Annotated in this window: 57 protein-coding genes and 1 tRNA gene; 28 read left to right on the forward strand and 30 right to left on the reverse strand. The window is 58.9% G+C overall.

Annotation, left to right across the window (positions count from 1 at the left end; all coding sequences use genetic code 11):
• Positions 1-115, forward strand: a 115-nt coding sequence (locus J4O76_RS07585) for an integrase core domain-containing protein (protein ID WP_426280402.1), incomplete at its 5' end; no start/stop codon positions are given.
• Here the strand turns inward: J4O76_RS07585 and J4O76_RS07590 are convergent.
• From J4O76_RS07590 to J4O76_RS07675, 18 genes are all read right to left on the reverse strand, one after another.
• Positions 78-1,961 carry a hypothetical protein gene (locus J4O76_RS07590; RefSeq protein WP_426281121.1) on the reverse strand — a complete coding sequence of 628 codons (1,884 nt, stop codon included), beginning with the start codon at positions 1,959-1,961 and terminating at the stop codon, positions 78-80. The genes J4O76_RS07585 and J4O76_RS07590 overlap by 38 nt on opposite strands.
• A 35-nt stretch (positions 1,962-1,996) precedes the next feature.
• Positions 1,997-3,634: a hypothetical protein gene (locus tag J4O76_RS07595; protein ID WP_426281122.1), complete on the reverse strand. Its 1,638-nt coding sequence runs from the start codon at positions 3,632-3,634 to the stop codon at positions 1,997-1,999.
• Positions 3,631-4,074 carry a DUF6950 family protein gene (locus tag J4O76_RS07600; RefSeq protein WP_426281123.1) on the reverse strand — a complete coding sequence of 148 codons (444 nt, stop codon included), beginning with the start codon at positions 4,072-4,074 and terminating at the stop codon, positions 3,631-3,633. The genes J4O76_RS07595 and J4O76_RS07600 overlap by 4 nt, the downstream gene beginning before the upstream one ends.
• 24 nt (positions 4,075-4,098) lie before the next feature.
• The gene (locus tag J4O76_RS07605; RefSeq protein ID WP_426281124.1) at positions 4,099-4,770 is read right to left on the reverse strand and encodes a hypothetical protein; all 672 of its coding nucleotides are present in this window, start codon (positions 4,768-4,770) and stop codon (positions 4,099-4,101) included.
• On the reverse strand, positions 4,770-5,162 hold the full coding sequence (locus J4O76_RS07610) for a hypothetical protein (protein WP_426281125.1): 393 nt from the start codon (positions 5,160-5,162) through the stop codon (positions 4,770-4,772). Before J4O76_RS07610 ends, J4O76_RS07605 begins: the two co-directional genes overlap by 1 nt.
• Positions 5,163-5,388: 226 nt before the next feature.
• On the reverse strand, positions 5,389-7,740 hold the full coding sequence (locus tag J4O76_RS07615) for a hypothetical protein (RefSeq protein WP_426281126.1): 2,352 nt from the start codon (positions 7,738-7,740) through the stop codon (positions 5,389-5,391).
• 8 nt (positions 7,741-7,748) lie between these two features.
• The gene (locus tag J4O76_RS07620; protein ID WP_426281127.1) at positions 7,749-8,120 is read right to left on the reverse strand and encodes a hypothetical protein; all 372 of its coding nucleotides are present in this window, start codon (positions 8,118-8,120) and stop codon (positions 7,749-7,751) included.
• A gap of 35 nt (positions 8,121-8,155) precedes the next feature.
• On the reverse strand, positions 8,156-8,614 hold the full coding sequence (locus J4O76_RS07625; RefSeq protein ID WP_426281129.1) for a hypothetical protein: 459 nt from the start codon (positions 8,612-8,614) through the stop codon (positions 8,156-8,158).
• A complete protein-coding gene (locus J4O76_RS07630) occupies positions 8,614-9,033 on the reverse strand; it encodes a phage tail tube protein (protein ID WP_426281131.1) in 420 nt (139 codons plus the stop codon). Before J4O76_RS07630 ends, J4O76_RS07625 begins: the two co-directional genes overlap by 1 nt.
• A 53-nt stretch (positions 9,034-9,086) precedes the next feature.
• On the reverse strand, positions 9,087-9,461 hold the full coding sequence (locus tag J4O76_RS07635; protein WP_426281133.1) for a hypothetical protein: 375 nt from the start codon (positions 9,459-9,461) through the stop codon (positions 9,087-9,089).
• Positions 9,461-9,910 carry an HK97-gp10 family putative phage morphogenesis protein gene (locus J4O76_RS07640; protein ID WP_426281135.1) on the reverse strand — a complete coding sequence of 150 codons (450 nt, stop codon included), beginning with the start codon at positions 9,908-9,910 and terminating at the stop codon, positions 9,461-9,463. Before J4O76_RS07640 ends, J4O76_RS07635 begins: the two co-directional genes overlap by 1 nt.
• Positions 9,907-10,224 (reverse strand): phage head closure protein, encoded by a 318-nt coding sequence (locus J4O76_RS07645; protein WP_426281137.1) that lies wholly within the window; start codon positions 10,222-10,224, stop codon positions 9,907-9,909. Before J4O76_RS07645 ends, J4O76_RS07640 begins: the two co-directional genes overlap by 4 nt.
• 2 nt (positions 10,225-10,226) lie before the next feature.
• Positions 10,227-10,544 carry a head-tail connector protein gene (locus tag J4O76_RS07650; protein WP_426281138.1) on the reverse strand — a complete coding sequence of 106 codons (318 nt, stop codon included), beginning with the start codon at positions 10,542-10,544 and terminating at the stop codon, positions 10,227-10,229.
• A 74-nt stretch (positions 10,545-10,618) separates the two neighbouring features.
• Positions 10,619-11,776, reverse strand: a complete 1,158-nt coding sequence (locus tag J4O76_RS07655) for a phage major capsid protein (protein WP_426281139.1) — start codon at positions 11,774-11,776, stop codon at positions 10,619-10,621.
• A complete protein-coding gene (locus J4O76_RS07660) occupies positions 11,773-12,414 on the reverse strand; it encodes an HK97 family phage prohead protease (protein WP_426281140.1) in 642 nt (213 codons plus the stop codon). The genes J4O76_RS07655 and J4O76_RS07660 overlap by 4 nt, the downstream gene beginning before the upstream one ends.
• A gap of 9 nt (positions 12,415-12,423) precedes the next feature.
• Positions 12,424-13,695 carry a phage portal protein gene (locus J4O76_RS07665; protein ID WP_426281141.1) on the reverse strand — a complete coding sequence of 424 codons (1,272 nt, stop codon included), beginning with the start codon at positions 13,693-13,695 and terminating at the stop codon, positions 12,424-12,426.
• A gap of 39 nt (positions 13,696-13,734) precedes the next feature.
• On the reverse strand, positions 13,735-15,399 hold the full coding sequence (locus tag J4O76_RS07670) for a terminase large subunit (RefSeq protein WP_426281143.1): 1,665 nt from the start codon (positions 15,397-15,399) through the stop codon (positions 13,735-13,737).
• A 199-nt stretch (positions 15,400-15,598) separates the two neighbouring features.
• Entirely contained in the window at positions 15,599-15,958 is a 360-nt protein-coding gene (locus J4O76_RS07675) for a hypothetical protein (RefSeq protein WP_426281144.1), read from the reverse strand.
• Positions 15,959-16,032: 74 nt separating this feature from the next.
• Between J4O76_RS07675 and J4O76_RS07680 the strand changes: the two genes are divergently transcribed.
• Positions 16,033-16,833: a hypothetical protein gene (locus J4O76_RS07680; protein ID WP_426281145.1), complete on the forward strand. Its 801-nt coding sequence runs from the start codon at positions 16,033-16,035 to the stop codon at positions 16,831-16,833.
• A 132-nt stretch (positions 16,834-16,965) separates the two neighbouring features.
• Positions 16,966-17,577 carry a hypothetical protein gene (locus tag J4O76_RS07685; RefSeq protein WP_426281147.1) on the forward strand — a complete coding sequence of 204 codons (612 nt, stop codon included), beginning with the start codon at positions 16,966-16,968 and terminating at the stop codon, positions 17,575-17,577.
• Positions 17,578-17,784: 207 nt separating this feature from the next.
• Here the strand turns inward: J4O76_RS07685 and J4O76_RS07690 are convergent, their stop codons facing one another.
• Positions 17,785-18,045, reverse strand: a complete 261-nt coding sequence (locus J4O76_RS07690) for an HNH endonuclease (protein ID WP_426281149.1) — start codon at positions 18,043-18,045, stop codon at positions 17,785-17,787.
• A gap of 172 nt (positions 18,046-18,217) precedes the next feature.
• Between J4O76_RS07690 and J4O76_RS07695 the strand changes: the two genes are divergently transcribed.
• The 3 genes from J4O76_RS07695 to J4O76_RS07705 are packed head-to-tail and all read left to right on the forward strand — an operon-like array spanning position 18,218 to position 20,370.
• Positions 18,218-18,991, forward strand: a complete 774-nt coding sequence (locus J4O76_RS07695; RefSeq protein WP_426281151.1) for a hypothetical protein — start codon at positions 18,218-18,220, stop codon at positions 18,989-18,991.
• Positions 18,992-19,050: 59 nt separating this feature from the next.
• Positions 19,051-19,563, forward strand: coding sequence for a hypothetical protein (locus tag J4O76_RS07700; protein WP_426281152.1), 513 nt, complete (start codon positions 19,051-19,053; stop codon positions 19,561-19,563).
• A 30-nt stretch (positions 19,564-19,593) separates the two neighbouring features.
• Complete coding sequence (locus J4O76_RS07705; protein WP_426281153.1) at positions 19,594-20,370, forward strand: hypothetical protein; 777 nt, start codon at positions 19,594-19,596, stop codon at positions 20,368-20,370.
• Positions 20,371-20,678: 308 nt separating this feature from the next.
• Here J4O76_RS07705 and J4O76_RS07710 read toward each other — a convergent pair whose 3' ends face one another.
• Both J4O76_RS07710 and J4O76_RS07715 read right to left on the reverse strand, forming a co-directional pair.
• Positions 20,679-20,900, reverse strand: coding sequence for a hypothetical protein (locus J4O76_RS07710; RefSeq protein ID WP_426281154.1), 222 nt, complete (start codon positions 20,898-20,900; stop codon positions 20,679-20,681).
• A 334-nt stretch (positions 20,901-21,234) separates the two neighbouring features.
• Positions 21,235-21,843 (reverse strand): hypothetical protein, encoded by a 609-nt coding sequence (locus tag J4O76_RS07715; protein ID WP_426281156.1) that lies wholly within the window; start codon positions 21,841-21,843, stop codon positions 21,235-21,237.
• 1,138 nt (positions 21,844-22,981) lie between these two features.
• On the opposite strand from J4O76_RS07715, the gene J4O76_RS07720 reads away from it, so the two are divergent.
• Both J4O76_RS07720 and J4O76_RS07725 read left to right on the forward strand, forming a co-directional pair.
• On the forward strand, positions 22,982-23,542 hold the full coding sequence (locus tag J4O76_RS07720; RefSeq protein WP_426281157.1) for a helix-turn-helix domain-containing protein: 561 nt from the start codon (positions 22,982-22,984) through the stop codon (positions 23,540-23,542).
• A 96-nt stretch (positions 23,543-23,638) separates the two neighbouring features.
• Positions 23,639-23,896 carry a hypothetical protein gene (locus J4O76_RS07725; RefSeq protein ID WP_426281158.1) on the forward strand — a complete coding sequence of 86 codons (258 nt, stop codon included), beginning with the start codon at positions 23,639-23,641 and terminating at the stop codon, positions 23,894-23,896.
• Here J4O76_RS07725 and J4O76_RS07730 read toward each other — a convergent pair.
• A complete protein-coding gene (locus J4O76_RS07730; RefSeq protein WP_426281160.1) occupies positions 23,882-24,310 on the reverse strand; it encodes a helix-turn-helix transcriptional regulator in 429 nt (142 codons plus the stop codon). The genes J4O76_RS07725 and J4O76_RS07730 overlap by 15 nt on opposite strands.
• 102 nt (positions 24,311-24,412) lie before the next feature.
• Here J4O76_RS07730 and J4O76_RS07735 point away from each other — a divergent pair, with 102 nt between their 5' ends.
• Positions 24,413-26,248 carry a DNA methyltransferase gene (locus J4O76_RS07735; RefSeq protein ID WP_426281161.1) on the forward strand — a complete coding sequence of 612 codons (1,836 nt, stop codon included), beginning with the start codon at positions 24,413-24,415 and terminating at the stop codon, positions 26,246-26,248.
• A 200-nt stretch (positions 26,249-26,448) separates the two neighbouring features.
• Positions 26,449-26,919 carry a hypothetical protein gene (locus J4O76_RS07740; protein WP_426281162.1) on the forward strand — a complete coding sequence of 157 codons (471 nt, stop codon included), beginning with the start codon at positions 26,449-26,451 and terminating at the stop codon, positions 26,917-26,919.
• Here the strand turns inward: J4O76_RS07740 and J4O76_RS07745 are convergent.
• From J4O76_RS07745 to mutL, 3 genes are all read right to left on the reverse strand, one after another.
• Positions 26,891-27,154: a hypothetical protein gene (locus J4O76_RS07745; RefSeq protein ID WP_426281164.1), complete on the reverse strand. Its 264-nt coding sequence runs from the start codon at positions 27,152-27,154 to the stop codon at positions 26,891-26,893. The genes J4O76_RS07740 and J4O76_RS07745 overlap by 29 nt on opposite strands.
• An 86-nt stretch (positions 27,155-27,240) precedes the next feature.
• Positions 27,241-28,959 (reverse strand): recombinase family protein, encoded by a 1,719-nt coding sequence (locus tag J4O76_RS07750; protein WP_426281166.1) that lies wholly within the window; start codon positions 28,957-28,959, stop codon positions 27,241-27,243.
• 82 nt (positions 28,960-29,041) lie between these two features.
• On the reverse strand, positions 29,042-30,853 hold the full coding sequence (gene mutL, locus J4O76_RS07755; RefSeq protein ID WP_426281167.1) for a DNA mismatch repair endonuclease MutL: 1,812 nt from the start codon (positions 30,851-30,853) through the stop codon (positions 29,042-29,044).
• Between the two features lie 141 nt (positions 30,854-30,994).
• Here mutL and J4O76_RS07760 point away from each other — a divergent pair, with 141 nt between their 5' ends.
• From J4O76_RS07760 to J4O76_RS07785, 6 genes are all read left to right on the forward strand, one after another.
• Positions 30,995-32,038, forward strand: coding sequence for a rod shape-determining protein (locus tag J4O76_RS07760; RefSeq protein WP_055878614.1), 1,044 nt, complete (start codon positions 30,995-30,997; stop codon positions 32,036-32,038).
• A 104-nt stretch (positions 32,039-32,142) separates the two neighbouring features.
• On the forward strand, positions 32,143-33,015 hold the full coding sequence (mreC, locus tag J4O76_RS07765) for a rod shape-determining protein MreC (RefSeq protein ID WP_426281169.1): 873 nt from the start codon (positions 32,143-32,145) through the stop codon (positions 33,013-33,015).
• Positions 33,012-33,542 (forward strand): rod shape-determining protein MreD, encoded by a 531-nt coding sequence (gene mreD, locus J4O76_RS07770; protein ID WP_082440961.1) that lies wholly within the window; start codon positions 33,012-33,014, stop codon positions 33,540-33,542. The genes mreC and mreD overlap by 4 nt, the downstream gene beginning before the upstream one ends.
• A gap of 26 nt (positions 33,543-33,568) precedes the next feature.
• Positions 33,569-35,611, forward strand: coding sequence for a penicillin-binding protein 2 (mrdA, locus tag J4O76_RS07775; RefSeq protein ID WP_426281837.1), 2,043 nt, complete (start codon positions 33,569-33,571; stop codon positions 35,609-35,611).
• Positions 35,612-35,630: 19 nt separating this feature from the next.
• The gene (rodA, locus tag J4O76_RS07780; RefSeq protein ID WP_426281171.1) at positions 35,631-36,737 is read left to right on the forward strand and encodes a rod shape-determining protein RodA; all 1,107 of its coding nucleotides are present in this window, start codon (positions 35,631-35,633) and stop codon (positions 36,735-36,737) included.
• Positions 36,738-36,893: 156 nt separating this feature from the next.
• Positions 36,894-36,969: transfer RNA gene (locus J4O76_RS07785), tRNA-Lys, on the forward strand.
• 379 nt (positions 36,970-37,348) lie between these two features.
• Here J4O76_RS07785 and J4O76_RS07790 read toward each other — a convergent pair.
• Both J4O76_RS07790 and J4O76_RS07795 read right to left on the reverse strand, forming a co-directional pair.
• Positions 37,349-38,179 (reverse strand): DUF3800 domain-containing protein, encoded by an 831-nt coding sequence (locus J4O76_RS07790; RefSeq protein ID WP_426281173.1) that lies wholly within the window; start codon positions 38,177-38,179, stop codon positions 37,349-37,351.
• Positions 38,180-38,267: 88 nt separating this feature from the next.
• Entirely contained in the window at positions 38,268-39,485 is a 1,218-nt protein-coding gene (locus tag J4O76_RS07795) for a hypothetical protein (RefSeq protein WP_426281174.1), read from the reverse strand.
• On the opposite strand from J4O76_RS07795, the gene J4O76_RS07800 reads away from it, so the two are divergent.
• Both J4O76_RS07800 and J4O76_RS07805 read left to right on the forward strand, forming a co-directional pair.
• Complete coding sequence (locus tag J4O76_RS07800) at positions 39,466-40,602, forward strand: replicative DNA helicase (RefSeq protein ID WP_426281175.1); 1,137 nt, start codon at positions 39,466-39,468, stop codon at positions 40,600-40,602. The genes J4O76_RS07795 and J4O76_RS07800 overlap by 20 nt on opposite strands.
• Positions 40,603-40,604: 2 nt before the next feature.
• On the forward strand, positions 40,605-41,444 hold the full coding sequence (locus tag J4O76_RS07805) for a DUF1376 domain-containing protein (RefSeq protein WP_426281177.1): 840 nt from the start codon (positions 40,605-40,607) through the stop codon (positions 41,442-41,444).
• A 23-nt stretch (positions 41,445-41,467) separates the two neighbouring features.
• Here J4O76_RS07805 and J4O76_RS07810 read toward each other — a convergent pair whose 3' ends face one another.
• The gene (locus J4O76_RS07810; RefSeq protein ID WP_426281178.1) at positions 41,468-41,809 is read right to left on the reverse strand and encodes a hypothetical protein; all 342 of its coding nucleotides are present in this window, start codon (positions 41,807-41,809) and stop codon (positions 41,468-41,470) included.
• 21 nt (positions 41,810-41,830) lie between these two features.
• Here J4O76_RS07810 and J4O76_RS07815 point away from each other — a divergent pair, with 21 nt between their 5' ends.
• Complete coding sequence (locus tag J4O76_RS07815) at positions 41,831-42,685, forward strand: hypothetical protein (protein ID WP_426281179.1); 855 nt, start codon at positions 41,831-41,833, stop codon at positions 42,683-42,685.
• 3 nt (positions 42,686-42,688) lie between these two features.
• Positions 42,689-43,231 carry a hypothetical protein gene (locus J4O76_RS07820; RefSeq protein WP_426281180.1) on the forward strand — a complete coding sequence of 181 codons (543 nt, stop codon included), beginning with the start codon at positions 42,689-42,691 and terminating at the stop codon, positions 43,229-43,231.
• A 110-nt stretch (positions 43,232-43,341) separates the two neighbouring features.
• On the opposite strand, the gene J4O76_RS07825 is transcribed toward J4O76_RS07820, so the two are convergent.
• Positions 43,342-43,776 (reverse strand): hypothetical protein, encoded by a 435-nt coding sequence (locus J4O76_RS07825; protein WP_426281182.1) that lies wholly within the window; start codon positions 43,774-43,776, stop codon positions 43,342-43,344.
• 183 nt (positions 43,777-43,959) lie between these two features.
• Here J4O76_RS07825 and J4O76_RS07830 point away from each other — a divergent pair, with 183 nt between their 5' ends.
• Positions 43,960-44,136, forward strand: coding sequence for a hypothetical protein (locus J4O76_RS07830; protein WP_426281183.1), 177 nt, complete (start codon positions 43,960-43,962; stop codon positions 44,134-44,136).
• A complete protein-coding gene (locus J4O76_RS07835; RefSeq protein WP_426281185.1) occupies positions 44,136-44,459 on the forward strand; it encodes an HNH endonuclease in 324 nt (107 codons plus the stop codon). The genes J4O76_RS07830 and J4O76_RS07835 overlap by 1 nt, the downstream gene beginning before the upstream one ends.
• Here J4O76_RS07835 and J4O76_RS07840 read toward each other — a convergent pair.
• Positions 44,425-44,973 (reverse strand): hypothetical protein, encoded by a 549-nt coding sequence (locus J4O76_RS07840; protein WP_426281187.1) that lies wholly within the window; start codon positions 44,971-44,973, stop codon positions 44,425-44,427. The genes J4O76_RS07835 and J4O76_RS07840 overlap by 35 nt on opposite strands.
• 178 nt (positions 44,974-45,151) lie before the next feature.
• Here J4O76_RS07840 and J4O76_RS07845 point away from each other — a divergent pair, with 178 nt between their 5' ends.
• The 6 genes from J4O76_RS07845 to J4O76_RS07870 all read left to right on the forward strand — a co-directional run bounded on the left by J4O76_RS07845 (position 45,152) and on the right by J4O76_RS07870 (position 54,099).
• Positions 45,152-45,583: a P27 family phage terminase small subunit gene (locus J4O76_RS07845; RefSeq protein WP_426281188.1), complete on the forward strand. Its 432-nt coding sequence runs from the start codon at positions 45,152-45,154 to the stop codon at positions 45,581-45,583.
• Positions 45,576-49,625 (forward strand): terminase large subunit domain-containing protein, encoded by a 4,050-nt coding sequence (locus J4O76_RS07850; RefSeq protein WP_426281190.1) that lies wholly within the window; start codon positions 45,576-45,578, stop codon positions 49,623-49,625. Before J4O76_RS07845 ends, J4O76_RS07850 begins: the two co-directional genes overlap by 8 nt.
• 5 nt (positions 49,626-49,630) lie before the next feature.
• Positions 49,631-52,243 (forward strand): hypothetical protein, encoded by a 2,613-nt coding sequence (locus J4O76_RS07855; protein WP_426281191.1) that lies wholly within the window; start codon positions 49,631-49,633, stop codon positions 52,241-52,243.
• A 62-nt stretch (positions 52,244-52,305) separates the two neighbouring features.
• Positions 52,306-52,845, forward strand: coding sequence for a hypothetical protein (locus J4O76_RS07860; protein WP_426281192.1), 540 nt, complete (start codon positions 52,306-52,308; stop codon positions 52,843-52,845).
• A gap of 86 nt (positions 52,846-52,931) precedes the next feature.
• The gene (locus J4O76_RS07865; protein ID WP_426281194.1) at positions 52,932-53,255 is read left to right on the forward strand and encodes a hypothetical protein; all 324 of its coding nucleotides are present in this window, start codon (positions 52,932-52,934) and stop codon (positions 53,253-53,255) included.
• A gap of 223 nt (positions 53,256-53,478) precedes the next feature.
• Entirely contained in the window at positions 53,479-54,099 is a 621-nt protein-coding gene (locus J4O76_RS07870) for a hypothetical protein (protein WP_426281196.1), read from the forward strand.
• The last annotated feature ends 261 nt before the right edge of the window (positions 54,100-54,360 follow it).

Consider the following 54,360-nt stretch of genomic DNA (forward strand, 5'->3'; position numbering starts at 1 on the left):
CCAACTGCCTGGCTGGTTCGCCCACTATAACGAGGTGCATCCGCACCGCGCTTTGCGCTATCGATCACCCCGCGAGTTCATCGCGCAAACCTGCGAGGCCCTGTCAGGCCTTTAGGGGGCAACAACACTTGCACAAGTTTGAACCGTACGACTGCACGATAGCGCTTCGACGGGTCAACACGCATCGGTTCAACCGGGTGAATATGAAACCCGTTGTTCACGCGAAGAACGCTATCTGCGTAGCTGAAGTCGCCGTTCGCTGTTGCCGGTAGACGCGTTATCGGCTTGAAGTTGTTATAGTCATTGTATGCCCAGAGCGTAGGAGCCGCGCCGGGTGACCGATTGTCGTTCGCCGCATTGGCTGCGCTGTCCTGTGCGGCACGCGAACTGACAACGGCTTGCTGTGACGCGCTCGAAGCCGATCCAGCCGCGTTGCTTTCGCTTGCACTGGCATTGTTAGACGACACGAGAGCTTCAGCCGCCTTGGTGGTGGCGATGTCTGCCTTACCGGTAGCAATGGTTGCCGACTGGCCTGCCGCATCCGCTTTCTGTTGGGCATTCGATGCCCATCCGCTTGCCGTGGTGGCATAGCCGCTCGCGTCGTTAGCCGACACGCCAGCGGCGCGCGCCTTCGCTTCAGCATCACTCTGCGCTGTCTGTGCTGCGGTCTTTGCCGCCGAAGCATCCGCGCTGGCCTGTCCTGCCGAACCGCTCTTGGCGGTTGCGTCTCGTGCTGCCGCTTCCGCAAGCCCTTGCGCCGCGCTGGCCTGATCCTTCGCCTTGCCCGCGTTGTCTTCCGAGACTTTCGCCGCACTCTGCGATACCAAAACAGCCGCCTTTGCAGCGGCTACGGTATCCTCTGAAAGCTTGGCGGCATCCTGCGAAGCCTTTGCGGCATCACGCGCGGCACCAGCGCTTACGGTATCTCCGAAAGTCGTCTGAAGGTCGTTAACATCAACCAAGATATCCTTGATCGGGATAAGCTGCCCAGCCGGATTGGTGATCGCATCAATGATATCTTCAACCGGCTTCCCGCCCACGAGAGTTCCGTCTGGTGCGCCTAGCGATGCACCCTGCCGGTTACCGATCTGGATAGCTTCGATTTCCCAGACGGTAAGGGCTTGGTCGAGGTCAATACGCGCTCTGACAATATCGCTATCAATGTAGTCGGTTCCGCCTGCCGTAAGGTTGCGCATGTCCCACTCGAAGACGGTCCACTTGTTTGCAACGATATCGGGCGTAGGGATTCGCTTGGTGAAGCCTTCGCTTTCACCGCGACCGTTATTGATGCTGTAGTAAACCTGCCCCTGCCAACTGTTTGTTTCAGACAATCGGCGCGCAAGCACACGGATGATATAAGCGTCCTTACCCGGTCGGTTGATCGGAATATAAATCATCGGATCGGTAGTGGTAGCTTCGAAACGCAAAATGCCGCTACCGGGCGCAACACTTATGTTTGCGCCGCCAGACATGACGCCCTGAAAAGTATCATCATCGAAGTTGTAGGTAGCAACCGCATTGAACGAACCTTCCGCGTTAATGATTTGATCGCGTCCGAGATTGTTGCCGTTTATATCTTTGATATTGTCGCCAACGGTCGCGCCGTCCGTTGCATTGTTTTCAATGCCGGTAAGCTTTCCGCCTTCCGTGCCATTGATATCCGCGAGCTTCGAAGGCGTGCCCGTTAGATCAACATACGGGATCGTAACAGGCGCGGTAACGATGTGGTCGGAAGTCCAAGGGCTAGTAAGGCCAGACACCATACGGTAGCGAATCTGAACTTCGACATCAGTAGCGGGCGCGTTCGAACTAAAGCGGAACTCCCCCAAGCTCGCGTCTGTGCCTGCCGATTGTTCGGTCCACTCTGTGGTTCCGACGATACGGCTACGGATTTGGATTACGGATACTCGACCCGAAGTTTCGGGTGCCCAGTTTACGATGATATCTGATACTTGCGACATTAGATGTATTTAGCCGCCGAACCGAACTACCCGTTCTAGCTGACACCCTGATAGGTCACACTCGATAGACGCAAGCCCGTTGGTGTAATCGTCATACTAGCGTCGTAGCCGGGTGGACGGATTACAGCGGGTAGCGGTTTCTCTTCGCGATCCCATGCGTAGATTAGCGGGTCTTCTTCTCGAAGCGTCATCGGAAACATTAGGTCGTGTGTCTCGTGCTGTTCGATCACACGGAAAAGCTTCCCGTTCCATCCCTGCGAAGGCAGGCTAAGACGGATAAGCGAACCTACCTGAACCGTGAAGGCGCGCGGTCCGAACGTGGCGGAGAAGAAGCCGGGTGTGATGGCTTCGCGCATAAGAAACTGTTTAGCGATACGCTGGCAAGTTTCCGCCCTCGATACCATGCCCAAATCAAGCTGTAGTGTACGCGGGATACCATCGGGTAGCGCGGCGGTCTCGACTACGCCCCAGTCGGCAAGCTGATATAGTTCGTCTGGATTGGCGAACCGACCACGAACGATGTTGTAGGTCTCGCGCGCCGGTCCAGAAGGAATCCATGTGTAAGGCGTAGGAGTGCCTACCGCGCCGACAAGATCGTCTGCGTTGAAGCTCTGGATCGGTCCTAGACTGTCATCGTAACCGCCGACGAACCCGTAGACACCGCCGACATCGGTTAGCTTGCACGATCCCATAGCAGCGCTGATCCCGTTGATTACGGTTTCGTGCGGGTCTGCTGTGCTGTAGATACCATCGGCGGTGTAGCGCTGAACTGTGCTTCCCGCCTGCGTGGCTACGCGCTCTTCGCATACATTCGCGTAGACCTTGAAGTTATCAAGGTTGATGCGGCTAATTGGCATGCCCATGCCCCAAGCGAGCTTCCCCGCAATCTTGTAGCCGATAAGGTAGGTAAGCATCGATAGCGCTGGGTTGCGCCCAATCTCTACACCCGCGTTATTGCGATACTGCCACGTAGCTTGATCGTCCCATCTATGGGAACCCGAACCACCCGCTGTACTATCAGAGCGCGGATCATATACCGGACAACCTTCAACAATGGCGGTCATCTTCGCCGGGATCGACTGTGGCCACGCCTTGTTATCAAGCTTGTAAGTTATCGCGAAATACGAACACCCGGTGAAAGTGGCGGTGTTCCGCCAGTAGCTACCAGAGCCGTAGGCGAAGCCATTACCGGGCTTCCCTTCACTTACCGCTTGGAAGCCGAGAATACCGTCTTGGTGTGCGACCAACACGCCGTTCGACCACGTAAGGGTATCTTCGAGCCAAACTTGCTGAAGCGTAACCTTGTGCGAGGCGAGCGCGATTACCTGTGCGAAGCGATCCTTCTTCGAGCCGTAGGTTTCTTCAAACCTTGTATCGAGGCCAGCCGCCGTGCGTCCGAAGACGATCTTCCGGTTAGCGGTTGGGTTGACGGTCTTCTGAAGACGGTCTGCCATCGATTGGCTTAGGTTTGGTGCTTTGCGGAAAAGCGTACCGACTGCCGTTAGCGCCAGACTTACGCCGATGCCGACAAGCGCGGATACGATACCAGCCGTCGCGACCGTCACGCCAACGGCACTAAACGCGCCTGCGATACCAGCCGCCAACGGTGCGGCAAAAACGATGATGGCGACGGCTACAGCGACAATCGCAATAACCTTGATAACCTTGCTCATTCTGCCGCCTCGAAGGGCACAGAGAAGGCGTAGCGGCATTCCTTAGTAGGAAAGGCTACCAGACGCTGTAGACCCTGCTCTTCGCCCACGAAGTAGCTGTAGAGGCCCAAACAGACGCCTAGCGCGCGGTCGCGCTCTGACGTGTCGCGCATGACTAGATCGCCACGCTTTGCGAAGGGAACCGGGATGGCTTCGAACCACTCCCGAACTGTCTTTAGTAGGGTGCCCTGTCCCTTATCTCGAAGGGCTTCAGCCGCGCCTATGCGAGTATCGTAGGTGCCACGGAATGCAGCGGCTGGATCAACGCCAGTCTGTGCGTTCACACATGATGCAGCGAACAACGCGCAATCATGTGTGCCCCATACGAACGGCTCTTCTTCAACCCTAGCGAGGTAGACCGCTAGTCTTTCTTCCCAGTTACTGAATCTTACAATGTGCATACAGTATTTAGGCGGAAAGACTTCTTAGCGGTATTGCTCGATAGTCGCGCCTACATCTACTCTACCGTTGCTTCCGTAGACCGGTGTAGCCGATCCCTTCGATGGTGCGGGATCGCCATTAGCAATCGATACCGCGAAATCTTGCGATGTGTCTGCGGGATCATACTTCTTTTGATCTAGGTATGTTTGCCCGGTAGCGCCGCTTATCTGCGCTTGGTGGCTTTCGATAGTAAGAATGAACTTGTTCGTAGAACCATCGTTCTGAACTTCCACCTTATCCATCGCGCCTGTGCGAATGCGGCGAAACAGCCAAAGCGGCGGTGCGAGCGGATCGGCTTGCGGATAGAGGAAGACACGCCAAATGATGGCGGTGCGCGACTGATACTCAGCCGGGTAGACCATCGAAGCTGTGATGGCGGTTCCGGCATCGCTTGGGATCGCTAGGGCAATCGTGAACTCGTCCGATCCGGTCATCGAATAGGTGTTCTCGCCTACATCGATGATTACGCCTTCCGCCAACGGCTCGAAGGTGTTGCCGTCCAAAAGCGTTTCGCCGCTGCCTGTCGGCTGGATACGCGCGGCCCCTGTCCAGACGAAGAGGGTTTCACTCTGGAACTCCAATCGAGCCGCGATGCCGGTTACGATCCCTGCCGCCCCTAGAGCGTCGGTTACTTGCTGTGTGACACCGTTACGCATCAGAATGCCTCGATAGCCTGTATCGTGCCGAAGTCGGGCGCGCGGTCTGGATCGAGGGTGTAGGTAGGCGAGTTCGGCGTAGCGAGGCGGAACACCCCAAACGGATTGACGAACTCTACCGCCGTACCGGCTGCGTAGAGAACCCGTAGTTCAGGCTCGAAGCTAACCGTAACCCTACCGTTGCTATCCGCCAGCGCTGCCGCTTCCGTCACGCGTAGAAGCTGCGTGCCGACTGTGAACCACTGGCCTACCCGGATCGTGCTTAGCGAGGACGCCGCATAGCCACCGATCTGCACGGCCCGGTTATACGGGTATCCCGGCTGTGCCAGCGTGCGGCCTGTGAGGGCGCTACGGACCGTTTGATTCGGATAGTAGCGGAAGGTGCCAACCATCCCGTTTAGGCTTAGCCCCCATCCCTCTACGCCTTCAGCGCGCGGGACCGTCATACGCGGGAAGCTCCATTCGAGCGCCCAACGTGAAGCGGTGTGAACTACATTCACCTTGTAGGTAAACGGCGATTCCGTCGCTTGCTGGCGTTTGTCTAGGACGAAGCGCTCTGAAGCGACGGGAACGGAAGGAAAGGTAAGCGGATAAGATGGCATATGGTATTTAGCGCTATTACAGGTTTCGACGCTGAAGCTTCGAAACCGTCGCGTCCGTAGCCTGCTTGGTAATCATCGGGGTAGCTGCCGCGACACCTTCGAAGACCATACGGCGAACCATATCGGGATCGTTCGAAGTGATCGGACCGTTGATGTTGACTTGAACGCCGTTGTTATCGTTCGCCCCTGCAACGCCAGAAATACCGCGATTGCTAATAACGTTCGCGTTGCTGCCGATCTGCACAATCTCTGGCCCACGCTCACCGACTAGGTAGTTACCCGCCGATGTCATGCCGCCATTAGCGCGAGCGCCCTTCACGGTTCCCTTGACGATCCCGCCAAGGATGCCGCCTAGCAATCCACCGCCCGAACCTTCGCTGGAACCACCAAATAGAAGTCCCGCCAACGGTTTGATGATAGCTTGCTGAAGAGCGATCTTCAGTAGCCCGTCAAGGATGCCGGATACCATCGAAGAGAATGCGCTACCTACGCTTTCTGTGCCCTTGATAACGCCCATCAGACCTTCTTGCAGATGTTCCAAACCATCAACCTGAACCTGTTCTAGTTGATCGTTGATTTCACCGGCTGTCTTCGGGATGCTGTTAAGAAACTGCATCCCCGGCCCTGCGTTCTGTTCCTTCGCATTCTGAACAGCAAAGCCCTTCAGCTTATCGAGTATGGCCAGACGCGCTGTAGCGATGTCCTTTTCAGCCTGTGAAGCCGTCGCGGAATGCTGGATAGCTTCAAGCTGGATACGCTCTAGCTCGAACTCCTTATCTACGATCCGAAGAGCGGCATCACGTCGCGCCGAAGTAGAACGCGCAAGCCCTGCTTGTGCGTTCAAGATGTCTAGTTCGTTGTGATATCCAGCTTCCCGAACGGACAAGAGGTCTTGTGAAATCTCCGCGTCACGGTCGCGCATCGTGGCGTCATACTTCGCATCGTAAAGTGCCTGCTCTTTCTCGTGAAGTTCCTTCGCCTGAAGAGCGGTGAAGCGCTTCTTACCCGCCTTGATTTCGTCTTCTGTGCCGGTATCCCTGTCGATTTCGGAAGCACGGTAGGACCAATCATTCTGTAGGCGTTCCACCTTTGCATCGGCACGGGCGGTAGGCGTGTTCGTTAGCTCTGCCTGTGCGTCTCGAAGATCGTTTTCGAGGCCAAGGAACTCCCGACGCCAATACATTTCGATTTCTTCAGCCGAACGCTCATGTCCTGCGCTCTTGGCAGGCTTCGCGCCTCCAGCCTTGTGTGGCTTTCCACCACCGCCAATCTTCGGAAGGTTGGTAGTGGTTACGGGCGGTGGCTTATAGCCTCTACGCGAAGCCGATTCCTTGCGCGCGATGTCTTCACGCTCCGCAAGAATGGCTTGCATATCCATGTCATTCTTATTGCGACCCTTGCGGATGTTCGCGTTATAGGAGTTGGTAAGGAACTCGTGGCGGTTCTTTCGTCCTGCGCTTGTCTGTATCAGCGCTACGCGTGCTTCTTCCTGTGTCTGCTCGACTGAGTTACAGCGAAGCCTTCCCGCCATAAGCGTTGGAATGTCCGAGTTCATGTTTACGCCATTCGCGACGGAAGCGAGCTTGGTAACATTCATCTGTTGAAAGAAGTTCGCAGCGGCGGAAGCTGCCGCAATGAAGCCGTTAGCCAACGCCATAAGCGCGTCTGCGTTTTGAATGATTGCGCCCGCCATCTGTGCGTTCAAAATCATCTTCATTGTGTCGAGTTGGTCGTTCACCTGTCCCGCGTTACGAAGAACGGAATCATCGATAACGATACCGTAGCGATCCGCCGCTGCCGCCAACTCGTCAAAGCCTGCCGAACCGTTGCCCAGCAACACGGTAAGGTCTGCCGCGCTCTTGCCCATGATTTCGGTAGCCTTGGACTGGCGCATAGCAATCGTAGGCATCTTCGCGATGCCATCCATAAACTTCCGTAGCGACGTGTCCGCGTCTTCCCTGATATTGACGCCCAGTTCCTTGAAGGTAGCCGCCATCGCCTTGTTACCGCCCTGTGCGGAACCCAAGTTCTTCGAGAACTTTTGAATGGCTGCGTCTGCTGACTCTACAGACGAACCGCTCATCTGTGCGGCGTAACGGAACTCCTGAATCGTCTTTGTAGACGCGCCGGTTCGGTCGCTAAGATCAACGATAGCATCTGCGAAATCATATGCCGCCATCGTTTGACCGGCTAGGAAGTCTACCGAAAGGACGCCGACAAGACCGCCGATAGCGCCCTTTGCCATATTCATAGCGCCCGCAATCGCTTTGCCCGTGGCATTGGATTGCGCGGCGGCATTGCGCATGCCTGCGATGAACTGTGCGCTTTCTAGCGCGAGATCGACAATAAGAGAACCGAGTGAAGCCATATGAATATTTAGGCTGTCGGCTTCATACTCGCGTCGAACGGTGCGGGTGCCAGATAGGGAACTGTTACGGTAGGTTCTACGCTTGGCGGGTTGTTCGCTATCTCGACTACGATAACATCGGGCGAAGGCTCTTCTGCGTAGACCGCAACCGAGTTGATGAACGCCATCAGCTTATCTTCGAGCGTTACGGAAGAGTTTGCGAGTTCACGCAAGCGCTTCGTTTCGGTCGGATCGTGGTCCAACCAATCGGGCATCGTGGTTCCCGGCTTGGTGTTGGCACTGAAGTAAAGCGAATACATCTGCCGCCAGCGGTCATCTTCCGCTGGCGCACCGAATGGTTCGAAGAAGTTATATGCTTCCCACTCGCGAAGCTCTTCCAAGTCCATAGACTCGTCAAGCTCGCGAACGGTGCGACCTAGCGCGAGCGCGAGGCGGAAGAGGAAGCGCCTTTCCGGGCTGTTCCTGAACTTTTTTTTTGCTCTTCGACTGGAACGGGCAGACGCGCTTCAAGCTGGATCATCTGCTTGTAGATATACTGGATCGTTGGATATGATAGTTCAAGGAACTTATCGTAGTCGTCCCATCCGAAGATAGGCTGAAGATTTTCGTCAATGATAGCAAACATCACGGAAACTACGGAAGTGTCTAGCACAGTAACTGCGGGTAGGCCCTCGCGCTCTTCTACCGGCTTTGCCTGATCTGCCTTGTAGGCTTCTTCGGCGGCATCGCGCTCGTTAAAGCCCTCGACAATCTTCATACGCGTTAGGGTGGACGGCGAGCGGATAAGCGCAACGCCGTCCCATTCTGGAATCTCTACTTCGCGGGTAGGCACCTTCGAGGTAAGGATAGCTTCACGGCCAAGTAGATTAGCCATTAGGCAGTTACCGAACGAACTACGGAACCGGTGATTTCGACCGAAACAGAAAGCTCGTTGATCTTGTCAACGCCGCCCATGATTTCTGCCGTCTGCACGAAGCCGCTAAGAGCCGCCTTAACCTTCGTTCCGCCAATCGTAAGCTCGAAGTCGGTAACGGTGTTGTCGTCACGCGCCTTCAGCATAGCAAGCTGACCCGGATCGGCTTCGATGTAGTTGAAGGTGAACTTCAGCGAACCTTCATCCTTCACACCGGGTAGCTTTTCCTTCGAGTTAGAACCCAGATGCGTGGCATCTAGAATGGCTGCACTGCCTCCGCCAAGGCCACTAAAGTCCTTGAGTTCTGCAACGGCTACGAACGTCGTGCCGGATTTAATCTTTAGAATAGTGCCCTTGGACACTGAAGCGGAAGTCGCCATTCGAGTTATACTCCTAAGAAATGATTTTCTTGAAGTATTTAGTCAAATGGCCCTTAGGCTTCGTCGTCTCGCACATATAGCTTGAAGATCAACATCATGCGAAATAGATCAACATCGGTAGTGTTATCGAGGAAACGCTTTTGGTCGTCGTTAGTCAAAACCGTAACATCGTCGTCGGCCCAGTTCAGGAAGTCACGGCGAATAACCCTACCGAGCTTCAAAACCTCGACCGTATCAAGTCCGTAGACATCAACCTGTAGCGTTACGAATGATGCCATGTGCGCATCTTCCGATATGTCGCGAACCGGAGTTTCGGTTAGAATGTTGTAGACCACGCACGGAACCGCGAAGCCGTTAGGAGCCTCTATCGGGTAAACATCGTCCGCTTTGAGCGCTAGGCGCGCGTAAATCTTTTCGTCTATCAGCATTACACGCCCCTCTTAACGAGTTGGCGGTTCAGCACTTTCGCCATCGCATCTATGATTTCTTGGTTGTTTGATTCGAAGGCCGTTCGAAGGAATGGCTTAGGAGCGTTGCGGATACTTCCGAACTCAACCCACTGACTTTGGTAAGCCTCGACCGATACCGCGTTGTGAACCTGAGTAGGCGTATCGCCCTTGGTCTTGCGGACCTTGATCCAGTTCTGGATTTTGCGGTGCTTTTCTGTGCGCGTCGAACCACCCTTGTTATTGCGGGTAATCGTTGCACCTTCCGCGACGTTGGACACGGGCGCATTCGCTTTTGCCTTCTTCGCGATCACAGCCGCACCCGCACGGTTAGCGATCTGCCCCGCCTTGGTGGCTTCCGCCTTGCTAAGCTGATTCATGCGCTGCTGAAGCTGCGCGAAGCCCTGAAGGTTTGCGCTAAAGCCGCTCACTTCAACACCTCTTGGACTGTGAGGACCAAGACCGCGCGGCGATCCGGTTCGTCTACCGCGACGACATCGTAGGTTCGGTTATCGACCTTGATACGCATCGCGGTCGTGACGCCAGTACGGTAGCGGATTATGAACTTCGCCATGGCGAAGGCGTCACGCTGGCCAGCCCGAGCGGCATCAACCGTGCGAAGCTCCATGCGCTCGCCGTAGACGGTGGCTACAGGCGCAAACTCCTTCTGCACCTGTCCTACTGTGCTTTTCGCCTTGGACGGGCTTAGAAGCTCGATACGGCGATCCAGTGCGCCCGCGTTCACCTTCACCGCCCTGTCATCCAGAAAGGACGGCACAGGCGATCTACCGCAACCATCGCGGCTGCGTCGGCCCCTGCCCGGTCATCGAAGTGCGCGGACACGAAAAGCGAGATCGCGTGCTTCAAGCTTTCGGGAACCGTAGGCGTGATCGTCTCGACTACGCCGGTAATGGCGTTGAACTCCGTATAAGGACGAAGAGCACGCTGTGTCTTGTATTCGACCATATCGATTGCCGAGCTAACCAGCATATTAAGCGTAGCCGTGTCGGTGTCTGGATCGATACGAAGCCATTCTTGAATCTGTTCGGGAGTAATGATTTCCATAATAGTATTTAGACAGACATGAAAAAGCCGGGGTAAGCTTTCGCTTCCCCGGCTCCTTCACTGCGCTAGGTCTATTAGACCTTGTTCTGCATCACGATGAACGCGTTCAAGTCCTGAACGATACCCGATACGCGCTTGGTGGCGTAGAAGGTGACGAAAGGCTTGTGCGAGTAAGGATCGCGAAGAGTGCGGATGCCCAGACGATCTGCGATCAAGTAACCCTGCTTCAAGTTACCGAAGGCGAGCGGCATTGCGTTAGCCGCAACATCCGGCATGTCTTCAACTTCCAAAAGCTCGTAACCCATCAGGGTCGAAGGCGTTCCAAGAACCAGCGAAGGCTGGAACATGTAGTTACCGGTCGTGTCCTTCAGCTTACGAAGTCCTGCGATGGTCGCACCGTTGCCCAAGAATGCAGCGCCGTTACGATAAGCGGCCTTCAGACCGTAAATCATATCGAGGATGTAATCGGAACCGGTCGGCATCGCAGCGGCTGCGCCGCTCTTCAGGGTCTTAATACCAGTCGTGGTAAGAATGCCCTTCGGCTTGTTCACGCCGTCACCGATTAGGAACTGCTTGTTCTCTTCGATAGCGAACTCTTCTGCAATGTTCTGATTCAGCCATGCTTCTAGGTCGAAACCGGCATCATCCAACGCGCGCTGCGAAACAGGCGGGTTAGCGTAGATTTCGCCACCCGGAACGCGGGTTTCAGTCAGCGTCGGGGTTGCGGTCTCGGGACGCGCATCAACTTCGCCAACCCAACCGACCTGAAGGCCGCGTGCGTTGCGAAGGAAGCTGTAGTTATCCGAAACGGTCGAAACGACGGTAGCGCGCGAACGGATCGGCGAAAGCGTGCGAAGATCGTTACGAATGCCAGCTTCAACCTGACGCGGAACAAGGAAACCACCCGAAGCGTCGCCGCCAGTGCCGAGCGTGATGGCCTTCTTCTCGATAGACTCTAGCTCATTCTCGCCAGTGCCCTTGCGTGCCCACTTCTCGAAGGCATTTTTATGCTCGACTTCAGCCGCGTTGGCCTCGCCTGCACCCATGTTCGGGCGCTGCATCTTCTTCTGAAGTTCGGTAACGGTCGCGTTGATAGCGTCTACCTTAGCTTCAGTTAGGGGATCGGATGCCCCCTTGGATTCGATCTGCTTTAGACGTTCGTCGTTTGCAGTCTTGAACTCTTCAAATGCGTTACCCAGCGAATGAATAGTATCGTTGATATTGTCGCTCATGATTCTCCTTGTAGTTTCGACAAAAGTTGTTTGAGCGAGTCATGCTGAGCCGCTATATTGTATTTAGTCTCGTGATATGATTCGAGACTATCGAGGAAGGTTTTAGCCTCTTCGATCTGCATTCCGCGCGAAACTAGCTCGCGCTCGAACTCATTGTGTTGTGTGAAAGACTTTACGTCCGCGATACGCGCCTTCGCATTCGAAGGGATCGTGACTACCGAAACTTCGATAAGGTCTACTGCCTTCAGAGTGCGGGCGGGTTCGTCTGCGCTCTTACCGTAGACGACATCACGGGCGATGTAGCCGATGCTTAGACCGGAGATCGCGCCAGCCTTAGAAGCCGTGTAGACATCGTTGCCCGCTGCGGTGTCGAGAAACACGCCTTCAGCCTTCAAGCCGTAGTCGTCTTCCTCGAAGTGCGTCCACTTGCCGATAGGCAGGCTGTAGAGATCGTGGTTCAGGAACATCAAAGGTGCTTCACCGGACTTCAGCGAAGCCTTGAACGCACCCTTCGTGATAACATCGCCGTGGCTGTCCACATTCCCGAACACGCTCGCATAGCCGCTAAAGGCTTTAGTGCCCGATGCGTCGTCGGAAGAGAACTTGACTTCTTCCAGCGTGAATAGTTTCTTTTCCATATAATGTATTTAGTCAGCGGGTGCCGAGTCGGTGTTAGTCGGCTGCGGACCAAAGAGATTGGCGCTAGGCTGAAGCTTATCGGCTAGCGGATCGTTCGAACGGTCAAGTCCCGCATGTTCGCGACACTCGTTAATCGTCATCAAACCGTTCTGTCGCATGCTTGCGTAGTAAGCCGCGCTGTCGGTAGACGACGCTAGCGTAATGCCCCGCGCGTCAATGTAGACACGGTATCCCGCCTTCTGCTCTGCCGTCGATAGAAGAGATACTTCCGCTGATTGCATGAAGCGCTCATAAAGTGGACGTAGCGTGTAGGTGTAATGCGCTAGAAACTTCTGTTCGACACTAGCGTAAGAGGTGCTTCCGATGCTCTGCCCGACCATCACCGGGTCTACGCCCATGAAGCGGCAAATCTCTTCGATCTGTAGGCGTCGGCCTTCGATGAACTGCGCTTCGTTCGCGTTGGTCTGCACAGGCTGAAACTTCATACCGTTGCCGAGCAAAGCCGTGCGGTGCGCATTCGCGATACCCGATTGCTGCGCATCCCATAGCTTTTTAAAGTTCGCAGCCTGTTCCGGGCTTAGTTCTTGTTCAGTGCTAAGAACGCCGGAAGGTTGCGCACCGTTTTTGAAGAGCGAGCTACCGAAGTTTTCAAGATCGCCCGCCAGCCCGATTGCGCGGGCGGCTACGTGCTGGATCGATAGACCGGTGATTGCGTCCCACGAACTACCCTTAATGTGCCAGATGTTCTGCCCAGAATAGACCGGCTGACTGCCGTCATTGAGTTGATAAAGAACTTCCCCAAAAGAAGGCGAATATGCGGTTACCGAACCCTGCGGAAGCGGAATAAGTTCGATTGCTCGCCCTTCAGTATCGCGAGATACGAAGATATACGCGTTGCCGACTAGCGCGAGGTTGAAGCCGATCCACTCGCGTAGCTCTAGTGCCGTCATCCAGTTGTTCGGCTTGCGCGCCAATAGATCATAAAGCGGATGATCGCGGGCGGGTTCATGCCCTCCCGTGGCACTGACACGCTGAAGGATGCAGGGAACTTGCGCCAGACCTTCCGCGATCACTCGCGCGCATGCAAAGACAGTCGAAATCTGGAAAGCGGAGATACCACCGTACCCCTTATCCGCCGCGATGTCTTCGCGAACTGCTGTAGCGGAGTGGTTCGGTAGCTCTACAGCCTGCGAAACAATCGCGGTCGTCGTAATCTTGCGTTCCGGTGAAACGAGTCTTGTTGCGCGGTCGAATGCCGCAAGTTTATCAAAGATTCCCATATCGTATTTAGACAGCGGGGAATATTGAGCGGTGCAGCCTTACAGGAACATAAGGAATGGCTCGTGTTTCGGTGCGGCTACGGCTTCCGATTGCGCATAAGCCATCAATGCAGCTACCATGCCGTCGATTTTCAAGTGATCTTGCCCGGTAGGCTTCGTTGGCGACTTTAGCGGCCCCATCTGGCGAACCGATATGTTCGACGCCATCCAGTTAAGGCACGGGTTATCGTCGTGAACGATGTTGCCGTTCATTAACTCCGCTTCGAAATCGATCATTGGTGCGGTAAAGTTCTTCGCAGTCTGGCCAAACTCTACGCATTCGATTCCGTCTGCCTCTAGGCGCTGCATCATTCCCGCCGCTTGCCAACTATCGAACAACACAGATTGAACCTGATAGTCCTTCTTCAGCGCCCTAATCATCGCTTCAACGGCTGCGTGATCGCTGGCACTGCCTTCCGTGGCGTGGATCGCACCCGACGCTATCCAGTCCGTGTAGGCTTTGGCGTTCTTCGAGCGCTCTAGCGCCCCCTTGGGAAGGTAGAGGAACGGAACGATAGCGCGCTTACCGTCCGGTAGCTCTTGCACCACCACAATAGCGGTAATGTCCGTCTTGGTGGAAAGATCGACGCCGATCCATGTTCGTGCGGTGGTCGATAGCTGAAGACCGGGGCTAGCCGCACTTGCCCAATCGCGTTGGTTCAACCAACCCGTTGCGGTGTTCGTCCAGACATTGAGATACTTCGTCTTACAGGTCGATTGGTGCGCAGGACTCTGAAGCGCTTTCTCATATTCGCTTCGAAGGTGGTCTTCATCAACCGATACGCCAAAGTTTGGATTCGCCTTCCTCCAAACGCTGAAGTCGGTCCAATCGTCCTTCGGATCGATGGTGTAGATTAGCGCGAACTTGCGGTCATCCTTCATCGAACCGGATAGAACCGCCTCAAAATAAAGCTGCTCTTGGCGGCATACGCCAGCCACATTGGTTCCCGCTGTAGAGATAATAAGCAGTAGGGGATCGCTGCCCCTACGCTTGCCCATCCCGGTACGGAACGCGTTAAGCTGCGTGTCGTCTAGAGCTTGGTGGAGTTCGTCGGCAATGGCGATCCACGGAAGGCCACCGTCTTTGGTCCGTGCGATCACCGGCTTAAAGCTGGAACCGGTAGATGTCTGGTAGATCGAGCGTGCGGCGACTTCGAGGCCATAGAACTCCGCTAGGTCTGGCGTCATCTCAACCATTCTTTTGGCTGGAATGAACACGGCTTCCGCTTGCTGCATCGATGTCGCGCCGCTCAAACCTTCAGCGCCGCCCTGATTTTCGGCGAAAGTCATGTAGAGGCCGATGATAGCGGCGATGGTAGACTTCGCGTTACCACGAGGAAGGAGAATGAAAGCTTCCCGGTAGCGGCGTAGGCGCGTCTTCGCGTCCAACCATCCGAAGAGATTAGCGAAGATGAAAATCTGGAACGGCTCTAGCTCGATAAGCTCGCCGGTAAGCGGCCCAATGACATGCGGCAGTAGTTCCGCAAACTCGCATACATGTTCGACGCGCTCGGGCGCGTAGACGATATCCTTGCGCTTGAAATCGTCCAGATAGCGGGCGCAAGCCTGTCGAACTTGGATACAAGCGGGGATTTTGCGTGCTTTTACTGCCTTTGCATAGACAATAGCGCGCTCTGAATAGTGATCTAGGGTAGGTTTGGGCACATATTATTTACTCTATGGCCAGATTAGGTGCCCCCACTTGAGGATAAACAGTATCTCTTCGCCGTCATCTTCGGCATCATATAGTAATACTGCTCCGTTACGGCGTAGCTCAAAGTGGCTTTTTTGGGTGTTTTTGCTGCACCAAGCCGCCACTTCCTGCGCATTCTCTGCGATCCAAAAGCCTTGCTTACGCATCTGCTTACACCGGTCGCTTACTGAAGCCACTTGTCGGCTTGTCTTGCGAGTTGCCGCGCGCGAGCCGGGAGCGATGGCCAGCGATCCCGAGTAGTTCGGCATACTGGCGAAGCGCGGTCATCATCGCAGCCGTTACCGGCTCACCCTTCGCCGCCATCCCCCTGAACTCCGCTTCAGCGGTGCAGTATCGAGCGAGGAAGGAGCTATCAGCTTCGACACCACCGCAAGCGAGGATGCGGGGAAGCTCCTCCTCCCAAACGCGCTTTGCTTCCTTCGTCAGATAGTCGGGAGCTACCGGGATATCGCGCGGTGGCGTCACTAGCTCTACGATGTCGCCGTGCCGATCCGCACGGTAGGTGCCCATTAGTGCTTTTTTTGCGGGATCAGCTACCCTACGCCCTGTTTTCATATTGATATTTAGACAGGCAAGGGCACAGCATGAATGGAACGGTATCGAGAACCGAGTCCGCTACGCGAGAGTTGCTAGATGTCCTTGGCAAAATCGCGGTAGTCATCCCCGTAGCGCACGTTCTTGCCTGCTCATTGAATCTAGTTGGTTACACCCTAGCGTTTCAGGGCAACATCACTAGCTTGCTTAGCTTTACCGATCTCTTTTCCCTTACCTTCTCTGGCATCGGAACGACCTACATAGTTGGCTTACTTGCCCCGGCTATATTCCTTTGGGTTAGGCACAGCGCGCCGCCTTCGCCACCTATCGTAGTCGAAACAGAAGAAGAGGCGGTGGCGCTACGATCAAAGTGGAGGGCGAAGGAAGCGAGATTTGATCGGTTAACCTATGCCATGGGTATGTTTATGATGGCAGCGTCAGTCGTTTTGTCGATTAGCGACAGACCGGTTCACCCGTCGATATTCATTTGCGGAGCGCTACTTTCTTTCATGCCAGAGATTTGGCGAGGATTTGAACGACGCGGTTTCAAAGGCCAGCAGATATCTTTCGTCTGGCTCCTACTTATGTTCGCTGCCGCTGCTTTTGGCAGCGGCGAAGTATCAGGGCAGATAGACCGAAGGGAAGCCTTCGCCAAAATCCGGGTTGGCCGATATGGCTGTAACGATCTCGTTGTTCTCCGTCGCGTTTACGAGAAATACATTGCAGTTCGTCGCGACAATCGCAGATTGATTATTGACGACGACTGCAAGACATTATTTCAGTTTCCGGTAATGAAGACCTTTCAATACAATCCTATCATACCGAATCGCCTAGCGTTCTGGCGTTCATGAAGTTCAAACTTTTATTCTGACAAAGCAAGAAAAAGACTGGGCGGTGGTTGGGGTGCTTTAACCCTCGATATGATTTACCCCGCCCCCTACATGTTGGGTTGATTATCCGGGCAAACCATCTAGCATTGACATATGACAGACAATCCAGACCCGATGTCGGCTAGCGAAGGCAAAGAAGGATCGATTGAAGAATCGTTCTCTTTCGACTTACGACTATTTCATCGCCGCATCGAAGTGGGAGACGACTGGCAACGAGTCATACAAGGTCATCTCTTTCTTGACCATGTTCTAACCCGAACGCTTGAGGAAGCGCTAACAAAGCCTGATGAGATTCGGCTAGATCGTATGTCGTTCTCTGCGAAGCTCGACCTTTGTTCAGCACTCGGACTGATTGACGAAGGAACGGTGAAGATGGTTCGCCGGATTAATCGATTGCGTAATGACATCTCACATGACTTGAACTTTGAAGTTCATGAGTATCATGGGAGAGAGATTCGTGACTTGGCTCCGCCATTCGTCCGAGGGTTGATTGAAGAGCGCATTGGTGTTCCAGATGCCAGCATCATGACGCATTGTCTTAAAGTCGCTATCGTAACTCTCGACATGAATAGACAACGCTGGATCGAGCATCGAAAGGCACAAAAAGCGCGGGAGGTCAGGTTAAACGCGGCGATAGAAAATGCGCGGCGGATACTCGAAGAGACTAAAGCAAGAGAACCTAGGACCACGCGCGAGCGCACCTAATATCGTCACTTCGTTACAATGGCGTCGTTACATCAACCTATGTCAACATCGGCGGTGCCCAAAGCGGTAGCAAGCGCGCGGAGGTATTCGCGCATGCATATGCCAACCGTCTTACTGGCCGCTCGCGATGTGATCGAAGAAGCGCTGCGGATCGTTCACTACACGAATGACGGTGCATTGATCGCAAAGGTCAGGGAGGCGCGCGACCTAATCGAGGTGCATCTTGCGAGCGCGTCGGAACCATCCCCCCAACTCTGGATCGTGCCGAACGAACCGCACATCGTGCCCAGAACGTAGATAACGCATCTCCGCCCGTGCCTTGTCGGTGTTGCAGTCGAGGCAAGCGGGAGCAAGGTTGGCGGGATCGTTCGTGCCGCCCAGTGCCAGCGCTACAACGTGGTCGAGGATGGTTGCGGCTACGATCTGGCCTTGTGCCTTGTGGTATCGGCATAGGGGTTCAGCGGTCATCAGGCGTTCGCGTAAGCGCTGATAGCGTGCGCTGTTATCTCGCAGCCCTGCGCTACCGCCTTGCTTCTGTGTGGCCTTGCTAGGCCCCTTCCGTCCGAATGTGCGCGGCTTGTCAGGCATATGCAGTATTTAGAACGGTTGACCGTCACCCGGTCCGCCTTAGGGTGGAAGCATGACTGACACGATAGACGCTCAAAGCTTACTACAAATCCAAACGTGGCTTGGGGCGCAAACTCGAACTGTCGCGTTTGCAAAGGCAAATAACTGCACCTTCGATTCTGACTCGAAAAACTTCCAGAATGTAATCAATACGCTATCACGAGTTGCGCGCGTCTGGAAGATGCCTGTCCTTCGCCATATTACCGATGAACTCGTGGACCTACATAATAGGATTGCGGCGGGTAATGTTTCGATACAATCTTCGACGGTCGAACAATATATCGGATCACTTCAGAAGGCACGGAACTTTCTTCCTGAAGCCGTTAGAGGAAACTTTATCTTACTAATACCGGATAACGCTGCGCCGATTGCAGACTTTGGCGATGTCGCCGCGAAGTTACCGTCCATCACAGCCGACCTCGAAGAAGCGGTAGCATGTTTTAATACCGCAAGATTTACAGCGACAGTATTCCACCTTATGCGCGCCATAGAAGCCTCACTCAGGGTCTTCGGAAAGAAGCTGAAAATCAACATCGATGCCGATCAGGCGAACTGGTATCAGATCATACAGCACGTTAATCGCGCAATCGATCAACTTCCTAACCGCACATCGGCCCAAAGCTTGCGCAAGCAATCCTACGGCGTAGTATCAGCCCATCTGAACGCCGTTCGTATCGCTTGGCGCAACGAAGTCATGCATCCAAAAGCGAGCTACGCAAGCGCGGAAGCTGCCGACATTCTCGTTCACTCCAAGGCGCTTATAAGGAGCGTGATCGATGTTCTATAGGGGAAGCCGCACCAAAGACCGGGGGTATCAGGCATAATGGTCGTTTTAGGGATAGCGCGGTGAACACTCGCAGCTTCGTGTCAGGGTTCGCCCTAGCTGCCGTCCTTGGCGTTGGCGGCTCGCTATGGCTGGCCAAGACCGTGGAGAACCAGCCTATCCGGTATGGTCCCAAGACATTCTACGATGATAAGGATGATCGAGCCGAAGACACAGGCTACATCGTCGCGGATGGCGTGATTACCGGCGATGATATGGACGGTCGCACCTTCCTGCATGTCGAGTGCAGGAACGAGACAAAGACGTGTCGCACGAACGAACTATCGAACATGGGAAGTCAACGGTCCGTCTTCCTGTTCAACGATGAATACCCAATCAAGTCTTGGGGTAAAGAAACGGTTGTAGCGGAAAGCGATCCACCCGCTACCGCATGTAGCCGGGTGAAGCTCGTTATCATTAGGGAAGCTAAGCTAGTTCAATACAGCCGCATTCCCCAGCCTAACCGCGATCCCGAACGGTGTAAGGCTCTGAACAACCGCGAATATCAATGGACCTTAGCGGATCAAGCTGCCTGATCCACATTAGCCGCGATTGGAGATATCGTAATGACGGATAAGAAAACCTGTTTTATCGTTGGTCCGATTGGCGAAGCCGGAACGCCGACACGTCAACTAGCCGATTGGCTACTGCTTGGAATATTTAAGCCCGTTCTTGAAACAGACGAACTAGGTTACTCCGTTAAGCGAGCCGACGAAGACGCTGCTCCGGGTTCAATCACTAGCGCTTTGATTGTCGATCTAATCGAAGCCGATCTTGTAGTTGCGGACTTAACCGGATTTAACCCCAACGCCTTCTACGAACTTGGCATACGGCACGCGATCAAAAAGCCAACGATTCACATCATTGCCGAGAACACACGCCTTCCCTTCGACAACAAAGACCAACGCACCATCTTCGTCGATATCACTGACTTTAGGAGCATCGAAAGTGCCAAACTAGCACTCAAAAATGCCGCACTTAGCGTTGCGTCGGAAGGCTACAAAGTGTCGAACCCGGTAAGCCATGCGTTAGCGGTAAATGCTTTACAGGACAGTGCTGATCCGAAGGATCAGCTTATCGGGGAAATGCAGGAACGCCTTGCGGTATTGGAAAGCCGAATGGCCAGTAGTTACCACCCAGTTGGCATAGGGTCAAAGCTTAGCAGGTTGTCGCAAGCCATTGACGGCCAGACTACATCCTCCGAAAAGAGCTTCCTTCGGTTTCTCGAAACTCCAGAGGGTGCGGCGGCGTTTGAAGCCCACAACTCCGGTCGCTCAACATCTGCTAGGTTGAATGCCCTGATAGCGGCGGCACAAGACGCAAAAGATAGCTCGCCCGATTAGCTTAAAGCTCCCCCTCCTTATCGAGGAACGCGGTTAGACGGTCCCGTAGTTCTCGCGCTTCGACATGCGATAGCGCATAGTTCGGGTAGTGGTCTGGCCATTCGAGTAAGTCCGTTCGCGCTTCATCTGGCCCGTTGCTGTAGATCGTAAGGTTTGCCATCACTCGCCCGCCTGCGCATTCAAGCGCGATGCGAGTTCTTCAAGATCGATCCATCCATCAACCAGTAGGTTGCGCCCGTCGAACTCGTCCATGTAACAATCGTCACGAACGCCGTTTAGCGCTTCGAGCAAATCCTTTACCGTAACCATCACTTCACCTCGAAGGTTGGGCGCGCGGTCGCCGCGTCTAGAAGGTGATTCAGATGGAAGCGAACTAGGTAATCGCCGCCTTGCCTGCTGAAATACCCGCTACGTTCATGCGCCAGCCTCAAGGCGTCGAGTTCGTTTCGAGTCGTAGCGGTATAATGGTAGATTGGCGTCGAGTTAGAGAAATCGGCGCTTTCGATATGATAGGTAACTCCGGTAGTCATTCTGCGTTCTCCTTGTGTGTTGCCTTTTCTCCCACCACTAGATGATAGACTTCGTAGATGTCCGTGCGGAAAAGCTCGTTAAGTTTGGCTGCTCGCGCGTAGGCATGATTCGGCTTCGTATAGACTGCTCTAAGATACTTATGTGCAGTGCTACTAAGCTCGTTTGACACGCGGACCATGACAGGCTTGCCGCTACGGCAAACGATATAGTTGGCTTCCGGGTCTAGAATCGCAGTGGTAATCCAGCGCGAGTCTTTACGTTGATCGATGATATGTGGTGCGGGTCTCGACATATTGTATTTAGTCTACCTAAACAACGTCGTGTCCGCATTATTCAAATTCGTTTAAGTTTGTCGAAAAGCGAGCTAAGCTCACTCATTCCTTTAGGTCGAATGGGGGTAGCTATGATGGCGTTTTGCGCGTCCCATTGATCGCACATGATCCCGTAGCTCTCAGACCAAGAGCCGCCCCTTACTGGATCGGCACGCTTACCGTGATCGTCACCGGCAAGATCGATGAAGGCGGTAGCGCCCATCTTCCCCTCCATGAACCACAGTAGGTCCACGATGTCGTCTAGGCAGGCTACAGGGTAGGTAGAGGCGTCGTCGCGAACGTCGCGGTATCGATTGTGCAGGAAGCTGGCCAACTGGCGTGCTGCACCTTCCCCGGTCATGATGGCACCAACCGGCGTGCCAGACCGCGTGACGCTCTTGCGTGACATCATGGTATCGAAGTCGAACTTAGTCGAAGTGATTAGCAGTCGGTCTTCATTTACGGGAATGAACCAGACGCTGAACTGTGCGTCATTCGAAAGCGGGTTGGCGGTGGATCGCGGTTGATGGCGCTGTGCGTGTTCCCATAGGATACTTCGCTCTAGTTCAAGCCGCGCTATCTCGTTGTCGATGGCGCTGATACGGGTAGTGCAGTATTGGTGTTGGTTCACGGGTGTATCTCCTATCAAACCAAACTACCTATGCGCGCTCACTTTCCGCAATATTCACGCGCATAACTTATTGAGTATCTATCGGCTCAGCTACGCTGATCCGAATCGCTCATAAGCCATTCGCTATCGCTCATGTCTTAGCTCGCGCTTGTGGTTTGAATGAACTTGGTAGCAAAACCTAAACTCACTAAGCTTTAGCTTACTAATGCATCGTTTTGGTGAAGGCTAATACCTCTATCCCCCCTCTACCAAGCCAAAAGAAAAACCCAACATCGTTAGACATTGGGTTGACCTACTTTGATCCGACTATCGCCGGTGGACTTGATAGAGAGGGAAGAATGGGGGGTTCGTTTTAGGAGCCAGTCCAATGAGTTCAAATGCAGTGTTGATAGTTTACCTATCGAGCGTCGGGGCGATCCTGTACCGGCTCTTAGCTGCACCTTCCGCGCCATATTAGCGCATCGCGGTCGATCCCCTTGCGAGGGATCACTTTCCCCCGACGGCAATGAATCGAACTGTGGGGGGTCGTAGTCTTGTCAGCATTAGGACAGAGAACTACTCTTTCAACTTGGCTTTGTTTATCCTGCCGCCAAATAGGGCAGTCCCGTTCGCTTCGGGTTCCCGTCCATAACAGAGCGTCGTTCGTGTCCTAGTGACGCAATCAAAGTCATGGCAGCGGTAGCGAGGTGGACCAACCTCTGAATAATGTCGTCCTGCGAAATATGTTTTGCCTAGTGCGTTGCCTGAATCTTTGCCGGTGCGAAAAGAGGGTATCGCTGCAAGTGATACCCTCTCCATACTTCGCACTTCTATTTATACGGATTGGCCAAATGGCTGTCATTAATAAAAATGCCCCCGGAAGATTATTCCGAGGGCTTCTTATTATCTATGGAGAACGAAGCGCCACTTACCCTTCGAACTTGTATTTAACCACAACGGCCACTGCCGCGCAATAAACTTCGTCCTTCAGCGTTAACACCGGACTTAATAAGAGTTTAGTCTACCTAAATAAATGCAGCCGAGAGAGTGTAGACAGCTTCAAGGCGGTTCAGAGTTTCAAGTTTCCTCCGTGGAAGAAAGAAGAACCGGATGTGTGTCTACCGCATCCGGTTCTTTAACCGTCTATGGAGGACGCAACATGACTTCGAACACCAACTATCCGACTGAAAGAAACTCATACGATGCAGCGAAAAGCCGCTGCAATAGTGAGGCCAACAAAAACTACAACACCTATGGCGGTGCGGGTGTGACATTCTATGAAGGTTGGGATGGTCCGAACGGCTTTGACCGCTTCCTTGCACACATCGGCCCTAAGCCTACCCCAGACCATTCGATTGACCGTATCGACAATAGCCGAGGATACGAACCCGGTAATGTCCGTTGGGCAACCCGTATCGAGCAAAACCGCAACCGCTCTTGCGCTAGACTCACCCCTGCCGAACTCGACTATGTGCGGTTCATCTCAGACATGTTCCAAATGGATTACAACTGCATTCGCACAAGGTACGCGCGCGGCGTGACAAGCCCGACCGATCTGCAAGTTCCGCCCCGCGTTCAAGCTACTCGCGCGGCTACTGTGAGGAACCGGGAAGATGTTTCGATGCTCTATCGTCGCGGCATGGGACGTGCCCAGATAGCGCGTAGACTCGACCTTCATGTTACGACGGTATCGGACATCATCAAATACCTTGAACTTTAACCCGCTGCGTAGCCATCGGGACTAAATACGAATGGCGTCTAACTTCGCCATCTTGTGTTCCCCGGTGGCTTCTGCGAGCCATCGGGGATTTGCATAATGATTTCAGACGAACACGCCGCCACCATCGCCCTACGCTTGCTCGAAGCTGGCATAGAGGGTGCAGATGTCATCGCGGCCTACGTGGACCAACAAACCGCGCTAGGTGATCTCACAGACCGCCAGCTTACCAGCAAGGCCCTACAACGGTCTGACAAGGCGGCAGAGATGGCAGAGCGGGTGCGCAAGGCACACGATGCCCTAGTGCTGGACAACCAAACGATTTGGGATCGCCTACGGGTGCTAGAGCGGCGCTAGGTACGCTCGATACGCATCCCGAAGCTTGTCGGCATCCGATCCCGCCCGCTGTGCCACGGCTTCCCTGAGTTCGACCGTATCGGCATTCGTCCCGGCACGTTGCGCCACGGCTTCGACAAGCTCGCCTGTGTCGCCGTCGCTAGCATCTGCCCATCGTATGACGACTAGAGGCCAGTCTACGCCCTTCCCCATCGCAGGTTCGAACATCGCGTGTCCGAAGATCGTATCGACGCTGTAGGACGCTGCTAGGCCACGATCTGCCCAACGCTGGATAGCGCGCCGATCCCACTGCCCCTTTCGACCATGGAGGACGGGACGCGGGAAACCGTCGCCATCGATCAACCGATAGAGCGCGGCACGGCTACAGGGAAAATCGTTCGCCTTCAGCCACGAAAGGACATCGTGAATCGTCATCTGAGACTATTAGCGCATTGATTCACAACGATTTCAACCCGTCTCGAAGGGTGCATATTTTCTAGCGGCGATAATCCGGGCAACAAAACCGGAGTATCCCCGATGCTGAAACCCGCCGCCCCCTACGACACCATCGAAGACGAACTGTTCATCGCCGCGCTTTCCGAAGTCGAATACCGCGACGCCGCCGCAATCGAGCGCGAGATGATCGCAGCGGGTACGCCCGCCACGCTTACCACGATCCGCGAACGGATGGCGGAGTTCGTCGCCAATACGGACTGCATCAAGACGAACGGCGATGGCTGGCGGATCGTTCTTCCGATCACTCCTAGCGCTGGCGACCTCGTGCTTCATCAGGGGTGCGGGTTGGAGTTGATGCGCACCATTCCCAGCAACTCCATTCCGTTGGTGTTGGCAGATATGCCCTACGGCATCACGCGCCTTGCAATCGATCCTAAGGTGAATGTCTCACAATGGCTGGAAGAGATGAACCGGATTGTTACGCCTACCGGAGCTATCGTTTCGTTCGGTACGCAACCCTTCACCACCGATCAAATCAACGCCAACCGCGCCAACTTCAAACAGATGTTGGTTTGGGCGAAAAGCACCGCAACGGGAAGTCAACTTAGTCGTGGTCGCCACATGACTAGCCACGAGGATATCTTGGTGTTCTCGAAGGGCACGGTCATTGGAAAGCGTAGCAAACGCCAGATGACTTATAACCCGCAAGGTGCAATCGAAGCTACGAAGGTTTCGCGGAAGCGGGAGCGCGATTGCGGCTATTTGGCGAACGCTCATAGCACTACCGAAGCTGGCATCGAGTATGCCGGGTTGAATAAGTGCCCTCGTACCGTCCTGTATTACCCGAAGGACGATACGACTTCGCATTCGTTCGCGAAGCCGATTGCCTTGCTCGAATACCTTATTCGGACTTTCAGCAATCCCGGCGATGTTGTCTTCGATCCTACTATGGGAAGCGGATCGGCAGGCGTTGCCGCGCTGAACACGGGACGGAAGTTCTTCGGTGCGGAGAACGGCACGGACCGTAAGGGACGTTGCATCTTCGACATCGCAAAGGCCAAGATCGCGGCAGGCGTTCGCGGATCGACGCCAGCGGTTGACCATGATGCGCAAGCGGTTGCCCTCGACCAGTACTATACCAAGCCTGAGTTGGCGAAACGGTGCGTGGAGATCGTGGAGCGTGAATGCGGCCTTGAAGGTCGGCAAGTTGTCGAGCCTAGCGCGGGAACTGGATCGTTCCTGCGCTTCCTTCCCCCGGATACCATCGCGGTTGATCTTGATCCCAAGGCCAAGGGGATCACGAAGCAAGAGTTTCTCGCGTTCGATGTCGAGAGCGAACGGGATATCATCACGATTGGAAACCCGCCGTTCGGTAAGAACTCGTTGCTCGCTGTCGCTTTCTTCAATCATGCGGCTAAGATGTCCAAGACGGTGGCGTTCATCGTTCCACGGACCTTCCGTAAGGCCAGCGTCGTGAACCGCTTGCACAGGAACTTCCATCTTGTGTTCGAAGAACCCTGCCCGCCTGATAGCTTCATCTTCTGCGGGAAGCCGTATGATGTCCCGTGCGTGTTCCAGATTTGGGAGCGCCGGGACGAAGAGCGCGCGGCTGTCGCGTTGCCAACCCGTCATGCAGATTTCGAGTTTGCACCGAAGGAACAAGCCGACTTCGCTGTTCAGCGTGTCGGCATGGGAGCCGGGAGCATCAAAACGAAGTTCAAGCGCTGTGCCCAGTCGAGCCACTACTTCGTTCGTGCGCGCGTCCCGACTGTCTTTGACCGAATGGGGTTGATTGATTTCGATAGCGTGAGGCACGACACGGCAGGGAATCCGAGCGTAAGCAAACGCGAGTTGATCGCTCTCTATGAAGCTACGCGGGGCGGAAGGGGTGGCCAGCCAAACCCGCCCGGAGGGTAAATACTACGCACACACAACCGGAGTTCACCCTATGGCTACCCTCGTTTTCTACTCGATTATCGCCCTCGCACTAGGCTGCGGAGCCTACACAGCTATCGAGGATGCGAAGGCGGAACACCACACTTCCGCTTCATAAAACTTGACAAGAAACTTCTTTCGAGGGACGGGCGAACTATCAGCCCTCGAAAGGAGTTCGCCCGATGTCCATATTCAAAGACCTACTCGCGTTCGTAGACGACAAGCTCGAAGCGACCTACAGCCACAAGGCTTACGATCCATCCGCCGATAGGGCGCGAGTGGCAAAGCGCGTGATGGCACAGAAGGAAAAGTTCGCCAGCGCTACCCCCGTGAAGGGATCGAAGGATTTCAGCATAGCGAACGGCATCGTGCGCTATGAACCGAAGCTTCCCAACGGCTCTGCGCTGAAGCTTGGCGACAAGAGCGCGCCGTTCCACATCCCGAGCGAGAAGTTCGACGCCTTCCTTACGAAGCTGCACAGCGTCATCGTGGACCAGAAGGGCATTGACGACCAGCTATCCGCCACCCCCACTGGCGATAAGCTCGCCAGAGCGCCCCGCAAGGCGTCTACGGGCGGCACTGGCGGTGCGGGTTGGTCCGACGAACGCCGCGCGAAGTTCGCTGCTACGATGGCTGCTCGAAAGAACGCCTAAACGGCACCACATTGTTACCGTCTACCGGACCCGGTTCTATCACAGCGATAGGCCGGGTCTTTTCATGCCAGCGCATGCGGAACAAGAACGCGTCATCGTCGCTCATATAGGCTTCGAAGTGCCGGATGCGGTTCCGATACAGGATTGGCGCTATCGCGGCTGTAACTTTGCTAGCAACGCACCACAGGCGAATAGAGGCTACATCGGCGTCGGCATTAAGTTTGATGGTCTGCATAGTCTGCACTCCCGTTGATGACTTGGTATGAATCAACGGAAGCGCGTTTCAAAGTTCAATCTTTGTCAAGGCTATAAGTCTTGAACCTAGTTCGCGCTGGCCTTCTTCATACGCGTTTCGATCTGGCCTTGAATGTCGCGATTGCCGGAGCGGGGAAGAGCGATCACGCCAGCCGCTAACGCCGCGTTAGTGTCCCCGATGTCGCTAACGGTCTTTCCTGCTATTTTGAAGGCCACAAGCCCGCCGTCCATCACGACCGTAACCGAGCCGTCTTCATGCGCGGTCATCTTCTGGATAACGCTAAGCATCGCGTGCTTCACCTTCCTGCGGAGTCCGATCCGGGTCTCTAGGTCTTCGTGATGCAGATTGACGCGGATGTCTTCAACGCGGGCGATATGCTCTTGTGCAGTTACACGCCCCCGAGCTTCTTCCCGCTGCCTCTTCAGCGCATGAACATTCGATGTCAGCGCTTCCGCTGCGTCTTCGGCATCGTCTGCCATCTTGCGGCGGAGATCGGAAGGCCGTGCGGCCCACGCTAGCGCTAGGTTATTCGCCGTTTCGAGCGCTACCGTTAGCTCGCGCTCGCGTTCCGCTATCGTGACATTAAGCCGCCCAACTTCATCTTTCCGAGAGAACGCGGTATCGTCCATCGCAAGGTGAAGGCACGCTTTGAGAAGCGTTTCTTCGAAGGTCAAATAGGCTATGTATCGGCGGTTGGTGCATTTCCCGTACTTGGTTGCGGTCGGGCATACCAGCGAACCGTTATCGCGGCGGTAGGTGTATTCGCTGCCGTTCTTCGTCGTGATCGTTGTGCCAGCCCTACGCCCCATCTGGTAGGCCATCTTAGCGCCGCAACACTCGCAAGAAATCAGCGTGGCGAAGAGATTGTTAATCTTCACATCGCGGTTCGATATCCGTCCCTTCTTACGACCAGCCGCCCCCCGCTGCACTCGCTCGAAAAGGTCATGATCGACCGCAATGGGAAAGTGACCTAACCAAGCGGGACCGTTCGGCTTGCCGCCACGCGTCGGCTGAAACTCTCCAATCGCGCTACGGTCGCAGAGCATTTTGCCGATACGGGTCCGCGTCCAGCACAGCGCGGCTTTCTTCTTGCGCGCTACCCAAACCGGTACGCCTTCCCGGTTCAGGCGCTTGGCGATGGCATCCGCCCCCATCTCTAGCTCGTCTGCCCATCGGAAAACCATGTTCAGGGTTTCGACGCGTTCGGGGTTCAGCGTCATCGTGCGATTTGCACGAACGACAATCCAAGGCGCAACCAGCCGGGTAACCGCCAGCTTGCCTTCACGCGCTCGCGTATGGCGAATGTCGTAAGCCGATTTCAGCCGAGCCGACTTCACGGCACTTTCCTTATTGGCGAGCGAAAGACGGATCATTGCCACCAAGCCTTCTTCTAGCTCTTGGGGTTCGCCAGCCTTGTAGATTCGCCCATCGTCGGCGGTGCCAACCGACACACCGTTGGCGCTGAAGAAGCGTAGCATCGCCATGCCTTCTTCGTGACCTTGGCGGCTCAAACGGTCCAAGCGTTCGAGTAGGACAATCGCCCCATTATGCTCGCCATTGCGAACCTCGACTTCGAAGCCGTGCATTGCACTGCCCGCCGCACGGTGCTTGCCGGTGAATGCCGATTTGCCATCGTCCTGAACTATGCGGTCAATCGTCCAGCCGTGGCCGTTCGCCATCGTCTCCGTATCGCGGCGCTGGCGTTCGATTGACGATCCTTCGCTTTGCGCGTCGGACGAATAGCGAAAGTAGGCGATGACGGCTGTGTAGGTTTGCGTGTTCATCCCAAGCGTGTCCTTCAAACACGCCCTTCGCCGCAATATTCAAACGCACCCTACAGGCGTGGAATCCTGCATGACGGTCGATTCATCGCCCGAAGAGCTTCGCTAGGTCACATGCGTCTATTTTCACCCAGGTTGGGCGACCGTGGTTACATTGGCCCGAGTGCGGGGTGACTTCCATTTCGCGGAGGAGCGCGTTCATTTCGGGGACCGACAATATGCGGCCGGCGCGGACGGAGCCGTGGCAGGCCATCGTACCGGCTACTGCGTCTAGACGCTCCTTCAGGGAGAGGGCTTCGTCGAAGGCGGCGAGTTCGTCGGCCAGGTCGGTTACCAGGCCTTTGGGGTCGCTTTGGCCGAGCAAGGCTGGGGTTGCGCGGACGAGCATGGCGTGGGGGCCGAAGCGTTCTAGGTCCAGGCCGAATTCGGAGAGTTCTTCGGCGCGGGATTCAAGGCGGTCGCAGGCGGATTCGTCGAGTTCTACAACTTCGGGGATCAGCAGGGCTTGGCTCGCGATGGTGCCGCCGATCAGGGCTGCGCGCATGCGTTCGAGAACGAGGCGTTCGTGGGCGGCGTGCTGGTCGACCAGGACGAGGCCGTCTTCGGCTTCGGCTACTATGTAGGTTTTTGCGACCTGGCCGCGCGCTACGCCCATCGGGAAGGCTGTGGTTTGGGGTGGGGGTGCCCAGGCGGGTTCTGCACGCGCCTGCGGGGGCGCGGCGAAGAAGGTCGGGCGAGAATCGTTGACCGCGCCGTAGTGGCGATTTTCCAGCGGGAGCCTTTCGGGCGTGCCCTCACCTTCCCATCCGCTTTGCGGACGGGCCCCTTCCTCTCCCCGGGGGGGAGAGGAGTTTTCGGGTTGCCACATGGCGAGCGCGGAGTCGCTGGCGCGTTGGCTTCTGTGGCCGGCGGCGTCGAGGGCGCGGCGCAAGCCGGAGACGATAAGGCCTCTTACCATTGCGGGATCGCGGAAGCGGACTTCGGTCTTGGCGGGGTGGACGTTGACGTCGACCTGGTCGGTGGGGATGTCGAGGAACAGCGCCACCACCGCGTGGCGATCGCGGGGGAGCATTTCGGCATAGGCGCCGCGGATCGCGCCCATCAGCAGGCGGTCCTTTACCGGGCGGCCGTTGACGAAGAGGTACTGGTGGTCGGCGATGCCGCGGTTGTAGGTCGGCAGGCTCGCGACGCCGCCTAGCACGAGGACCCCGGAGTCCGTAGGGCGTTCGAGGTCGATTGCGACCGAATTGTCGGCGAGCGCGCGGTCGGTGAGCGTCGCCACCCTGCCCGGCCGGTCCTCGATCTGCATCACCGACAGCGCGCGGCGGCCGTCATGTTCCAGCGTGAAGCCGATGTCGGGGCGCGCCATCGCGAGCCGGCGAACGACGTCAAGGCAGGCGGCGTATTCGGCGCGGGGGGAGCGGAGGAACTTGCGGCGGGCGGGGACGCGCGCGAACAGGTCCTCGACGACGACGCGGGTGCCGGGTGGGAGCGCGGCGGGGCCTTCGCGCTCGACCCGGCCATTGTCGACGGTGCGTGCCCAGCCTTCGGCGCCGCGGATCCGGCTTTCGATCGTCAGCCTTGCGACGCTCGCGATCGAGGGCAACGCCTCGCCGCGAAAGCCGAGCGTCACGACCGATTCGATGAACTCGTCGGGCAGCTTGGAAGTCGCGTGGCGTTCGAGTGCCAAGGCCATGTCGGCGGGGGTCATGCCGCAGCCGTCGTCGGCGACTTCGATCCGCGACGTGCCGCCCTCAACGAGGAGAATCGCGATGCGTCCTGCCCCTGCGTCGATGGCGTTTTCGACTAACTCCTTCAACGCGCTGGCGGGTCTTTCCACCACTTCACCGGCGGCGATGCGATTGACCAGATGCTCGGGGAGACGCCGTATTGACATGGGTTTGCGTCTAGACCAAGCGACGGCATCCCGCGACCCGCAAACGCAAGCACCCGGTGAGTTAAACACCGGCGGGCCACGCGAGATTTTTGTGCGATGGGCTGCCCGTCCGGCGGCCAAGGATTACGGGACCCTGATTGAATGGCCTTCTACTCGCGTTTCTTCAAGTTCATGTCGCACGACATGGCGATCGACCTCGGCACCGCGAACACCGTCGTCTACGTCCGTGGCCGCGGCATCGTCCTGAACGAGCCGTCGGTGGTCGCGGTCGAGACGATCAACGGCATCAAGCGCGTCAAGGCGGTCGGCGACGACGCCAAGATGATGATGGGCAAGACGCCGGGCAACATCGAGGCGATCCGGCCTTTGCGCGACGGCGTGATCGCGGACATCGACGTCGCCGAGCAGATGATCAAGTATTTCATCCAGAAGGTACATGGGCCCCGCAAGTTCGCGCGCTGGCCCGAGATCGTGATCTGCGTGCCGTCGGGCTCCACTAAGGTCGAGCGCCGCGCGATCCGCGATGCCGCGTCGAACGCGGGCGCGTCGCAGGTCTGGCTGATCGAGGAGCCGATGGCGGCAGCGATCGGCGCGGACATGCCGGTGACCGAGCCGATCGGTTCGATGGTTGTCGATATCGGCGGCGGCACGACCGAAGTCGCGGTGTTGTCGCTGCGCGGTCTCGCCTACACGACCTCGGTGCGCGTCGGCGGCGACAAGATGGACGAGGCGATCGTTTCCTATGTGCGCCGCAACCATAACCTCCTGATCGGCGAAGCGACGGCGGAGCGGATCAAGAAGGAAGTCGGCATCGCCAAGCCGCCGGTCGACGGCATCGGCATGATCATCCAGATCAAGGGCCGCGATCTCGTCAACGGCGTGCCCAAGGAGATCCAGATCAACCAGGGCCAGATCGCCGAGGCGCTGAGCGAGCCGGTCGCGACGATTGTCGAGGGCGTCCGTGTGGCGCTCGAGAACACCGCGCCCGAGCTGGCTGCGGACATCGTCGACCAGGGCATCGTGCTGACCGGCGGCGGCGCGCTGCTCCAGGGTCTGGACGAAGTGCTGCGCGACGAGACCGGCCTGCCGGTGACGGTCGCCGAGGACCCGCTGACCTGCGTCGCGCTCGGCACCGGTCGCGCGCTCGAGGATCCGTTGTTCCGCGGCGTGCTGATGAGCGGCTAAGGGTTTGCTTTTGCTTTAAGACACGCGGACACGAAATCGCGCCACCGAGTCGCGGGGGATCAGCCCTCGCGCTTTGGCGGCGCCCGAGACAGGGGGACAGGCGCATGGCGCCAGCCCGCGACCGGCGCACGGGGTTTTCCCGGCGTCGGCAATATGGTGTGTTCATGGGCTATGTGCTCGCCGTCGCTGGTGCGGTGGTGGGCCTGGTGCTGCTCGTCGCGTCGACGTTCAATCCGCCCGCGTTTTCCGCGCTGCGGATGGGGGTCGCGGGGGTGACGACGCCGGTCTCGACCGGGCTCGCCACCGTGGGCACGTCGATCTCGGGCATCCCCGATGCGATCGGCAACTACTTCTTCGTGAAGCAGGAGAACGTCGCGTTGCGGGCCGATCGCGAACGGACGCGGGCGCTGCTGATGCGCGCGCGGACGATCGCGTATGACAATCGCCGGTTGCGCAGCCTGCTCGCGATCCGCGAACGCTCGACCGCGCCGGTGGTGACCGCGCGGCTGGTGAGTTCGAGTGCTTCGAGCGGGCGGCGCTATGCGCTGCTCAATGCGGGTCGCTGGAACGGTGTGCTGCCCGGCATGCCCGTTCGCGGCCCCGACGGCCTGATCGGTCGCGTGGTCGAGACCGGGCCCAACGCGGCGCGCGTGCTGTTGCTCAGCGACGGCGACAGCATCGTACCCGTCCGCCGCACCCGCGACGGCATGCCGGCGATTGCGGCGGGGCGCGGCGACGGGATGATCGACATCCGCTCGGTCAACGCCACCAACGTGCGCTTCAACGCGGGCGACCTGTTCGTGACGACCGGCACCGGTGGCATCTACGCGCCCGGCGTACCCGTCGCGCGCGTGACAAAGGCTGGGTCGGACTCGGTTATGGCGCGCGCGTTCGCCGATCCCGACACGCTCGATTTCGCACTTGTCGAGCGGATGTTCATGCCGGTGCCCCCGCCTCGTCCGGTGGCGCAGCAATGAGTCGCGCTCGCGTCGTCGACAGCGTCGACTACAAGCCGTTCGAGACCAAGATCCCGGCGGGCCGGTCGCGTGCGATACCTTGGGCAACGGTGATGGCGGGATCGCTGATCACGATCATCCCGGTGGTCGCGACGATCCCGCTGCTCCCGCCGTTCGGGTTCGTCATGCTGCTTGCGTGGCGGCTGCTCGCGCGGTTCGCGTTCAAGCCCTGGGCCGCCGCGCCGCTCGGCTTCTTCGACGATCTCGTCAGCGGCCAGCCACTCGGCAGCGCCGTGCTGATGTGGTCGCTCGCGTTCGTCGCGATCGACATGATCGAACAGCGGCTCGCCTTCCGCGACTATTGGCAGGACTGGCTGATCGCCGGCGGGCTGATCGCCGCGTGCATTCTGGTCGGCCGTTTCATCGCGGTGCCGGTCGGCGCGCATGTCGACACGATCCTGATCGCGCAGATCGCGGTCACGATCCTGATGTTCCCACTGGCGGCCCGCATCGTCGCGGCGATCCAGAACAAACGGGGCGCCGAGTGAGGAATACCCCGCGGATCGTTACCGAGATGTCGCAGGCATACAGCTTCTCGCGGCGCGCCTGGATGCTGGGCGCGGCGCACGGCGGCGTCGGGCTGCTGCTCGCGGGCCGGATGGCGTGGCTGTCGATCGCGCAGAACGAGCGCTACACGCAAATGTCCGAGAGCAACCGCGTCAACATGACGCTGTTGCCGCCGCGCCGCGGCTGGATCGTCGATCGCCACGGCGTGCCGATCGCCAACAACCGCACCGATTTTCGCGTCGACATCATCCCCGACCGCCTGCGCGACAAGGAGCGCGTGCTGCCGCTGCTCGGCCGCATCCTCCAGTTGCCGCCCGAGGAAGTCGAGCGGATCGCGATCGACCTCGAACACGCCGCCGGGTTCCAGCCGGTCCAGGTCGCGGAGAATCTCGACTGGGAGCGGTTCGCCGCGGTCAGCGTCCGACTGCCTGAACTGCCCGGCGTCGCGCCGACGCGGGGCTTTGCACGCAGCTATCCGGCAGGGGCTGCGGTTGCGCACCTGACCGGCTATGTCGGCGTGCCCAATGCCGAACAGTACAAGAAGACGCACGACCCTCTGCTCGTCACCCCCGGCTTCAAGCTCGGCAAGGACGGGCTCGAGAAGATGCTCGAGGCCGAATTGCGCGGCGTCGCCGGCGCCAAGCGCGTCGAGGTCACCGCGCGCGGCAAACTGGTCGCCGAACTCGCGACCAAGCCCGACGTCCCCGGCAAGACCGCACGGCTGACGATCGACGTGGGGCTTCAGGAATATGCCGCACGTCGCCTCGGCACCAACTCCGGGTCGGTCGTGGTGCTCGATACCCGCACCGGCGAGATGCTCGCGATGGTGTCGATGCCGGCCTATGATCCCAACAGCTTTTCGGACGGGATCAGCCATCTCGAATGGCAGATGCTGAGCGACGACGATCACGTGCCGCTGATGAACAAGGTCACGCAGGGGCTGTATCCGCCGGGCTCGACGGTGAAGCCGATGAACGGCCTTGCGCTGATGAACGCCGGCGTCGATCCGAGCACGCGCGTCAATTGTTCGGGCGCGATGCGGCTCGGGACCAGCGTGTTCCATTGCCACAAGAAAAGCGGCCACGGTCCGCTCGATCTCAAGAACGCGATCATGCAGAGTTGCGACATCTATTTCTACGAGATGGCGCGGCGGGTCGGCTACAACGCGATCGCGCCGATCGCGCGGACGCTCGGCATGGGGCAGAAGTTCGACCTGCCCTTCTCGACGCAGCGTTATGGCACGGTCCCCGATCCGGCGTGGAAGCTGAAGAAGTACAAGCACGACTGGACCGTGGCGGATTCGCTCAACGCGTCGATCGGCCAGGGCTATGTGCTGGCCAACCCGTTGCAGCTCGCGGTGATGGCGGCGCGGCTGGCCTCGGGGCGTGCGTTGCAGCCGAGTATCCTCGCTAGCCACATCCACCGCGACTCCCCTGCACTAGCGATCGATTCCGAGCATCTCGCGCGCGTCCGCGATGCGATGTTCGGGGTGATCAACCAGGGCGGTACCGGCGGCGCGGCGAAACTGCTGATCCCCGGGGTCGCGATCGCGGGCAAGACCGGCACCGCGCAGGTGCGCCGCATCACGATGGCGGAGCGGCGCTCGGGTGTGCTCAAGAACGGGCAGCTGCCGTTCAAGATGCGCGACCATGCGCTATTCATCGGCTTCGCACCCGCCGATAACCCGCGGTATGCGCTGGCGGTAGTGCTCGAGCATAACGGCCACACGGTGCGCAATCTCGACACGCCGATGATCGGCCGCGACATCATGACCTACATGCTCGATCGCGAGCGCGCGCTGAAATCGCTCGCCGAAGTCGAACCGACCTGGGGCGGCGATATCCGCACGCGCATGGCCGCGACCGCGGAGACGTACCGCAAGGCGCAATCCGCACCCCCGGCGGCAATCGCCACCAAGACCGACGCGGTCGTGCCCAGCGACGCTCCTGCGGTCGAGAACGCCACAGACATGGCCAACGCCACGCAGGAAGCGCTGACGGCACCAGGCGCAACCGTTGCAGAAGACGACTCGCGGGACCGCCAGCAATGACCTTAGCCGAGCGCCGCCCATGAACCGTATCGTCCCCGAACCGCTCGCCAAGCTGCCGTGGCGCGTCCTGCTGCTGGTGGTCGCGATCGGCTGTTTTGGCCAGGTCGTGCTGTATTCCGCGGCCGGCGGCTCGCTCAAGCCCTGGGCGCTGTCGCAGGGCATCCGCTTCTTCGTCCTGCTCGCCGGTGCGATCGCCTTGTCCTACGTCCCCGAGCGGACATGGAAGGCGGGCTCGCTGCCTACCTATGCGCTGATCGTCGTATCGCTGGTCGCGGTCGAGATCCTCGGCAAGGTCTCGGGCGGGTCGCAACGCTGGCTCGACCTCGGTTTCATCCGCCTGCAGCCGTCCGAGTTCATGAAGCCCGCGATCGTGCTTGCCTGCGCGAAATTCTACGACATGCTTCCGCCCGGCGAGACGCGACGGTTCAGCGCGGTATGGCCCGCGGCGCTACTGATCGGCGTCCCCGCCGCGATCGTCATGAAGCAGCCCGATCTCGGCACCGCGCTGATGATCTGCGCGGGCGGCGCGACGGTGATGTTCCTCGCGGGGATCCCGCTGCGCCTGTTCGTCGGCGGCGCGATCACCGCCGCGGTGGCGATCCCGCTCGCGATCAACTTCGCGCTGCACGATTACCAGCGCAACCGCATCCTGATCTTCCTCGATCCCGAGAGCGACCCGCTCGGCACTGGCTATCACATCAGCCAGTCGAAGATCGCGATCGGCTCGGGCGGGATCTGGGGCAAGGGCTTCCTCCAGGGCACGCAGAGCCATCTCGACTACCTCCCCGAGGGGCATACCGACTTCGTCTTCGCGACGATGGCGGAGGAATGGGGCCTGGTCGGCGGCTGCCTGCTGATCCTCGCCTTCCTGCTGGTGATCCGCTGGGGAATCGAGGTCGGCCAGCGCGCGCAGACCCGCTTCGGCCGGCTGACCGCCGCCGGGCTGTCGACGACGATCTTCTTCTACGTCGCGATCAACCTGATGATGGTGATGGGCCTCGCCCCCGTCGTCGGCATCCCGTTGCCGCTGGTGAGCTTTGGCAGCTCGGCGCAGATGACCGTGCTGCTGTGCCTCGGCATCCTGATGTCGATCGACCGCCAGAACCGCAAGACGGTCGGCTGGTGAGGCGAAAACCGGTATAATTCGCAAAAAAGCGGCGCGATCGACGAAAACGGACTCGGATCGACGAAAAGGGGGTTGCGGCCCCCGATGAGTCTGCTAACAGCGCGCCTCCAGCAGCGGGGCGCCACACCAGGGCGCCACTCAAAACCGCCCCGGAATGGACGCATAGCTCAGTTGGTAGAGCAGCTGACTCTTAATCAGCGGGTCCTTGGTTCGAGCCCAAGTGCGTCCACCATCCACCACCATGAAAACAAACGATTTTCACGGTGGCGGAGCTTTGTTCTCCCGACATGTTCCGACACGGTCTTCCGACAAATGCTGGCTCGACGTCCGGCTTAATCCTGATACCCGTTTGCTCAGGGTGATGCATTCAAACGAGCGGCAAAGCGCGACTTGCTTCACACAAGCTTTGGGGTCCCGTTGAGCCACGAGACTTTTCCTATCACGTTCGTGGTTGAAACCGATTTCGCTTAGGTGCATTGTGCTTTCGGCGGGATACGCCGGAACAACCTCTCACTCTGTGTTCCAAGTAGCACAGGGGACCAAGCGGACGGCCGTCCTAGAAGTGACGACCTATCGGCCGACTGGGTTAACGGAGGCCGGGGCCCGCCAATTTACGTTTTGTAACCGAACGAATTGAATAGTGGTCTACTGGGCTCCGGCACCTCTGCTTGGTGCGTAAGCGTCCATACTGTAACGCCCATGTTCGCGATCACGCCAGATCGGTCCTTAGCCAAGACTTTCTTCAAGGCGAGAGCCGGCGCCATATCCCAATTAGGTGAGGATGCATTTGCACCCTGATAGATTGCACTCGCAATGGCGTCTGCGATTTGGCACCCCGCAACTTTCTCGGCCGGTTCTACCGTCCAGTTCTCGCGGATCAAAAATGGCTCTCGAAGCCCCATTCCTGACAGAGTGGGGCCTTTGCCATGAATTTGGCCCCTCAATCTGTCGAAATATCCGAACATCTTGTCGTAATCATGCCCGCCTCGGTTCGCGAAGATAACCTTCAAAGGCGATAATGGTATCTTCTCCTTGAGGTGCCATTGCTCTGCCCACCTCGTCACCCGTTCTAAAAGAAGCCTCATGCACCAATTATAGAACTGGTCGCCTTTGGGCATCTTTCCTAGGACTGGATTTACGTGTGATCGCATATTGCTTTTATGCGTTGCAATGCAAAATGCTCTTATTGGTAGCGAGGCCACGCCTTGGCACAAGGGAACACGTTTGTCCCGGTGGACGCGCGCATAGTGTAGTGATGTACTCTGCGTCGAACAGGCAGCCGCTTGCAAGGATTGCACCCATTCAACCGGCTCAAGATTTCGGTCCGTCCGTATAACGCACGCGGACAACGTCATCCATTCATGACGCATTTCGAGGTAGTGGAGGCCGTCACGGACCCCCGGATCTCCCGATTCGTCAATGTACACAGTCAGACTTGTCATGCCGCCAACTTAGTCAGACGGCCTCGAGAGTCGAATCGCAATGACTCGCATGTACGCGTCGCCCAGCGGACGTTGCCTTGGATAACTATTAAACGTCGGCTAGTTCTTTTAAATGGGTCCGACGCGCAGCCGCTATGCGCCTGGCCTTGTCCGCATTGGCTTTGTTGTAGATGCGCGTCACAGCCAGCGTCTTGTGACCCGAAACCGCACGCACGTCGTCCTCACCAGCGTTGCCAATCTCCGTGATCCCACCGTGTCGAAACCCGGTGAACGTCATATTCTTCGGTAGACCAGCTTCCACGCAGATCTTGCGATGGACCGACGACATGCGCCGCTCCTGGTACTTTTGCCCGCTGCGCTCCTCGAGCACGATCACCTGGGCGTCGGTAGCGACCACCTTGCGCGATCGGGCGAGCTCCTCCTCCAGTTCGGGGTAGAGCGACACCGTCTCCGGTTTGCCGTCCTCGCCCGTCACCGTGATGGAGAGCGGCAAGGTGACCGGGTTGCCGGTCTTTGACTGAACGAGGCTGATCTCCTCACCCGGCCGATAGCCCGCCCACTCAATGCCGCGGTGCTCCTTACCGTCTGGATCCTCGAACCCGAACGCATCCCAGACGCGCTGGCAGCATTCGAAGCACAGCGCCGCGGCGGTCGCCATAGACTGGAAGCCCAGCTTACGCGCCGTCTCTCGATAGAGGTTGTACTCTGCCCTGCTGGTCTCTCGATTGCCCTTAGCGGCCGTGCTGGACAGCCCCATGCCCTTGAACGGGTTCTCCTTCACCCCGGTCACGCGGTGATGACGTGCTGCCCAGGTCCAGACGAGCCGACAGACCTGCATGGCGTACGCCGCCTGTCGGTCACCCTTCTCCTTCAGCTTCTGGTACAGCTTGTCCGCGACGGTCGCGTCGACCTTGGATGCCATGCGGTTACCGAGCGGCGGCTGACCGGCTTTCGGTTCGAATGCCACCAGCATGTCCATGAGGGCCTTGTAGTCCTTGCGGGTCTTCGCCTTGTTCTTGGTGAAGCGCTCCTGCTCCCGGTACCACTGAAACAGCCAAGCGACGCTGCCTTCAGCGATACGTCCCTGTCCCATCTCGCCGGTCCGCCATTCGCGCAGCGCATCGTTCAGCGCGGCGCCCTTAGCGTGGACCTGCGCCAAGTCAGTGCCGAGCGCTGTCGAGAGCACCGGGCACGCCTGGCCATGACGCACGGCGGGTGTGAGCTTGCCGGTCTTCTGATCCTTTGTCGGCCGCGCCCAAGCCGGCAGCTCGAAATAGTAGCCGGTCTTGTCGCCGGCGAGTTTCATCGGCCGGACGTATGCCGGCAGTCGTGCGATCGCCATCATGCTATCGAGCCGGCGGCGGATGGTCGCAGGCCTGAAAGACGTCGTCGCCTCAGCGCGCGACCTGTCAGTGACGCGCGAGGAACTGGTTGCGAACGCCGACGAAGCAGTCGCCGAGTTGGCCGAGCAGGTCGTCACCGCGCAGGGATCCGTTGGTCAGTATGCCGACGTGGTCATCAACAGCTTCGGCAAACCGATAATTGGCGTCCGTTGCGGGACCATCAACTCGCTCGACGACGCGATCGGCGTGTTGCGCCCGTCGAACCTAGTCGTTGTCGGCGGCCGTCCCGGCATGGGCAAGACCTCGCTGGTCACGTCATACTCAATTGGCGCCGCCGGAATGGGGCACGGCGTCCTGATTTTCTCGCTCGAGATGAGCGCCGACGAACTCACCCGCCGCATGCTCGCCGACATGACATTCTCGCCACGCGGCGGCGTACCGTACGAACACGTTCGTGATGGCACAGTTCGCTCGCACGAAATGGGCGCCGTCATCGCTGCCAAAGAGCGGTTCGACGAACTGCCGCTCGAGATCAACGAAACCTCGGGCCTGACGCTCGCAAAGCTGATCCGCCAGGCGCGCAGCCACAAGCGCAGGCTGGCAGCGAAGGGCGAGAAGCTCGAACTGGTCGTCGTCGATTACCTCCAGTTGATGGCTCACAGCCGCAAGGGCATGTCACCTTACGAGCATGCGAGCGAGGTCAGCGTCGGGCTCAAGCAGTTCGCCAAGTCCGAGGGACTGGTTGTGATGGCGGTGGCGCAGCTTAGCCGCGACGTCGAGAAGCGTCCCGACAAGCGGCCGATGCCGTCTGACCTGCGCGACAGCGGACAGATCGAGCAGGACGCTGACGTGATCCTCTTCGTCTACCGCGAGGAGGAGTACCTCAAGAAGGAGGAGCCGGACCCCTTCGACAAGAAACACGAAGAGTGGCGGACGGACATGGAAGCAGTGCGCAACAAGGTCGAGTTTCTCGTCCCCAAGCGGCGCAGCGGCCCCTCCGGCAAGGCTATCGGCTGGTTCTTCGGCGCCAATTCCGCCGTCCGCGGCAGCGATTTCTACAGTTCCAGGGAAGGTGCATAACAATGCCGAACGCTGATTTGCCCGCCCCTCTCACGCCGTCCGATTGCGACCTCCGGGACTTCGCATTCATGCCGGTCGACACAGTCCGCCTGCTCGACAGTGATCTGTTCGCCTTGTCGACAGGCGATGAGTTCAAGGCCGCCATGACTCTGTGGTGCAAGGCTTGGCAGCAGGTGCCGGCCGGTAGCCTACCAGCCGACGATCGCGTGCTCGCTCACCTGTCCGGCGCGGGCACGAAATGGCAAAAGTTGAAGCCGATTGCGCTGCGAGGTTTCGTCGAGTGCAGCGACGGCCGCCTGTATCACCCTGTTGTTTGCGAGAAAGCCACCGAGGCCTGGGCTAAGAAATTATCCTACCGCGAGCGCTCCAAGAAGGGGAACAGCAAGCGGTGGGGATCCCAGAAGAATGACCAACAGCATTCCCAAAGCGATCCTTCAGGGACGGCTTTGGGAGTCCTTGAGCCTCCCAAGGGACAGGGAGAGGGACAGAAGAAAGATTCCGTTACTGACGTAACGGGCGCCGTGCCGTCGCCGATCGATCCGAAAAAGGCTTTGTTCGACGCTGGAGTGTCGCTGCTGGGGGTTGCAGGGCTGTCGGCCAAGACGGCTCGCAGCCTCATTGCCAAATGGTTCAAAAATCATGGCGAGGAGGCAACGAACGCAGCATTGCTCAGTGCTGCCGGGCGAGCCGAGCCCGTGTCGTGGATCGAGGCCCGGTTGCGAACGAAGGTCGCGGCGCAAGACGAAGCCAGGGAAGCCAGTCGGTCAACCGCGGAGCGTTACCGGCGGATGGCCATACCCGGTCCGCCAGCCGATGCTCGCAAGCTGGAGGAGCACGCGTGATCGCCGCGTGCCCCCTGCCCCGGTCATTCCTCGGGACCGCTCCGCGACGTGTCGAGATCGATGTCCTCGCCGGGGTTGCCGCCGCCAGCACTCGATCCGCTGCCGTGCACTTCGCCGGTTTTGTTGTCGATGTAGGCGCGCTTGCCAGCCTCCGGCGGGATGTCGCGACCGTCGGCGGGTTCATCCGCACCAGCGTTGTGAGCACTGTCACGGTTCTGCAGATGGCGTTCCGCTGCATGGTCGGCGCTGTCGTACTCGTCGCCGGAGTAGCCTTCGCCCTTGCCAAAACCGTCCGCGGTTCGATCGGCATCGCCCGACTTGATGCTGACGTTGTCGACGGGCTCGGGTGTGTTGCGCTCGGTCATCGAGATCTCCTTTGGTCCGGCATGTCCAACGCACAAGCTGACATGCCGGGGGCGGAGCCGTTAGCCAGCCAACAACCACTCCCTAGCTTCCGCGGGCTCGCCGCTGAAGAACTGCACGTCTCGCCGTTCTGCGGCTCGCTCGACCTGCATTCGCGCAAGCGTTTTGCTCGTGACGATCGCGATGCGCTTGGACTTGGTAGCGTGGTTGTTCAGGACCCGCTGGAACCCGGCAATCGCTTCCTGCGACTGGATCAGCATCTCTCGCATATCGACCAAGGTGATGTGCTGATTGGGGCCGCACAGAAGCTCGCGATGGGCAACGTTTCGGGCATTTTCGAACGCGTCGATGTCGGGCTGAGCGAAGAACCCGCCAATGGTGATCGTCACCAGATTGAGCGCGGGAGTTGTGGTTATAGTGAAGCGAGGGGACATACCTACCACCTAGGGCTCTCCGCTTACGAAATCGTTGCCTGCAATCTCAAAAACTTGGCCTCGGCGATCACCGTTAAACGATCGGCAGCAGACGTCTCGGCCCCCCGCCTATCCCCGGCTGCCGCTCATAGTTTTGTCGCCACCGGTTTCCGGAGTCCAGAGGTTGACCTCATCTCGTGCCCAACGGGCAAGCAAGTTGAAATAGCGCGCGCGTTCGGCGGGGGAACCGTTGATCGGATGGCCAGAAGCTCGCTGAGAGCGGCGGTCGGTCGGCATTCGGCGCTCCTGCTGAAATGGACGAACAATCAGTCGCAGAACCTAACTTCGATCTATTTAGATCGTCCTGACGTGGATTTGGTTCCCGTCCAGCGCACTTCGCTGCGCGACTGGCCAGTAAGCCGAGCAAGAAGAACAATGGCATTCACTACTCAGCGGAGGATCTGAACGATGGGTCGTGACAAAGATTGGTGCATCCTTCGAACTGGAGCGTTGCGCACACTGCCGCTGGTCGCATCTCTCGAAGCCGCTGGCTTTGATGTTTGGAGCCCGGTGCAGACACTGACGCGTCGTCGCGGTCGCGCCCGAGAGAGAGTCGAATATCAAGCGCCTATCATGCCCACGTTCGTTTTCGCTCGGGCGTACCAGCGTGATGACCTGGCAAGGTTGGCCGCCCTGCCCTTCGGTGAGCATCCTGGGTTCTCGATGTTCCGTTACCTGGGAGACATCCCGCTGATTAGTGACATCGAGGTGGCAGGCGCACGCCGCATTGAGGACAAGTGCAAGCGCGCGGCAAAAATAGGACAGCGAAAGACTTTTGCTGTGGGTGAGGCAGTCCACGTTAAAGAAGGCCCCGGTGCTGGCCTATTTGGCGAAGTCGTCGAGGCTGGCGACGGCAAGTTCGTCTTGGTCGCATGCCGCGGCATCAATCTGAAGATCGGGGCTTGGCTACTCGGAACAGATGCGGTACACGAGGTATCAGATGCTGCCTGAGCAGCCGCAACGCGCGCAGAGGTGTCCTCCCCGTTGCCCCTAATCGAAGCACTATGTGCTCGGGTGGGAAGTGCGGCGCTATGAAGGTTCAATGTCTCTAGGTGACGTCCTCAGACCGTCATTTTGAACCAGATGCCGTAAAACATGACGAGGGACCCGGCACCCCAAAATGCTGCGCTGACAAGCCGTATCCGTTGAGCGTGGTCTATCACGAGGTTGACTGGGAAGCGCCGAAGATTCGAAGCGTTGTATTTGGTGTGAAACGAGGTCTGTGCGGCGATCATGCCGCGGACGGCAAGGTTCATGATATTGAGCAGGGCAATCGTCACGACGCTCATGAGCAATTGAAACAGCGCCGTCAGAGAGCCGTGCGACAAATGCACATTCATCTCCTTCAACACCAACCCCAGTAGAGTTACGAGCGCCATCCCACCGATGATCGAGGCGACAGCGCTAGCGAGCACAACTCCGGCGCGGCTGCGCGATGAGACAACCAGAGTCCCCATGCAGACGGCAACGCAGATGATCCAAGCAAGGACGTTCATGATCGTCTCCCTATTCGGCCCCAGATCTAGCGCTCCCGTCCGTCGCTGAGGCAGTTCTTGCGAGCGCCGTACTAACGTTCAGTCAAGCGGTGGAACCTCGATCTTTCCGCTGGCTGCTTCGTTACTTCTTCCGCTGCCATATGGCGCTTTTCCTCGTCTGTAGACAAACACATTGGGGACGAGATGGCGACAGCCTACAAACCCACCACCGCTGATAACGTCGAAGCCATCGGCATGCGCATCCTTCGCATCGCTGAGGACATGGCCGCTGGGTCGCGCCATCAGGTTCGCAGCGAGCGCCTCATCGACCAAGCGGAGCAGGCTGCGATCGACCTGCGGGCAGCCGTTCGCGGCCGCTGATGGGCTGGTCGAAGATCAGCCGTCACCAGCGCGGCTATGGCACGGCACATGACAAGATGCGGGCTCTCCTGCTCGCCACCGTCGTCACCTGCGAGGGTGAGTGCAAGGCCAAGGGCATCGAGACGCTCGGCACTATCGCCGACCACATCGTCCCGCTGTCGCGTGGCGGCACCGGCGAGCGCACCAACTACCAGTTGCTCTGCAAGGACTGCTCGGACGCCAAGACGCTCGCTGACAAGGGAGCAATGGCGCGGCCTGCTGGTGGTGTGGATCGCTCAGGGCGTCCGACTAGCTTGGCGCATCCGTGGAACCTGCGGCGTTGACGCGCCCGAGTTCGATCGAGCGTTCGCGGTCTGATTTTGGGTTGGTTCTATACGACACAACTAGTGACGCCTTGCATGCGTCGCAGCCATACGTACTCGTATCGCCATTGCCACCAGTCTTTGTCACGCTTTGACCTTTGAACTGCATGAAGGACTTTTGGCCTTGACCAAAGCACCTTACGCAAAGCCAATGCGGTGGCTCGCCGTTCTCCATGCCCAACTTAGGAACGTAGGTCATGGCGCCGCGCCCAACGTCGTGAAGCTGGTAGCGCTGCTTCTCTGCCGACCAGTCTTTGAGTGCCACAATCTGCTGTTCAAGATCGCGTATGCGGCTGGTGCTCGTCGACTGCGCCTCTTGTGCCGCAAACAAGCCCTGCTGGGCATCGAGCATATGCCCTTGCAGCGTGAGCTTGACGTCATTGATGGCTGCGCCGGTCTGCATACCGTTCATGGCCTGAATGAGGTCCTTCGCCGCCTTCAGGCTGCCAAGGCCCGCGCTGATCTCTGCAATCACTGAGCTCTCCTGATTCGATCGGCCGAGGCTAGCGGTTGGGGCGCCTGAGTCCATGACCTCACCCCCCGGGTCAAAAGTCTGAGGGCCGTCGGGACCCGTACCGACCACGTGGTGCATGCGCGCTGCGACCAATTTTTGAGGGGGGAGGGTTTCGGCCCGTGCCGCCGCTGGAGACCACATGGCCGACGTCATCGAGATCGCTGGCGGTGACGGCGTTCCGCCCGAGCCGAACTGGCGCAGCATCTTCGGCCGGGCCGCGGACCGCGAGGCCGCATCGTCCTACTGGAAGAGCATCATCAGCGAGATGCGCGGCGCCGAGAAACTGGCGGTTGCCAACTCGCACGCGGTCATCCGCCTAGTCGTCGCATACGTCACGTTCGATCAGTCCGCGAAGGAGGTGATCAAATCTGGCCCGGTCATCAAGGCCAAGAAGACCGGGGTCCCGACGTACAATCCATGGTGGACGACAATGTCGAACGCCGCGAGCCAAGCTCAGGCTTTGGAGAAGGAACTTTGCATCTCGCCGCGGGAACGTGGCGCAGGTGCGAAGGTGGTCAAGAAGCAGACCCGCACCACGGGCTCGGCACGGTTTCTAAAACAGCGTGGCTAACCGCTTCCTCGCCGATCCGGATCCGACAACAGCCTGGGCGAAGGCAGCGGTCGACGGCAAGCTGTTCACGGCGGGCGAGCTCGTCCGCCATGCCGCAGAACGTCACCTTCGCGACATGCGGGACGGCGAGCGGCGCGGCATATACTGGAGGCCGGACGCTGCGGGCCACGCGCTCGACTTCCTGCCCTCGGTCTTTCAGGTCACCGACGGCCCTTCGGCGGGGCAACCCTTCTACCCTCTCGAATGGCACACGTTCGTCATGGGATCGCTGTTCGGCTGGCGCACCGCGACCGACCGCTGGCGTTTCCGATCGGGCTGGCTGGAAACCGGCAAGGGGCAGGCCAAGTCGCCGCTTATGGGCGCGATCGGCGTCTACATTATGGGCTGGTGCGATATCCAGCGCGCCCAATGCTACGCGATCGGCGAGGACAAGAAGACCGCCAACGTCCTGTTCCGTGACGCCGCGGCCATGTGCCGCGCAACGATACCCGAGCATGATGAGGGTGACGATCTGCAGCGCCGTCTGACTAATCTCCGGGCAACGCCGGCGCAGTGGATCGCCGACAATCGGTTCGCCGCGCTGTCGTTCCGCGGTTTCTACAAAGAGTTTGAGATCGATCACGCGGTACCGCCGCTCAGCTATTGTACGCTGACGGTCGAGGGCCTGGCTTCGGTCGAGCAGCTGGTCGACGACGGCACGGATCCGGCGCCGATCGGTCAGGCGTCGACGCTGCAGCTGATCCAACCGGCTGCGATCACGGAAGCCACGCTCGTTGCCAGCACCATCGCAGAAACCGATCGCGCCGAATGGTCGGCGGGTGTCAGCTATGCGCTTGGCGCCCAGGTCATCAAAGCTGCGACGCACCGGATCTACGAAAGTGCGGTAGCGGCAAGCGCCGGCGACGATCCCGCGGCTGCGTCCGGCAAGTGGATCGATATCGGTCCGACAAACCGGTGGGCGATGTTCGATCAGGCGCTCGGCACGACGTCCAGCGCGGACGGCTCGATCGAGGTCACTTTAAACGTGGCTGCACGCGCGATCGCGCTACTCGACGTCGTGGCAACGTCTGTGCGGGTGCAGTCGGCCGGTTACGATCGGACGATCGCCGCCAGCGCTGGCGCCATCACGTTCCTTGATCTCCCGGCCTTTACCAGTCAGGTGACGGTGACGATCGCCGGCACCGGTACGGTGTCGGTCGGTACGCTGCTGCTCGGTCGCCTGGTCGCGCTTGGCATCACCGAGGCATCGCCGACGTCGGGCATCACCGACTATAGCCGCAAGGAGGTCGACGACTTCGGCGACGTGTCGATCGTCGAACGCGCATCAGCCAAGCGGATGACCGCGAAGTCATTGATCCGGACGGACGCGCTGGACCTAGTCGCGAACCGCATCGCGTCCGTTCGCGCGCGGCCGTCGCTATGGATCGGACAGGCGGGCATCGACAGCCTGACGATCTACGGCTTCTTCAAAGACTTCTCGATCGAGGCAGGCGAGGGCGTCAGTAAGCTGTCGCTCTCGATCGAGGGCTTCAGCACCGCGGCAAAGGTCGAACCGCTCGGCGTCGAGTGGCAGAACGTCAAGGACACCAACCCGGCAAAGCCTAAGCCCGACGACGGCGCAACCAACAGCGCGGATCCGACGTCACCGCTCGGGCCCGACGATACCGTCGGCGAGGTCCTGGACGATCTGGCGGAGGCACGGCGCAACGCAACCGCGGGGCTCGAGCAGATCGCCGCTGCCAAGGCGGCACTTGCAGCCACGCAGCGCGAGATCGACGAAGCTGTATCGTCGATCAATGCCCAGCTGGTGACGGCGCGTGCGGATCTTGCCACTACATTGGCACTTGCCAACTCTACTGCCGGCGTCGCGCGCCAAACCGTCCAGGCTGCTCTGTCCGGCCAGCTGCTCGAGCAGCGCCGAAAGGCACGGAACGACGCGTTGACCCATCTCGATGGCGTCGCCGTTGGCGTGCGCGTCCAGCAGGAAACCACTCAGCGGATCGAAGGCGAGACGGCGACTGCTACGACGTTCTCGCTGCTCGGCGCCAAGAACTCGGCTGGGACCGTCTTCGTGCTCAATCGCGATACGGTGATGGTGTCGGCTGATCAGTCGTTGGCTGAGAAGTTCGTGACGATCGAGGCGGAGTTCGTCTCTGCGGCTGGCATCACGGCCGCGGCGATCTCGCGGTTAGATACCTCGATCGCCGACGAGCGCGAAGCCCGTACGACGTCGATCACATCGCTTGATGCGCGGTTCACCAACGCCCTGGGCGCGGCGATCGGCGCGGTCACGGCCGATTATCGGGAAGCTGTCAGCAACGAGGCCGGCGCGCGCGCGACCGCCATCACTGCGGTTCAGACCGATTTCACGACCAAGATCGGCGCCGCTACCACCGCGATCACGGACCTCGCCCGTACGACGTCGAACGCCGATCAGGCGCTGGGCGAACGCCTCACTCAGGTCGACGCCAGCTTCCAGACCGCAATTGGAAAGAGCAACGCGACGATCGTCACCTTGCAGCAAGCGCAGGCAGATGAGGCTGGCGCCCGCACGACCGCGATCGCGAACCTATCGACAGCCTTCAACACTGCCTTGGGCAATGCAGTGAATGCGATAACAAGCGACTACCGCCAGGCAGTCAGCGACGAGGCTGGTGCGCGCGCGACGGCGATCACCGCAGTCCAGACCGACTTCACGACGAAGATCGGTGCCGCCACCACAGCCATCACCGACTTGGCGCGCACGACTTCGAACGCCGACCAGGCGCTCGGCGAACGGATCACCCAGATCGACGCGACCTTTCAGACCAAGCTGACCGAGGCGACCGCGTCGATCGCGACGGTACAACGCGCGATTGCGGACGAGACCGGCGCGCGAACGACGGCCGTCACAAACCTCGGCACGTCGTTCGACACCGAGCTCGGCAATGCGGTCAACGCGGTGACGACGGACTATCGTCAGGCCGTCAGCGACGAGGCGGGCGCGCGGGCGATGGCGATCACCGACCTCGGCGCTAGCTTCACGAACGCGCTGGGCTCCGCGATCAACGCCACGGCGTCGAACTTCAACCAGGCCATCGCCGATGAAGCCGGCGCGCGTGCCACGCAGTTCGGCTCGGTGACGGCGCGCTTGGATAAGGTCGGCGGCGGTACCTCATCGGTTGAGCAGCTGTTCTCCGCGCAGGCGGACGCGTTGGGGAACCTGTCCGCCCGGGCGGGGCTCGCAGTTACTGCAGGCGGGGTCGTCAGCGGGATTTTCGTCACCGCGGCAGACGGGTCGAACGGCAAGGTCAGCGATATTACGTTCGCCGCGATGACGATCAACGTCAGCACCGCGAAGCTGATCTTCAATAATGGATCCGTGATGAAAGTGCTCGGCACCGGGTTCGGTGTAGGGTCCGAGTTCATAGACTGGTTCGGGCCATCGATGCCAATTGCGCAGTGCTCGCGAACGAACGGCATAGTTTGGCAGACGGTCAGCGGTGACGCGTACTTCGGCGGCTCGCTGTCCGCTGGGGTCCTGACGAACGGTGGGCAGAGCAGCAGCGTCGGCGCCGATGTCATTGCTGATACCGGCGGCTTTGGATCCAACGGTGGCAAGATCACTGTCGTCATGACTTGGTCGTACAGTTGGTCGCTGAATGTGACGTACAGCGGCTCCGCCAGTAGCAAGCAATCGTTCGACAATGCCGCTGCTGCGTATGGCGCGACCTCTCAGGACGGCAACTTCTACACAGGCACCCGTGTAGAGACCGGCAATCCTACTCTCGTGCTTGCGCGGGAGATTGGCGGCTCGGCTCGGATCGACGTCGCGACCCCCACGATCAGCAAGGGCGTCGGCACGTTCAGTGGCTCCCGGCCGATTGCCGAGGGGGAGCCGGGGCAAGCCACCTTCACGGCGAACTGGTCGGCGAGCCTCACCTACACCGACCCCGACCGCCTCATCGCGGACCGCCGGTTTCTCGCCACACTCGCGCGCGGGTTTACTGCCGGTAATGGCTCCGTCTCGCAGCGCGTCACTATCATCACGACCGAGGAATAGCGGCTATGGCAATAGACGATCAGCTGGCCGCACTGTTGGCGCAGAACGCCGCCCTATTTGCGACCTATGAAGAGTGGTCGAACGGTCAGACGATGCTGCTCGCTGGCACGGTGGATGACCCGGCAAGTTTTAACTCCGTCGGGGGCAAGACCGGAGACCTCGGTTATTATCCGGTCGTCAATGCCAGCGGACAGACGATTTACGCCCCATGCATGGCGCGGTTGCGCCGGATCGCGCTCGATGGAGTAACCGACGCTCTTGAGTCGTCCGTCGTCAGCGGCGAAGGATTGCTGCACGCGCAAGGCGCGATCGGGGAGTTGCTCCGGCTAAACGTTCCAGCATCGACGCTGGATGATGCGCGAGCAGGTACGCGGAACGACGTCGCGCTGACGCCGCAGTCGGGTAAGGCCGCGGTTGACCAGGGCGTCGGCGGCCTTTCGGCGCTGACCGGCTTTGCGCTCGATCGCCGTATCAGGATCGATGCGCCGCAGACCTTTACCGATAGCGAGCGGAGCGTGGCCCGGGGCAATATCGGTGCGCCAGCAGCTGCGGACTTGCTTCCCATCGATCGCCGCGGGCGTCGCGCGATCGACTTCCTCACGGTGAAGAAGACGAACATCACGCTCGACATCGTGCGCTACGACATGACGTCGCTGAAGGCGTCGGGCGGTGTCGCATCGGAGGGTGTACCCAATGGCGCGATCAAAGATCACGCGACCGGCGAGTATCAGGATTGGGCCCTGAACCCGCTCAACGTGTACGGCACGAACCCACCGGCGAACTATACGGCGGGCATCCCTTGGTTGCAGGGGTTCTTTAACCGCGACCGACCGTGGAATGATCGCAACACGCGCATCCATGTCCGCAATCTCCAGCTGTGGGTAAAGTTGGCTAGCACGCAGACTTGGGAGAATCTTGTCATCGAGACAGATCCGACGGGCGCGGGCTACGTCGAAGACTTTTCGAGCAATGCCGGCATCGCGCTCGATCAGCGCTTCGAGCCCGACGGCGGTGTTTCGGTTCGTATGGTGCAGGGCTACAGCTTCCACGCATACACTCGGGAACGGCGCCTGATCCCGGTCGGCGATATCGCGGCGGTCTATTCCTCGTTTGAGGCTCGCCTAATCCTTGATGATCCGGATGGGCCGGATGATCGCGATCAGGCGAACTACGTCGCATCGGGCGGCGCGGATTACTGGCTCAATCTCACGGCTGGAAATGATCAGCCGCTAGCGAACAATAATGCCGCGATGATGGGCCGCATGAAGATCGTGACGAACGACTGGCGGCCGTTCACGTCGTGCACCCTGACGCCCGCGCAGATGACGTCGGAGACTGTTCTCCCTCCGCTTCAGCCGAACCCGGTTTCGGTCCTAGCATCAATCCAGCGGCGCGCACTCAGCCGGAGCGACGTCTACAACGCGCTCGACCGCACCACCACTGGCGGCGTTCTCGATGCACGGGCGGGTAAAGTTCTGGGCGACGCGACCAAGGCGGTCGCCGACCGTGTCAGCGTCGTCGAAGCGGTTACCGGGGGAGCCGCTTCGCGCAGCTACTATGACGGCGTGCCGACGGTCGAAGCGGCGATCAGCGGCAAGACGTTCTTCATCGATGCATCTGCGCCGATCGCGTTCCCGCTACCGGCGACCACGACGGGCGGCATGCGGTTCTCGGTCGTGCAGATGAACGCAGCTGGCCCGATCGTCTTCGCGCCTCGCGCTGGCGCCGTGGTGCTTGGTGGCAAGACGCAGACCGGCGGCCTCTTTAGCAAGTACGACGTGCTGCTCTACCGCAACGAGAACGGTACGACGGCGGAATGGCTGATCACCGGGTCTCAGCCGCTCGTCGCGGCCGAGACCACGCCTGCGCAGCCTTGGACCCCGTACAACTACGGCGCCGATCGCACCGATCTGTGGGTCGACGGCGCGTCTGCCCAAACGATCACCGCGGTCGACGGCAAAGCCTCGCGGGTCATCGACAAGGCCAGCAAGGGGCGGACGTTCTACCAGACCAATGCGACCTATCGCCCCGCGATCGGCAACCCGATCAACGGCAAGCAGGGCTTGACCAGCACGATCTCCGCACCGGCCTTCATGGCAGGCGTTGCCGGTACCGGCCTCACCACGCTCACCGACCTGTTCTTCAACGGCGGTGCGTTTCTGATCGCGACGGCGACGCTGGGCGAGACCTACTCGAACGTGCCGTACAACGCGGCAAAGATCGTCATCTGGCGCTTCTCGCCCACCGGCGGGGACATTTGGGTAAATGGCGTTCGTCAAGGCGGCTTCCCGGACAGTCGCATCTATGGGTTCACCGGCATGGCATGGGCGGTGTTCAATCCGTACAGCGCCGGCCAAAGTAGCCTTGGGCGCGTCTATCAGGCGACGGCAACCGGACCTGGACTCTTGGGTGTAGCGCCGACCAGCGGAGCGCCAAACCGATCGTCGGACATGACGCTTTACAGTCTTGGCGTCGTGAATCTGGCGAGCATCACGCTAACCGGAAGCGGCGACGCGAACGTCGAACTACTTAATGGGTGGCTCGCGGACATCTACGGGCTTCGGTCCCTGCTGCCCGCCAATCACCCGTACAAAACCACCGCGCCAACGATCGCTTGATAGCAGCCTATTTTGATCACCAGCACCATCGCGACTCATAGGGTCGCGGGAAGGGATGACGCATGACCGCGACAGCCACAAGCAACTACATCGGGGAGGCAATGCGGGCGACGTCCGCGCTGGCTCCCCCGTCCCTTGCGGATAACCCCGGCCTCCTTGCCTGGAACCTGTTCGTCATGACTGCGGCGTTTTGCCTCGGCCTCATGATGGCGGGCAGGCAAGCGCGTCGCCTATGGGCGGCGAGGAGCATCGACCATCCCACCGACCCGGTATCGATTTACCGGATCATCATCTTCCTTGCCGGATGCGCGATCGCCAGCCGGGGCGGTGCCGAAGCGGTCAGTCTGTGGTCGTGGAGCTCGGGAGATGTTGCGACGATCGAGCGCATCGCAGAACTGAAGCGCTGGCTCGATCCGCTGTCGATCGCCTGCGGGTTCACCTGGATGGGATTGCATATGCTCGCTGAGCCGATGATCGAGCATCAGCTGCGCAAGGCCCCGCTCCCCGTCGATATGTGGTCGAGGTGGCCCCAGCTACGCCGACCAGTTTTAGTCCTTGTCGTGAGTCTGCTGATGGCGACCGCTGCTGTCGGACTGCGGTAATGCGAGAGGGGGCTATCGCTGCGGTACCGAGCGTAACGGTACCGGTCATCTGGTCTGTCCTTGGCTACTCTTTCCCGGCTGGGTCTATGATCGTTGGGCTACTCGCCTGCTTCATGGTTCGGCTGTTCATCACTCTTGACGCACCTGGTCCTAAGCGCTGGATCCTCGACGGCATCGTTACCGGCCTTGCGATGCTCATCACCGCGGTCTGGATCGTCGAGCACCAGGTCGATTTGTTCGCGGCCCTCGGTACGGGGGGCGGTGCTGGCGCGGTTGGCGCGGGCATCATCACCTTCTTCAAGCGGCGCGGTCAGAGCGCGATCGACGCCCTCGATGCTGCGCTACCGGGCAAGCCTGCGGTCCCGGCAGATATGACTGCGACCCTGCGAGGGCTCAACAAGCTGCCGTAACGGCCCGCCCCTGGCGAAATCCAGGAACGAGCCGACCAGCGCATGTTGGGGTTACACCGGCCAGCTAGTTACGAGCACACCATCGTTACGGCTTCACGACGGTAACGGCCCGCCTCGATAGCCAAGAGAACACGAGGCGGGCCGACCGGGACACGTTGGAGAGACCCCCGGCACCGGTCTGAACGCCCGCAGGCCAAATCAGGTCACATCGAAAGGAATATATATGGCGACGGCATCAAAGCCGGCGACCGCCCCTGCGCGCCCTGCGCACGGGCTGGCGTCTCCGGACAAATTCTTCGCGTCGTTTCGCCCGCTGTTCGGGACGATGACGAAGGCGCAGGTCGACGGCATTGAGGCGAAGCTGGCCGCGTTCGCTGCGCAGGGCTCGCCCCTGGCTTATGTCGCGTACGGACTCGCGACCTCGTTCCATGAAACCGGCGCTAAGATGCAGCCGATTCCAGAGATCGGCCGCGGCAGAGGCAAGGCGTATGGCAAGCCGGGCAAGCATGGAGGGCAGATCGCCTACGGACGGGGCGATGTCCAGCTAACCCACGACTACAATTACGAGACTGCAGACGACGAGCTCGGGCTGAAGGGCGCGCTGACGTCGAACTATGATCGAGCGCTGGAGACCGAGATCTCCGCGCAGATCATGGTGCTGGGCATGACGGAGGGCTGGTTCACCGGGAAGCGGTTTGCCAGCTACCTCCCGGCGAAGGGGCCAGCGACGACGGTGCAGTTCACCTCGGCACGTCGCATCATCAACGGGATCGATCGTGCGGAGAAGGTTGCCGGGTACGCTATGTCGTTCCAGGCAGGGCTCGTTGCTGGCGGCTGGGCCTGACTTTTTGGTCGTAGACGCGCAATCTCAAATTGATTTGTCTTATTAATCGAGCCAAGGGGATCGAGCCTGTTTCAGGCATCCCCATCTAACTCCGGCCGGGTAACACCGGCCATTTTTTTGCCTACCGTCAGGGCATCGTCAGCGCCTGCCGCGCTGCCACAGCCATTTCTCGGAAGGCAGTTTTCCAGGTAGCGCCTGCATCTTCCCATGGGGTTCGATCTTCAACGCGGTCCATTCGGCTCTCCCACATATACGCCGCGA

This window comes from Sphingomonas sp. NFX23 (genome assembly GCF_049887795.1).
Classification (GTDB): domain Bacteria; phylum Pseudomonadota; class Alphaproteobacteria; order Sphingomonadales; family Sphingomonadaceae; genus Sphingomonas.

What these genes read in the sequence shown, in the direction of transcription:
- J4O76_RS07590 (WP_426281121.1), bottom strand. Translation starts at nt 1,961, where the DNA reads ATGTCGCAAGTATCAGATATCATCGTAAACTGGGCACCCGAAACTTCG.
- J4O76_RS07595 (WP_426281122.1), bottom strand. Translation starts at nt 3,634, where the DNA reads ATGAGCAAGGTTATCAAGGTTATTGCGATTGTCGCTGTAGCCGTCGCC.
- J4O76_RS07600 (WP_426281123.1), bottom strand. Translation starts at nt 4,074, where the DNA reads ATGCACATTGTAAGATTCAGTAACTGGGAAGAAAGACTAGCGGTCTAC.
- J4O76_RS07605 (WP_426281124.1), bottom strand. Translation starts at nt 4,770, where the DNA reads ATGCGTAACGGTGTCACACAGCAAGTAACCGACGCTCTAGGGGCGGCA.
- J4O76_RS07610 (WP_426281125.1), bottom strand. Translation starts at nt 5,162, where the DNA reads ATGGTTGGCACCTTCCGCTACTATCCGAATCAAACGGTCCGTAGCGCC.
- J4O76_RS07615 (WP_426281126.1), bottom strand. Translation starts at nt 7,740, where the DNA reads ATGGCTTCACTCGGTTCTCTTATTGTCGATCTCGCGCTAGAAAGCGCA.
- J4O76_RS07625 (WP_426281129.1), bottom strand. Translation starts at nt 8,614, where the DNA reads ATGGCTAATCTACTTGGCCGTGAAGCTATCCTTACCTCGAAGGTGCCT.
- J4O76_RS07630 (WP_426281131.1), bottom strand. Translation starts at nt 9,033, where the DNA reads ATGGCGACTTCCGCTTCAGTGTCCAAGGGCACTATTCTAAAGATTAAA.
- J4O76_RS07635 (WP_426281133.1), bottom strand. Translation starts at nt 9,461, where the DNA reads ATGCTGATAGACGAAAAGATTTACGCGCGCCTAGCGCTCAAAGCGGAC.
- J4O76_RS07650 (WP_426281138.1), bottom strand. Translation starts at nt 10,544, where the DNA reads ATGGAAATCATTACTCCCGAACAGATTCAAGAATGGCTTCGTATCGAT.
- J4O76_RS07655 (WP_426281139.1), bottom strand. Translation starts at nt 11,776, where the DNA reads ATGAGCGACAATATCAACGATACTATTCATTCGCTGGGTAACGCATTT.
- J4O76_RS07660 (WP_426281140.1), bottom strand. Translation starts at nt 12,414, where the DNA reads ATGGAAAAGAAACTATTCACGCTGGAAGAAGTCAAGTTCTCTTCCGAC.
- J4O76_RS07665 (WP_426281141.1), bottom strand. Translation starts at nt 13,695, where the DNA reads ATGGGAATCTTTGATAAACTTGCGGCATTCGACCGCGCAACAAGACTC.
- J4O76_RS07675 (WP_426281144.1), bottom strand. Translation starts at nt 15,958, where the DNA reads ATGGGCACCTACCGTGCGGATCGGCACGGCGACATCGTAGAGCTAGTG.
- J4O76_RS07680 (WP_426281145.1), top strand. Translation starts at nt 16,033, where the DNA reads ATGAATGGAACGGTATCGAGAACCGAGTCCGCTACGCGAGAGTTGCTA.
- J4O76_RS07685 (WP_426281147.1), top strand. Translation starts at nt 16,966, where the DNA reads ATGACAGACAATCCAGACCCGATGTCGGCTAGCGAAGGCAAAGAAGGA.
- J4O76_RS07690 (WP_426281149.1), bottom strand. Translation starts at nt 18,045, where the DNA reads ATGACCGCTGAACCCCTATGCCGATACCACAAGGCACAAGGCCAGATC.
- J4O76_RS07695 (WP_426281151.1), top strand. Translation starts at nt 18,218, where the DNA reads ATGACTGACACGATAGACGCTCAAAGCTTACTACAAATCCAAACGTGG.
- J4O76_RS07705 (WP_426281153.1), top strand. Translation starts at nt 19,594, where the DNA reads ATGACGGATAAGAAAACCTGTTTTATCGTTGGTCCGATTGGCGAAGCC.
- J4O76_RS07710 (WP_426281154.1), bottom strand. Translation starts at nt 20,900, where the DNA reads ATGACTACCGGAGTTACCTATCATATCGAAAGCGCCGATTTCTCTAAC.
- J4O76_RS07720 (WP_426281157.1), top strand. Translation starts at nt 22,982, where the DNA reads ATGACTTCGAACACCAACTATCCGACTGAAAGAAACTCATACGATGCA.
- J4O76_RS07725 (WP_426281158.1), top strand. Translation starts at nt 23,639, where the DNA reads ATGATTTCAGACGAACACGCCGCCACCATCGCCCTACGCTTGCTCGAA.
- J4O76_RS07730 (WP_426281160.1), bottom strand. Translation starts at nt 24,310, where the DNA reads ATGACGATTCACGATGTCCTTTCGTGGCTGAAGGCGAACGATTTTCCC.
- J4O76_RS07735 (WP_426281161.1), top strand. Translation starts at nt 24,413, where the DNA reads ATGCTGAAACCCGCCGCCCCCTACGACACCATCGAAGACGAACTGTTC.
- J4O76_RS07740 (WP_426281162.1), top strand. Translation starts at nt 26,449, where the DNA reads ATGTCCATATTCAAAGACCTACTCGCGTTCGTAGACGACAAGCTCGAA.
- J4O76_RS07745 (WP_426281164.1), bottom strand. Translation starts at nt 27,154, where the DNA reads ATGCAGACCATCAAACTTAATGCCGACGCCGATGTAGCCTCTATTCGC.
- J4O76_RS07750 (WP_426281166.1), bottom strand. Translation starts at nt 28,959, where the DNA reads ATGAACACGCAAACCTACACAGCCGTCATCGCCTACTTTCGCTATTCG.
- mutL (WP_426281167.1), bottom strand. Translation starts at nt 30,853, where the DNA reads ATGTCAATACGGCGTCTCCCCGAGCATCTGGTCAATCGCATCGCCGCC.
- J4O76_RS07760 (WP_055878614.1), top strand. Translation starts at nt 30,995, where the DNA reads ATGGCCTTCTACTCGCGTTTCTTCAAGTTCATGTCGCACGACATGGCG.
- mreC (WP_426281169.1), top strand. Translation starts at nt 32,143, where the DNA reads ATGGCGCCAGCCCGCGACCGGCGCACGGGGTTTTCCCGGCGTCGGCAA.
- mreD (WP_082440961.1), top strand. Translation starts at nt 33,012, where the DNA reads ATGAGTCGCGCTCGCGTCGTCGACAGCGTCGACTACAAGCCGTTCGAG.
- mrdA (WP_426281837.1), top strand. Translation starts at nt 33,569, where the DNA reads ATGTCGCAGGCATACAGCTTCTCGCGGCGCGCCTGGATGCTGGGCGCG.
- rodA (WP_426281171.1), top strand. Translation starts at nt 35,631, where the DNA reads ATGAACCGTATCGTCCCCGAACCGCTCGCCAAGCTGCCGTGGCGCGTC.
- J4O76_RS07790 (WP_426281173.1), bottom strand. Translation starts at nt 38,179, where the DNA reads ATGACAAGTCTGACTGTGTACATTGACGAATCGGGAGATCCGGGGGTC.
- J4O76_RS07795 (WP_426281174.1), bottom strand. Translation starts at nt 39,485, where the DNA reads ATGAAACTCGCCGGCGACAAGACCGGCTACTATTTCGAGCTGCCGGCT.
- J4O76_RS07805 (WP_426281177.1), top strand. Translation starts at nt 40,605, where the DNA reads ATGCCGAACGCTGATTTGCCCGCCCCTCTCACGCCGTCCGATTGCGAC.
- J4O76_RS07810 (WP_426281178.1), bottom strand. Translation starts at nt 41,809, where the DNA reads ATGACCGAGCGCAACACACCCGAGCCCGTCGACAACGTCAGCATCAAG.
- J4O76_RS07815 (WP_426281179.1), top strand. Translation starts at nt 41,831, where the DNA reads ATGTCCAACGCACAAGCTGACATGCCGGGGGCGGAGCCGTTAGCCAGC.
- J4O76_RS07820 (WP_426281180.1), top strand. Translation starts at nt 42,689, where the DNA reads ATGGGTCGTGACAAAGATTGGTGCATCCTTCGAACTGGAGCGTTGCGC.
- J4O76_RS07825 (WP_426281182.1), bottom strand. Translation starts at nt 43,776, where the DNA reads ATGAACGTCCTTGCTTGGATCATCTGCGTTGCCGTCTGCATGGGGACT.
- J4O76_RS07830 (WP_426281183.1), top strand. Translation starts at nt 43,960, where the DNA reads ATGGCGACAGCCTACAAACCCACCACCGCTGATAACGTCGAAGCCATC.
- J4O76_RS07835 (WP_426281185.1), top strand. Translation starts at nt 44,136, where the DNA reads ATGGGCTGGTCGAAGATCAGCCGTCACCAGCGCGGCTATGGCACGGCA.
- J4O76_RS07845 (WP_426281188.1), top strand. Translation starts at nt 45,152, where the DNA reads ATGGCCGACGTCATCGAGATCGCTGGCGGTGACGGCGTTCCGCCCGAG.
- J4O76_RS07855 (WP_426281191.1), top strand. Translation starts at nt 49,631, where the DNA reads ATGGCAATAGACGATCAGCTGGCCGCACTGTTGGCGCAGAACGCCGCC.
- J4O76_RS07860 (WP_426281192.1), top strand. Translation starts at nt 52,306, where the DNA reads ATGACCGCGACAGCCACAAGCAACTACATCGGGGAGGCAATGCGGGCG.
- J4O76_RS07865 (WP_426281194.1), top strand. Translation starts at nt 52,932, where the DNA reads ATGATCGTTGGGCTACTCGCCTGCTTCATGGTTCGGCTGTTCATCACT.
- J4O76_RS07870 (WP_426281196.1), top strand. Translation starts at nt 53,479, where the DNA reads ATGGCGACGGCATCAAAGCCGGCGACCGCCCCTGCGCGCCCTGCGCAC.